General features: G+C 33.5%; 58 protein-coding genes and 1 tRNA gene (1 of these 59 running past the window's edge). 48 read left to right on the forward strand and 11 right to left on the reverse strand.

Features of this window, described 5'->3' with window-relative positions; translation table 11 throughout:
* Positions 1 to 527, forward strand: partial view of an arylsulfatase gene (locus B0M43_RS22075; RefSeq protein WP_078005414.1) — the 3' end only. It extends 1120 nt beyond the left edge of the window; the window shows 527 of its 1647 coding nt (coding positions 1121-1647); its start codon lies beyond the left edge, outside the window; the stop codon is at positions 525 to 527.
* Positions 528 to 880: 353 nt separating this feature from the next.
* Here the strand turns inward: B0M43_RS22075 and B0M43_RS22080 are convergent, their stop codons facing one another.
* Both B0M43_RS22080 and rocD read right to left on the reverse strand, forming a co-directional pair.
* A complete protein-coding gene (locus B0M43_RS22080) occupies positions 881 to 1345 on the reverse strand; it encodes a DUF1810 domain-containing protein (protein WP_065450454.1) in 465 nt (154 codons plus the stop codon).
* Between the two features lie 251 nt (positions 1346 to 1596).
* Positions 1597 to 2850 (reverse strand): ornithine--oxo-acid transaminase, encoded by a 1254-nt coding sequence (gene rocD / locus B0M43_RS22085; protein ID WP_065450455.1) that lies wholly within the window; start codon positions 2848 to 2850, stop codon positions 1597 to 1599.
* A gap of 224 nt (positions 2851 to 3074) precedes the next feature.
* On the opposite strand from rocD, the gene B0M43_RS22090 reads away from it, so the two are divergent.
* The 3 genes from B0M43_RS22090 (at position 3075) to B0M43_RS22100 (ending at position 5741) form a co-directional block, all read left to right on the forward strand.
* The gene (locus B0M43_RS22090) at positions 3075 to 3527 is read left to right on the forward strand and encodes an Lrp/AsnC family transcriptional regulator (protein WP_078005415.1); all 453 of its coding nucleotides are present in this window, start codon (positions 3075 to 3077) and stop codon (positions 3525 to 3527) included.
* A 118-nt stretch (positions 3528 to 3645) separates the two neighbouring features.
* On the forward strand, positions 3646 to 4419 hold the full coding sequence (locus B0M43_RS22095) for a dienelactone hydrolase family protein (RefSeq protein WP_078005416.1): 774 nt from the start codon (positions 3646 to 3648) through the stop codon (positions 4417 to 4419).
* 305 nt (positions 4420 to 4724) lie between these two features.
* The gene (locus tag B0M43_RS22100; protein ID WP_078005417.1) at positions 4725 to 5741 is read left to right on the forward strand and encodes a M28 family peptidase; all 1017 of its coding nucleotides are present in this window, start codon (positions 4725 to 4727) and stop codon (positions 5739 to 5741) included.
* 281 nt (positions 5742 to 6022) lie between these two features.
* On the opposite strand, the gene rho is transcribed toward B0M43_RS22100, so the two are convergent.
* Positions 6023 to 7927, reverse strand: a complete 1905-nt coding sequence (gene rho, locus B0M43_RS22105; RefSeq protein ID WP_078005418.1) for a transcription termination factor Rho — start codon at positions 7925 to 7927, stop codon at positions 6023 to 6025.
* Between the two features lie 181 nt (positions 7928 to 8108).
* Between rho and B0M43_RS22110 the strand changes: the two genes are divergently transcribed.
* The 3 genes from B0M43_RS22110 to B0M43_RS22120 all read left to right on the forward strand — a co-directional run bounded on the left by B0M43_RS22110 (position 8109) and on the right by B0M43_RS22120 (position 10320).
* A complete protein-coding gene (locus B0M43_RS22110) occupies positions 8109 to 8522 on the forward strand; it encodes a DUF4293 domain-containing protein (protein WP_078005419.1) in 414 nt (137 codons plus the stop codon).
* A gap of 164 nt (positions 8523 to 8686) precedes the next feature.
* Entirely contained in the window at positions 8687 to 9349 is a 663-nt protein-coding gene (locus tag B0M43_RS22115) for a response regulator transcription factor (RefSeq protein ID WP_078005420.1), read from the forward strand.
* A 47-nt stretch (positions 9350 to 9396) separates the two neighbouring features.
* A complete protein-coding gene (locus tag B0M43_RS22120) occupies positions 9397 to 10320 on the forward strand; it encodes a sensor histidine kinase (RefSeq protein ID WP_078005421.1) in 924 nt (307 codons plus the stop codon).
* Position 10321: 1 nt separating this feature from the next.
* Here B0M43_RS22120 and B0M43_RS22125 read toward each other — a convergent pair whose 3' ends face one another.
* Positions 10322 to 10816 (reverse strand): metallophosphoesterase, encoded by a 495-nt coding sequence (locus B0M43_RS22125; RefSeq protein WP_078006116.1) that lies wholly within the window; start codon positions 10814 to 10816, stop codon positions 10322 to 10324.
* A gap of 374 nt (positions 10817 to 11190) precedes the next feature.
* On the opposite strand from B0M43_RS22125, the gene truA reads away from it, so the two are divergent.
* The 32 genes from truA (at position 11191) to B0M43_RS22285 (ending at position 37734) form a co-directional block, all read left to right on the forward strand.
* Positions 11191 to 11925: a tRNA pseudouridine(38-40) synthase TruA gene (truA, locus tag B0M43_RS22130; protein ID WP_078005422.1), complete on the forward strand. Its 735-nt coding sequence runs from the start codon at positions 11191 to 11193 to the stop codon at positions 11923 to 11925.
* A gap of 127 nt (positions 11926 to 12052) precedes the next feature.
* Positions 12053 to 13807, forward strand: coding sequence for an ABC transporter ATP-binding protein (locus B0M43_RS22135; protein WP_078005423.1), 1755 nt, complete (start codon positions 12053 to 12055; stop codon positions 13805 to 13807).
* Positions 13808 to 13949: 142 nt separating this feature from the next.
* On the forward strand, positions 13950 to 14534 hold the full coding sequence (locus B0M43_RS22140) for an NUMOD4 domain-containing protein (RefSeq protein WP_065450655.1): 585 nt from the start codon (positions 13950 to 13952) through the stop codon (positions 14532 to 14534).
* 342 nt (positions 14535 to 14876) lie between these two features.
* On the forward strand, positions 14877 to 16265 hold the full coding sequence (gene lpdA, locus B0M43_RS22145) for a dihydrolipoyl dehydrogenase (RefSeq protein WP_078005424.1): 1389 nt from the start codon (positions 14877 to 14879) through the stop codon (positions 16263 to 16265).
* Between the two features lie 219 nt (positions 16266 to 16484).
* Positions 16485 to 16994 (forward strand): YgcG family protein, encoded by a 510-nt coding sequence (locus B0M43_RS22150; protein WP_123921746.1) that lies wholly within the window; start codon positions 16485 to 16487, stop codon positions 16992 to 16994.
* A gap of 171 nt (positions 16995 to 17165) precedes the next feature.
* On the forward strand, positions 17166 to 17915 hold the full coding sequence (locus B0M43_RS22155) for a DUF2314 domain-containing protein (protein ID WP_078005426.1): 750 nt from the start codon (positions 17166 to 17168) through the stop codon (positions 17913 to 17915).
* 149 nt (positions 17916 to 18064) lie between these two features.
* The gene (locus tag B0M43_RS22160) at positions 18065 to 18967 is read left to right on the forward strand and encodes an arginase family protein (protein WP_078005427.1); all 903 of its coding nucleotides are present in this window, start codon (positions 18065 to 18067) and stop codon (positions 18965 to 18967) included.
* Positions 18968 to 19096: 129 nt separating this feature from the next.
* The gene (locus B0M43_RS22165; protein WP_078005428.1) at positions 19097 to 19741 is read left to right on the forward strand and encodes a suppressor of fused domain protein; all 645 of its coding nucleotides are present in this window, start codon (positions 19097 to 19099) and stop codon (positions 19739 to 19741) included.
* 76 nt (positions 19742 to 19817) lie between these two features.
* Positions 19818 to 20720 carry a PhzF family isomerase gene (locus tag B0M43_RS22170; protein WP_078005429.1) on the forward strand — a complete coding sequence of 301 codons (903 nt, stop codon included), beginning with the start codon at positions 19818 to 19820 and terminating at the stop codon, positions 20718 to 20720.
* Between the two features lie 33 nt (positions 20721 to 20753).
* The gene (locus B0M43_RS22175; protein WP_078005430.1) at positions 20754 to 21185 is read left to right on the forward strand and encodes a GNAT family N-acetyltransferase; all 432 of its coding nucleotides are present in this window, start codon (positions 20754 to 20756) and stop codon (positions 21183 to 21185) included.
* Between the two features lie 160 nt (positions 21186 to 21345).
* Positions 21346 to 21756 carry a hypothetical protein gene (locus tag B0M43_RS22180; RefSeq protein WP_078005431.1) on the forward strand — a complete coding sequence of 137 codons (411 nt, stop codon included), beginning with the start codon at positions 21346 to 21348 and terminating at the stop codon, positions 21754 to 21756.
* Positions 21757 to 21872: 116 nt separating this feature from the next.
* Complete coding sequence (locus B0M43_RS22185; RefSeq protein WP_078005432.1) at positions 21873 to 22283, forward strand: hypothetical protein; 411 nt, start codon at positions 21873 to 21875, stop codon at positions 22281 to 22283.
* A gap of 85 nt (positions 22284 to 22368) precedes the next feature.
* Positions 22369 to 23148 carry a hypothetical protein gene (locus B0M43_RS22190; RefSeq protein WP_210418037.1) on the forward strand — a complete coding sequence of 260 codons (780 nt, stop codon included), beginning with the start codon at positions 22369 to 22371 and terminating at the stop codon, positions 23146 to 23148.
* A gap of 14 nt (positions 23149 to 23162) precedes the next feature.
* The gene (locus tag B0M43_RS22195; protein WP_078005433.1) at positions 23163 to 23786 is read left to right on the forward strand and encodes a hypothetical protein; all 624 of its coding nucleotides are present in this window, start codon (positions 23163 to 23165) and stop codon (positions 23784 to 23786) included.
* Positions 23787 to 24202: 416 nt separating this feature from the next.
* Entirely contained in the window at positions 24203 to 24688 is a 486-nt protein-coding gene (locus B0M43_RS22200) for an SRPBCC domain-containing protein (RefSeq protein ID WP_078005434.1), read from the forward strand.
* 101 nt (positions 24689 to 24789) lie between these two features.
* Positions 24790 to 25686 (forward strand): NmrA family NAD(P)-binding protein, encoded by an 897-nt coding sequence (locus tag B0M43_RS22205; protein ID WP_078005435.1) that lies wholly within the window; start codon positions 24790 to 24792, stop codon positions 25684 to 25686.
* Positions 25687 to 25698: 12 nt separating this feature from the next.
* The gene (locus B0M43_RS22210; protein WP_078005436.1) at positions 25699 to 26613 is read left to right on the forward strand and encodes an AraC family transcriptional regulator; all 915 of its coding nucleotides are present in this window, start codon (positions 25699 to 25701) and stop codon (positions 26611 to 26613) included.
* Positions 26614 to 26660: 47 nt separating this feature from the next.
* Positions 26661 to 27071, forward strand: coding sequence for a hypothetical protein (locus tag B0M43_RS22215; RefSeq protein WP_078005437.1), 411 nt, complete (start codon positions 26661 to 26663; stop codon positions 27069 to 27071).
* A 23-nt stretch (positions 27072 to 27094) separates the two neighbouring features.
* A complete protein-coding gene (locus B0M43_RS22220) occupies positions 27095 to 27310 on the forward strand; it encodes an ArsR family transcriptional regulator (protein WP_078005438.1) in 216 nt (71 codons plus the stop codon).
* Between the two features lie 10 nt (positions 27311 to 27320).
* Positions 27321 to 28007 carry an aspartate/glutamate racemase family protein gene (locus B0M43_RS22225; protein ID WP_078005439.1) on the forward strand — a complete coding sequence of 229 codons (687 nt, stop codon included), beginning with the start codon at positions 27321 to 27323 and terminating at the stop codon, positions 28005 to 28007.
* A gap of 10 nt (positions 28008 to 28017) precedes the next feature.
* On the forward strand, positions 28018 to 28716 hold the full coding sequence (locus B0M43_RS22230; protein ID WP_078005440.1) for a hypothetical protein: 699 nt from the start codon (positions 28018 to 28020) through the stop codon (positions 28714 to 28716).
* A 16-nt stretch (positions 28717 to 28732) separates the two neighbouring features.
* On the forward strand, positions 28733 to 29338 hold the full coding sequence (locus tag B0M43_RS22235) for a hypothetical protein (protein ID WP_078005441.1): 606 nt from the start codon (positions 28733 to 28735) through the stop codon (positions 29336 to 29338).
* A gap of 71 nt (positions 29339 to 29409) precedes the next feature.
* Positions 29410 to 29778: an ester cyclase gene (locus tag B0M43_RS22240; protein ID WP_065450487.1), complete on the forward strand. Its 369-nt coding sequence runs from the start codon at positions 29410 to 29412 to the stop codon at positions 29776 to 29778.
* Positions 29779 to 30006: 228 nt separating this feature from the next.
* Positions 30007 to 31053, forward strand: coding sequence for a serine hydrolase (locus B0M43_RS22245; RefSeq protein WP_078005442.1), 1047 nt, complete (start codon positions 30007 to 30009; stop codon positions 31051 to 31053).
* A gap of 6 nt (positions 31054 to 31059) precedes the next feature.
* A complete protein-coding gene (locus B0M43_RS22250; RefSeq protein WP_078005443.1) occupies positions 31060 to 31485 on the forward strand; it encodes a DUF1801 domain-containing protein in 426 nt (141 codons plus the stop codon).
* An 8-nt stretch (positions 31486 to 31493) separates the two neighbouring features.
* Positions 31494 to 32591, forward strand: a complete 1098-nt coding sequence (locus tag B0M43_RS22255; RefSeq protein WP_078005444.1) for an MBL fold metallo-hydrolase — start codon at positions 31494 to 31496, stop codon at positions 32589 to 32591.
* 84 nt (positions 32592 to 32675) lie between these two features.
* Positions 32676 to 33800 (forward strand): lactonase family protein, encoded by a 1125-nt coding sequence (locus B0M43_RS22260; protein WP_078005445.1) that lies wholly within the window; start codon positions 32676 to 32678, stop codon positions 33798 to 33800.
* A gap of 301 nt (positions 33801 to 34101) precedes the next feature.
* The gene (locus B0M43_RS22265; RefSeq protein WP_078006118.1) at positions 34102 to 34644 is read left to right on the forward strand and encodes a GNAT family N-acetyltransferase; all 543 of its coding nucleotides are present in this window, start codon (positions 34102 to 34104) and stop codon (positions 34642 to 34644) included.
* 406 nt (positions 34645 to 35050) lie between these two features.
* Entirely contained in the window at positions 35051 to 35632 is a 582-nt protein-coding gene (locus B0M43_RS22270; RefSeq protein ID WP_078005446.1) for a TIGR00730 family Rossman fold protein, read from the forward strand.
* Between the two features lie 328 nt (positions 35633 to 35960).
* Entirely contained in the window at positions 35961 to 36428 is a 468-nt protein-coding gene (locus B0M43_RS22275; protein WP_065450492.1) for an SRPBCC family protein, read from the forward strand.
* A 251-nt stretch (positions 36429 to 36679) separates the two neighbouring features.
* Positions 36680 to 37048 carry an iron chaperone gene (locus tag B0M43_RS22280; RefSeq protein WP_078005447.1) on the forward strand — a complete coding sequence of 123 codons (369 nt, stop codon included), beginning with the start codon at positions 36680 to 36682 and terminating at the stop codon, positions 37046 to 37048.
* Positions 37049 to 37053: 5 nt separating this feature from the next.
* Entirely contained in the window at positions 37054 to 37734 is a 681-nt protein-coding gene (locus B0M43_RS22285; RefSeq protein WP_078005448.1) for a 2'-5' RNA ligase family protein, read from the forward strand.
* A 116-nt stretch (positions 37735 to 37850) separates the two neighbouring features.
* Here the strand turns inward: B0M43_RS22285 and B0M43_RS22290 are convergent, their stop codons facing one another.
* The 4 genes from B0M43_RS22290 to B0M43_RS22305 are packed head-to-tail and all read right to left on the reverse strand — an operon-like array spanning position 37851 to position 41792.
* Complete coding sequence (locus B0M43_RS22290; protein WP_078005449.1) at positions 37851 to 38213, reverse strand: VOC family protein; 363 nt, start codon at positions 38211 to 38213, stop codon at positions 37851 to 37853.
* A 20-nt stretch (positions 38214 to 38233) separates the two neighbouring features.
* Positions 38234 to 38929: a VanW family protein gene (locus B0M43_RS22295; protein WP_078005450.1), complete on the reverse strand. Its 696-nt coding sequence runs from the start codon at positions 38927 to 38929 to the stop codon at positions 38234 to 38236.
* A complete protein-coding gene (locus B0M43_RS22300) occupies positions 38926 to 39588 on the reverse strand; it encodes a class I SAM-dependent methyltransferase (protein ID WP_078005451.1) in 663 nt (220 codons plus the stop codon). Before B0M43_RS22300 ends, B0M43_RS22295 begins: the two co-directional genes overlap by 4 nt.
* Positions 39589 to 39644: 56 nt before the next feature.
* On the reverse strand, positions 39645 to 41792 hold the full coding sequence (locus B0M43_RS22305; RefSeq protein WP_065450498.1) for a cation:proton antiporter: 2148 nt from the start codon (positions 41790 to 41792) through the stop codon (positions 39645 to 39647).
* Positions 41793 to 42103: 311 nt separating this feature from the next.
* Between B0M43_RS22305 and B0M43_RS22310 the strand changes: the two genes are divergently transcribed.
* From B0M43_RS22310 to B0M43_RS22350, 9 genes are all read left to right on the forward strand, one after another.
* Positions 42104 to 43531, forward strand: coding sequence for an L-serine ammonia-lyase (locus tag B0M43_RS22310; RefSeq protein ID WP_078005452.1), 1428 nt, complete (start codon positions 42104 to 42106; stop codon positions 43529 to 43531).
* Between the two features lie 122 nt (positions 43532 to 43653).
* On the forward strand, positions 43654 to 44850 hold the full coding sequence (locus B0M43_RS22315) for an SH3 domain-containing protein (protein WP_078005453.1): 1197 nt from the start codon (positions 43654 to 43656) through the stop codon (positions 44848 to 44850).
* A 49-nt stretch (positions 44851 to 44899) separates the two neighbouring features.
* Entirely contained in the window at positions 44900 to 45718 is an 819-nt protein-coding gene (gene panB, locus B0M43_RS22320; protein ID WP_065450501.1) for a 3-methyl-2-oxobutanoate hydroxymethyltransferase, read from the forward strand.
* Positions 45719 to 45827: 109 nt separating this feature from the next.
* The gene (locus B0M43_RS22325; RefSeq protein WP_065450658.1) at positions 45828 to 46178 is read left to right on the forward strand and encodes a four helix bundle protein; all 351 of its coding nucleotides are present in this window, start codon (positions 45828 to 45830) and stop codon (positions 46176 to 46178) included.
* 96 nt (positions 46179 to 46274) lie between these two features.
* Entirely contained in the window at positions 46275 to 46964 is a 690-nt protein-coding gene (locus tag B0M43_RS22330; RefSeq protein ID WP_078005454.1) for an RluA family pseudouridine synthase, read from the forward strand.
* A 75-nt stretch (positions 46965 to 47039) separates the two neighbouring features.
* The gene (locus B0M43_RS22335) at positions 47040 to 48368 is read left to right on the forward strand and encodes an aldehyde dehydrogenase (RefSeq protein WP_078005455.1); all 1329 of its coding nucleotides are present in this window, start codon (positions 47040 to 47042) and stop codon (positions 48366 to 48368) included.
* A 122-nt stretch (positions 48369 to 48490) separates the two neighbouring features.
* Entirely contained in the window at positions 48491 to 49282 is a 792-nt protein-coding gene (locus B0M43_RS22340) for a hypothetical protein (protein WP_078005456.1), read from the forward strand.
* A 91-nt stretch (positions 49283 to 49373) separates the two neighbouring features.
* On the forward strand, positions 49374 to 53426 hold the full coding sequence (locus tag B0M43_RS22345; RefSeq protein WP_078005457.1) for a PAS domain S-box protein: 4053 nt from the start codon (positions 49374 to 49376) through the stop codon (positions 53424 to 53426).
* A 93-nt stretch (positions 53427 to 53519) separates the two neighbouring features.
* Positions 53520 to 54368: a neutral zinc metallopeptidase gene (locus B0M43_RS22350; protein WP_078005458.1), complete on the forward strand. Its 849-nt coding sequence runs from the start codon at positions 53520 to 53522 to the stop codon at positions 54366 to 54368.
* Positions 54369 to 54495: 127 nt separating this feature from the next.
* On the opposite strand, the gene nadB is transcribed toward B0M43_RS22350, so the two are convergent.
* The 3 genes from nadB to B0M43_RS22365 all read right to left on the reverse strand — a co-directional run bounded on the left by nadB (position 54496) and on the right by B0M43_RS22365 (position 57616).
* Positions 54496 to 56019: an L-aspartate oxidase gene (gene nadB, locus B0M43_RS22355; RefSeq protein ID WP_078005459.1), complete on the reverse strand. Its 1524-nt coding sequence runs from the start codon at positions 56017 to 56019 to the stop codon at positions 54496 to 54498.
* 17 nt (positions 56020 to 56036) lie between these two features.
* Positions 56037 to 56969, reverse strand: coding sequence for a quinolinate synthase NadA (gene nadA / locus B0M43_RS22360; RefSeq protein ID WP_078005460.1), 933 nt, complete (start codon positions 56967 to 56969; stop codon positions 56037 to 56039).
* Positions 56970 to 57542: 573 nt separating this feature from the next.
* Positions 57543 to 57616: transfer RNA gene (locus B0M43_RS22365), tRNA-His, on the reverse strand.
* Positions 57617 to 57671: the final 55 nt, after the last annotated feature.

Below are 57671 nucleotides of genomic sequence, written 5' to 3' on the forward strand. Positions count from 1 at the left end.
ATACTCCGTTGCAGCAATATAAAAATAATATGCACGAAGGCGGATTCAGTTCTCCGTTTATTGCGTGGTTTCCATCAAAAATAAAAGCAGGCCGAATCGATAAAGGAACAGGACATATTATTGACCTTGCTCCTACTTTTTATGAATTGGCCGGAATTGAATATCCCAAACAGTATAATGGTGTGACGACAAACCCTTTGGTTGGGAGCAGTTTGTTGCCTGTTTTATTTAATAATGTTTCACAGGTCGATAGAGGCGCACCACTATTTTGGGAAAGAGCGGGTAACAGAGCCGTAAGAGACGGCAAATGGAAACTGGTTTCGACTTATCCGTCGTACGAATGGGAACTTTATAATATCGAAACCGATCGTGGCGAAACTACCAATGTCGCACAGCAAAATCCGGGAATTGTAAACCAACTTTCGGCAGCTTATTTTGACTGGGCAGATAAAACCGGAGTGATTGAATACAGTAAATTCAAATTGAAAACAGAGGTTATGCCTGGTGGAGCGGCTTTAAAAAAGTAATTGGTAGTAGTTATTTTAAACACATAGAAACATAGATTTTTCAAATTCAAAAATAGCGTTTCACTTATTAAAATGCACATAGCTGTGTGTTTTAATTTTTCACGCAAATTTAGCAGATTTTATTTTTCTTAATCTGTTTAATCTTTTTTAAGTTCTCTTATTATAGCTTGAACTATTAGCAAAAGACTTTGCGACTCTGCGTGCCAATTTTTCGCTGTTTAGAGAAAAAAAACTTTATTATTTAATCGCGCAAAGGCGCAAAAGTTTCACGCAGATTTAAAAAAAACTTCCACAAACAAAAAACCATTCCACTTAAAGTGGAATGGTTTCATTTCTTTACGTTTGAGCGTAATTTATATTAATGCTTCAACAGCTGGCGACACTACTACTTGTGAATCAATGATGGATAAAGTAAGTTGATCTGAATATCCTAAGAAAAATGTATCCAGAACTTCCTGAAATATAGGATGAGCACCTTCTACCTGAGAAAAAAGTGTCATCGATGAACATAATTTACGGGCACCTAAATCGCCTAAAATACCTTCGGCAGATTTTCTTTTAAATGTTAATAACAACGCTGAAATTTCTATAATATGTTTAGCTAAAATAGGATGATCCAGAAACTCTTTAGCCTCTTGAAGATTGGCAATCGCATAATACTTTGAGATATTACTAGTACCTAATCCTTGTATTTGAGGAAAAATAAACCACATCCAGTGTGTTTCTTTTTTTCCTTTTTTCATTTCGGCAAGAGCGGTTAAATAAAGTTTATTCTGCGCATCTAAAAAACGTGTTATATCATTATTTGAGTAAGCCATTATAGTAGAATTGTTTTTATAAAAGTTAGTAAGACCGTTTTTGGTTCTTTCTTATTTTTTATTTAAAAATGAAACATTAAAACATTGGCTTTTCATTTCATTTTTAAAGACATTCAAAACTACTTCTCAAGTCGCTTAAAAAAATTATACAATTAATGTCTCTTGTTATATAATTTATGGCAACCGTATAAAAAGCAAAAAGTTGCAAGAACATCTTGCAACTTTTTTATTTAATAATTAACCTGTTTTTTTTAATCCCTAAAATCGTTTAATGATTTCTCGATAATTTCAAGACATTCCTGAATTTGAGCTTCTGTCATTACCAATGGCGGCGCTAGTCTAATTTTATTTCCGTGAGTTGGTTTTGCTAATAATCCGTTATCTCTGAATTTTAAGCAAATCTCCCACGCTAAATCTGAGTCTTCACCACAATTGATTACAATAGCATTTAGTAATCCTTTTCCACGAACCAGCGTGATCAGGTTATTTCTTTCTGCAATCTCGTTTAAACCTTTTCTTAAAATAATACCCAAACGTTCTGCATTTTCAGCAAGATTTTCTTCTTTAATTACTTCCAGCGCTGCAATGGCAACAGCGGCAGCAACAGGATTTCCGCCAAAAGTTGATCCATGCTGACCAGGTTTAATCACATTCATTATTTCATTGTTGCACAACACTGCCGAAACAGGATAAACGCCACCTGAAATTGCTTTACCTAAAATTAAAATATCAGGCTGAACATTTTCATGATGAACCGCTAATAATTTTCCGGTACGTGCAATTCCGGTTTGAACCTCATCTGCAATAAATAGAACATTATGTTTTTCACACAATGTTTTTGCTTTCGATAAATATCCTTCAGACGGTACATAAACTCCAGCTTCACCCTGAATAGGTTCTACTAAAAATCCCGCTATATTTTTTGACGATTCAAGAACTTTTTCAAGAGCTTCAAGATTATCGTATTCTATTTTTATAAATCCTTCTGTAAAAGGACCAAAGTTTTTACGGGCACCTTCATCATTAGAAAACGAAATGATTGTAGTCGTTCTTCCATGAAAATTATTTTCACAAACAATAACTTGTGCCTGATTCTCCGGAATACCTTTTACTTCATAAGCCCATTTTCTACATACTTTAAGAGCAGTTTCAACAGCTTCAGCACCAGTATTCATTGGCAAAACTTTATCAAAACCAAAATATTTCGTTACAAATTCCTCATAATCTCCCAGTTTGTCATTATAAAAAGCACGCGAAGTCAAAGTCAGTTTTTGTGCCTGATCTGTCATTGCTTTCACAATTTTAGGATGACAATGTCCTTGATTTACTGCAGAATAAGCCGATAAAAAATCATAGTATTTTTTTCCGTCAACATCCCAAACATATACACCTTCTCCTCTTTCTAACACAACCGGAAGTGGATGGTAATTATGAGCTCCGTATTTATTTTCTTTTTCAATCAAAACTTCTGATTTTGACGAAAGTGATTTATCAGTTTGTACCATAAATTTGTTTCTTTTAAAAAGCAAAAGTATTAAATTTTATTCATAATCAGGCGTAAAAACAAGTATTTTGACTTTTAAAAAGTAATATTAAAGTCAAAAATAGTATTTTTAGACCATTAAAAAATCAAAAATACTTGTCTTTATAATTGGTTTTCTCCTGCTTTATTGAAAAAAATAATTACTTTTATGAATTCGGAAAGTGAATTTAAATCAATGTTAAGACAATGGATATATTAGACGATTTTGATATTAGCATCATCAAAGAATTAGAAAAAGATGGCCGAATGGCTTTTTCTACGATTGCCGCTAATTTAAAGATATCAAACACTATGGTGCATCAGCGAATTAATCGAATGATAGAGCAAGGTGTCATTAGTGGTATAAAACCAATTATTCAGGAAAAGAAAATTGGTTACGACTGGGCTTCTTTTACGGGAATTACACTCAATAAAGATTCAGATTCAGATAGAATTATCGAAGCTTTAAAAGATATTCCGGAGATTACCGAATGTTATTTTGTGACTGGTTCTTTCACACTTTATATTAAAATCATTGCAACGAACCACGAACATATGCGAAGAATTCTTTATGAAAAAATCGACAGTATTCCCGGTATCGCTAAAACTGATTCTATTATTGAATTGGGCTGCGCTTTTAAACGCAATATTACCTTATAATATAGTATCCAGATGATTTTTATCTTAGAAGTCATCCTGTAGAAAACCTCATAAGAAATAGCTTAGGGGATATTTTTGTAACATAATATTTCTGATATTTGTTTAAAATTCTACCACTATGAAAAACTCTGCACTTCTTTTATTTGCTAGTATACTGTTTTCTAACACTATAAATGCACAATTAAAACCCGTAAAATATACAGATGGCTCTCAGGCTTTAAATGGTTTATTTATAAAATCTGCTAAAAAAAGCAGTCAGAATCCGGGCATTTTACTTTTACCTGCCTGGTTAGGAATCGATAAAGCCTCGAAAGATATTGCAGAAAATTTATCAAAACTAGGCTATAATGTTTTTATCGCTGATATTTATGGCGAAGGAAACTATCCAACAAATACTGCCGAAGCCGGAAAACAAGCCGGTTATTACAAAAAGAATCACGAAGTTTATCAAAAACGAATCAATGCAGCTTTGCAGGAATTAGTAAAATCCGGAGCCAATGCAGATAATATTGTTGCTATAGGATATTGTTTTGGAGGAACCGGAGTTCTTGAAGCTGCCCGCGGACATTTGAACTTAAAAGGTGTGGCTTCGTTTCACGGCGGTTTAGGTAAAGATGCAACCCGTCCTGTTGAACCAATTACAACAAAAGTATTGGTTTGTCATGGTGCCGATGATCCGTTTGAATCAAAAGAAGAAATTACAGCTTTTCAGCAGGAAATGCGTGACTCAAAAGCCGACTGGCAAATGATTTATTATGCCAATGCCGTTCACTCTTTTACCAACCCTGAAGCAGGAAACGACAACTCAAAAGGAGCCGCTTATAATGCAGTTGCAGCAAAAAGATCATTTGAGCATTTACAGCTTTTCCTGAATGAAGTCTTGAAAAAATAATATTGTATTGATAGCACACGAATTACTGTGATTAAAAGGATTTACACTGATTTTCAACATAATTAATTCGTGCTAATTCGTGCAATTTGTGGCAAAAAATAGCACGCGGATTTACGCTGGTTTAAAATAAAATTAATTCGCGCTAATTTGGGTAATTGCTTCACCTATACCATCGTTTTTACGGACAAACCAAATGGCTGTAGTTTGCAAAAAGTATGGCTTTGTTTTTTATTAACTCCTTTTTTATTCTATTTTTACTAATCTTATACGCTTTTTACACATTTGTAAACTTACATTAAACAACAATGAAAAAAATTATTCTTCTATTATTAATTGGCACTGCCTTTTCATGCAAAAATATGCAGTCGGCTGCATCAAAAGACAATTCTGATCCTACTAAATACATAAAATCTATTAGCGAAAAAGATTTAAAAAAGATGTTGTACGTTGTCGCTTCTGACGAAATGGAAGGCCGTGAAACCGGATCTAAAGGACAGAAAAAAGCGGGTCTTTATATGATCGAACAATACAAAAAAAGCGGAATTTCGTTTCCTAAAGGAGCAACAGATTATTACCAACACATTCCTGCTGCTTTCCTAAACGCCAGACGAAACGAAAATTTACCAGATTCCGAGAACATCTGGGCTTATATTGAAGGTTCTGAAAAACCGGATGAAGTCTTAGTAATTTCTGCTCATTACGATCACGTAGGTATCCAAAAAGGCGAAATTTATAACGGAGCCGATGATGACGGATCCGGAACTGTAGCGGTAATCGAAATGGCAAAAGCGTTTGCAAAAGCTAAGAAACAAGGACACGGACCAAAACGTTCGATTTTATTCCTTCATGTAACGGGTGAAGAGCATGGCTTGCACGGATCACGTTATTATTCTGAGAATCCTTTGTTTCCAATTGCCAATACAATTACAGATATCAATATCGACATGATTGGTCGTCGTGATGTAGAACATGCTCAAACAAATAATTATGTTTATGTAATTGGTGCCGACAGATTATCAAGCGATCTGCATAATATTGTAGTAGCACAAAATGAAAAATACACCAAAATAGATCTGGATTTTAAATATAATGACCCTAAAGATCCAAATCATTTTTACGAACGTTCTGATCATTATAACTTTGCAAAACATGGTATTCCGTCAGTATTCTTCTTCAACGGAGTTCACGAAGATTATCATGGAAAAGGTGACGAACCTGAAAAAATTGAGTACGATGCATTAACCAAAAGAACAAAATTAGCCTTTTCAATCGCCTGGGAATTAGCCAATAGAGAGAACAGACCGGTAGTGGATAAGAAATAAGTTGCTGAGACACTAAGATTCTGAGATACTAAGCTTCTAAGTTTTCTTTTATAGACTTAAGTCTAATATTGTTATTTCGGAGGAGAAATCACATCCAGAGAGCGACGCAATATATGCCTTCACTTTATGTGATTTCTCCTCCGTCGAAATGACACAAACTTTGAACATATTATAGCACAAAAATCAATAACAACAAAAAGGGATGAGTTTTAAAACTCATCCCTTTTTGTTGTTATTTAGTTTAATCTCAAAGAAGAAAACTTAGAATCTTAGCGTCTTTTTCAGTCATTCATAGAAATCAAAAACTCTTCGTTGTTTCTGGTTTTCTTAAAACGCTCGTTTACAAAATCCATAGATTCTACAGGGTTCATATCTGATAGATATTTACGCATGATCCACATTCTTTGTAATGTTTTTTCGTCCAATAACAAATCATCACGACGTGTACTTGACGAAGTAAGATCGATTGCAGGGAAGATACGTTTGTTGGCAATTTTACGATCTAATTGAAGCTCCATGTTACCGGTTCCTTTAAATTCTTCAAAGATCACCTCATCCATTTTAGAACCAGTTTCAGTCAATGCTGTTGCAATGATACTTAACGAACCACCATTTTCTACATTTCTTGCTGCTCCAAAGAAACGTTTTGGTTTTTGCAATGCATTGGCATCAACACCACCGCTTAATACTTTTCCAGAAGCTGGCTGAACAGTATTGTAAGCTCTTGCCAAACGTGTAATCGAATCTAAAAGAATTACAACATCGTGTCCGCATTCTACTAAACGTTTTGCTTTTTCCAAAACAATATTAGCAATTTTCACGTGTTCTTGTGGTTCTCTGTCAAAAGTAGAAGCGATTACTTCTCCACGAACACTTCTTTGCATATCCGTAACCTCCTCTGGACGCTCATCGATCAAAAGAACGATTAAGTAAACTTCAGGATGATTGGCTGCAATTGCATTTGCAATGTCTTTTAGTAACATTGTTTTACCCGTTTTAGGCTGAGCTACAATCATACCACGCTGTCCTTTTCCTATTGGAGAAAACAAATCGATAATACGGGTTGAAACTGAACTGCCTTTTTCGGCTAACTTGAATTTTTCTGAAGGAAAAACTGGCGTAAGGTGCTCAAAAGAAACTCTGTCGCGAACCACTTGCGGATCGTGACCATTAATTTTAAGTACACGAACTAATGGGAAAAACTTTTCGCCTTCTTTTGGAGGACGAACCACTCCTTTTACAGTATCTCCGGTTTTAAGACCGAATAATCTGATTTGTGACGTTGATAAATAAATATCATCGGGAGAGGCTAAATAATTATAATCTGATGAACGTAAAAAACCATAACCGTCCGGCATCATTTCAAGAACACCTTCACTTTCTATAATTCCGTCAAATTCAAAATCTGAATCTCTGAAATTGTTCTTTTTATTTTTATGATTTGGATTTTGATTCCCGTTATTCCCATTTCCGTTACCATTTGGATTTACATTTGCATTAGGATTAGCGTTTGAATTAGGATTTTGATTTGGATTCTGGTTTGGATTTTTATTTTGGTTCGGATTGACCTTTTTTACTGGAACTGCCACTTCTGTTTTTTCAGCAGTCGAAGTTTCTGCTACAGCTTCGCCTTCAGGAATTGCTTCTTTTGTGGCTTCTTTTTCTTTTTGCAAAGCGACTTTTTTCTCGTAAGCTGATTTATTGAATTTTACGATTTTTGGTCCTTTTTTCTCTATCTCCGTATTTTCTTCCTGAACTTCTAAATTTTCAGGGATTTCTGTTACTTCCTTAACTTCTGCAGCTGCTTTAACTATCGGTGCTTGTTTGGCTTTAGGAGCTATTTTGGCTGATGGAGTTATTTTTGCTGCCGGAGCTTGTTTCGCGACTACAGGAGCTTCTGTTTTTTCCGGAGTTTCCTCTATTGTATCAAATTCTAAGACTGGAGCATTTTTACTAATAGCCGCTTTTTTCACAGGAACAATCCTTGCTCTTTTAGGCTTATCATCAACATTTTCCTTTTCAGTAACAGCACTAGGAGACGGTGCTACAGTGGTTTCCTGATGTGCTAAAATCTGACTGATTAAGGTCTCTTTTTTGACACCAGTAAACTTTATAGTTTTAGCTAACTTAGCTATTTCTTGAAGCTCAGAAAGCTTCATTTCTTTTAATGCAGAAATATCAAACATGAATGTTCTATGAATTTAATTATTTTAACGGAATACTGTAAAAAGATAGGTAGATAATAATTTTCGATTGACCGCAGTATGAAGTGCTTACGGTATTATGATGCAATAATACGAATAAAATTTTATCATACAATAGTATTTTAAAAAAAGAAAATATATTTTTGTAAAACAATTTTACATCATGATACAACGAATTCAAACCGTTTATTTAATTCTTACGTTTATTGCAACAAGTGTTTTGATGCTTTTTATTCCGTTATGGACATTAAAAGGGGGAGCATTATTTTACTTTAATCAAGATCCAATATATAATATAATAGTTGGATTAAGTACGATGCTTACTATTGTTAGTATTATTTCATATAAAAAAAGACAAAATCAGTTTGTAATGAACAGACTGAACATAATATTAAATTTAATTTTATTAGGATTGTTTGTATATCGTTCTCTAAATTTATCTGGAGAAACACTTGCTGTTTCAGAGAAAGGTATTGGGATGTTTCTACCAATTGTTGCTATCGTATTATTAGTTTTAGCTAATAAGGCCATCAAAAAGGATGAAGATCTCGTAAAATCTGTAGATCGTTTGAGATAAACCTATAAACTTAAGTTTTTTGTGCGAAGAGAACCCGAATTGTATAATTCGGGTTTTTTTGTGCCTTATATTTTAGCAAATCTGAGAGAATCACTAAAACAAGCCTTAAAAACAAACTTTGTAAGATAATTTTTTCATAAATTTGCTTATTACTCCAAACAATCATGACACACAACATAAGGATACATCTTGCTGATGATCATCAAGTACTTATTGATGGCCTTACCAATTTGCTGCAAACCGTAAATAACTTTGAAGTTGTAGGCAATTCATTGGACGGAACAACTGTTTATCAGGATGTCAGTCAGAACAATGCCGATATTTTAGTATTAGATATCAGTATGCCTAAAAAAGATGGTATCGAAGTACTGAAAGAATTTAGCGAAAAGAAATTTCCCTGCAAAGTAATTATTTTGTCTAGTTATGATGATTTAAAAATCATAAAAGAAGTAATGAAATTGGGCGCAAAAGGCTATCTCACCAAAAAATGCGCAGGCGAAAATATCATTGAGGCCATCGAAGCTGTTTATCAGGGTCAGGAATATTTTTGTGATGCCGTACGGGAAAAAATCTTTAATAGTTTTACAAATAATAATCCAAAATTGAATAAACCAGTTTATGTTGAAAATCCTATTTTAAGTGCACGGGAAATTGAGATCATTACACTGATCTCATTAGAATATAGTGGCAAAGAGATTAGCGAACAGCTTTTTATCAGCCTGAACACGGTTGAAACACACAGGAAGAATATCATGAAAAAATTACAAACCAAGAATACGATTGGTCTTGTAAAATATGCACTAAAAAACAATTTAATAAATCCTTAGTGCCTTCTAAATATTAAAAAACCTATCGAAAAATTTACAGTTGAGTTATGGCTTTAATTAGAGTTTTTTTATTGTCGATTTTATTCACTATTGTGAGCGGAAACACTTTATTTAGCCAGCAAAATCAAGCCATTCCTTCAAAAGAAACAGAAATTGTAACGCAGCAAAATTCGAAAGGAAAAATTAATGAAATTCGAAAATTTGAAAAATTACGAAATAAAAAAATAGTTAGTTTATCTATTGTTCTGGTTATCATTATATTCTTTTTGTTTTATTTTTTTTACCAGAATAACAAACTGAAACAGAAGATAAAGCGAAAAGATACCAAACAAAAAATACTGCTTAACATTATCAATGCCGGAATAGATACCCAGGAAATCGAACGTAAAAAAATTGCCTCTTTTTTACACGACAACATCAATTCGTTATTGTCTTCTGTTGGCTTACACCTGAATACTTTTACAGCGCAAAACAATATAAAATCTGAAGAAATCCAGAAAGCAAAAGCCATTCTTCAGGAAGCACATGATCTTTTGCGAGATATGTCACACGACCTCGTCCCTACTCTTTTGGTTCGTTTTGGCTTGATTTATGCACTGGAAGATTTGTGCGAACGAAATACCAATTCGAGTATTCAGTTTGAATTTTTAAGCAAAATCCCTACTAGCAAAAGGTATATTGAAAAATTCGAAATGAAGGTTTATTTTATTGTATCTGAATTATTTAGTAACATCATTAAACACAGTGGGGCAAAAAAAGGCCAGATCATGTTATACGAAAACAACAATTATTTTATTGTAACGATACATGATGACGGAAAAGGTTTTAAAACCGAAAAACTCAACGAAGCCGAAGGTTTTGGTCTGAACCGAATTAGAGCCAGAATTAAAAAATACAAAGGCAGTTTATCGATTGTTTCAAACCCAAATGAAGGAACGTCGATAAAGATTAAAATACCGTTACCTCATTAAATTATTTCTTACCAATTTCTACAATCTCCAGATCTTTTATTTTATCATCATCAATTACAAATCGCAACATGGTTCGTACCTGATGAAATCCGCTTTTTCCTGCCGCACCGGGATTCATGTGCAATAAATTATTCTTTTTATCGAACATTACTTTTAGAATATGCGAGTGTCCGCAAATAAATAATTTTGGAGGATTGAGCGCCATTTCTTCTCTAATTGCCGGATTGTATTTTCCCGGATAACCACCAATATGCGTGATCCAGACAGCAACATTTTCGCAGAAAAAACGATTGTGCAACGGGAATTCTAATCGGGCTTGCGCATCATCAATATTGCCGTAAACACAACGTAAGGGTTTTAGCTTTTTTATTGTATCGGTAACAGTCAGATCTCCAATATCTCCGGCATGCCAAACTTCATCAGCCTGATTTACATATTTTAAAATAGTATCATCAATATGACTGTGGGTATCGGAAAGGAGGAGGATTTTTTTCATTTTTTTTGAGGAACAAAGGTTCAGAGGCGCAAAGGTACAAAGGTTTTTTTCTAAAAAAGGGTTCAAAGATACAAAGGTGCAGAGATTCAAATAAGCAGAGGTTTTTTTGAGATTTATAAAACTTAATACAGAACCTAAGTCTTCTTTCAAACCATTAGACACGCCATATGCATCCCTAAGATTTACAATATTATAAACCTTTGTCCCTTTGCGCCTCTAAACCTTTGAACCTGTAAAACCTTAGACGCACTGCTGTGCGTCTCTACGATTTGCCGGTGCATAAAAAAACTTAGAACCTTAGCATCTCAGAATCTTAGCAACTTTTTAAAAAAATCCTTTGTACCTTTGCGCCTCAGAACCTCTGTCCCTTAAAAATGAGATATTTTATTCAATTTGCCTACAACGGAACGCATTATCATGGATGGCAATTTCAGCCCAACGCCCCTTCTGTTCAGGAAACTTTAAACAAAGCACTTTCGGTTTTACTGAATGCTCCTATAAATGTAATGGGTGCAGGAAGAACGGATACTGGTGTTCATGCAAGTGAAATGTACGGTCATTTTGATTTTGAAACTCCAATTGATGTTGCTAGTTTAGTACATAAACTGAATTCGTATTTGCCAAAAGACATTGCGATTTTTGATATTATCTTGGTTAAGGACGACGCGCATTGTCGATTTGATGCTACAAAGAGAACGTATGAATACCACATCAATACTGTTAAAAATCCGTTTTTGCAGGAATTGAGTTGGTATTTTAATCAAAAATTAGACGTAGCTTTGATGAATGAAGCGGCGAAAATCTTACTGAATCATACGGATTTTCAATGTTTCTCGAAGGTAAATACAGATGTAAACACATTTGACTGCAAGATTTTTGAAGCGTATTGGAAAATTGAAAACAAGAACCTGATTTTTACTATTTCAGCCAACAGGTTTTTACGAAATATGGTTCGTTCTATTGTGGGAACTTTGGTCAATATTGGTTTACATAAAATTTCCCTAACCGATTTTGAAAATATCATTGCGAGTAAAAGCAGAGAAAAAGCCGGGTTTTCGGTTCCGGCACACGGATTATATTTAACCGAAATTGATTACGATTATATATAGCTATAAGCTTTAGGCTATAAGCATAAAGCTTAAAGCATAGAAAAAATAAATGAAAGCAAAAGCATTTAGGCTATTAGCATTAAGCCTATTGCCTAAAGCTTATAGCTTAAAGCATAGAAAAAAATAAATGAAAGCAAAAGCATTTGATACCGGATTATTCAAACGAATTTTAACTTATACAAAACCTTATAAATGGCGCTATTACGGCGTTATTATTTTTGCAGTTTCTTTGTCGATTTTTGCAGCACTTCGCCCCTATTTATTAAAACAAACGGTCGACGGCTATATCAAGACGCATGATAAGGAAGGTCTACTGATGTACATTGTATTGATGGGAGTGGTCCTTTTGATGGAGGTTTTCTCTCAGTTTTATTTTGTGTATTGGGCCAACTGGCTTGGGCAGGATATTGTAAAAGACATTCGTACAAAACTTTTTAAGCATATTTTGAGCTTTAGAATGAAGTACTTTGATTTGGTTCCGGTGGGACAATTGGTAACCCGATCAGTATCTGACATTGAATCGATTGCACGTATTTTTAGTCAGGGATTGTTCATGATTATTAGTGATTTGATGAAAATGCTGGTGGTTTTGATTTTTATGTTTTACATGAACTGGAAACTGACCTGGATTGTGGTTGTTGCGATGCCTATTCTGGTTTTTATTACCCGAATTTTTCAACGTAAAATGCAGGTTGCTTTTGAGGAAGTACGTACGCAAATTGCCAACATGAACTCGTTTGTTCAGGAACGTGTTACGGGAATGAAGATTGTACAGCTTTTTAACCGTGAGAAAATTGAAGCGGATAACTTTAAGGTTATAAATGATAAACACCGCGTGGCGTGGATTAAAACGATTTTATATAACTCGATCTTTTTTCCTATTGCTGATATTATTTCGTCGATTACTCTAGGTTTGGTTGTAGTTTATGGCGGATTTAAAATCCTGAACGGAGATCACTTTACGACTTTTGGAGATTTATTTTCGTACACGATGTTTATTGGGATGTTGTTTAACCCATTACGTCAGATTGCGGATAAATTTAACGAGATGCAATTAGGAATGATTGCTGCCAATCGTGTTTTTGATATTATTGATACTCAGGACCATATTCAGGATACTGGAACACTTGAAGCTCCGGTTTTTGAAGGAAGTATAGAATTTAAGGACGTTCGTTTTAGTTATATTCCGGAAGAGGAAGTGATAAAAGGTATTGATTTATCTGTAGCTTCAGGTCAAACCGTGGCAATTGTAGGTTCTACAGGAGCAGGAAAATCAACGATCATCAATTTACTGAATCGTTTTTATGAAATCAACAGCGGAACTATTTTTATCGATGGTCATAATATAGAGAACTATACACTGGCTTCGTTGCGAAAACAAATTGCAGTGGTTTTGCAGGATGTATTTTTATTTGCCGATACGATTTACAACAACATTACTTTACACAATCCAGAAATTACACGTGACAAGGTTCTTGACGCTGCAAAAAAAATTGGCGTACACGATTTTATCATGAGTTTGCCGGATAATTATGATTTTGATGTTAAGGAACGTGGTGTAATGCTTTCGTCCGGACAACGCCAGTTGATTGCTTTTTTAAGATCTTATGTGAGCAATCCAAGTATTTTGATTTTGGATGAAGCAACGTCATCGATAGATACGTATTCTGAAGAATTGATTCAGCGTGCTACCGAAACGATTACAAAAGGAAGAACTTCAATTATTATCGCACATCGATTGGCGACAATTGTAAATGCTGATAAAATTGTAGTAATGGATAAAGGCTTAATTGTTGAGCAGGGAACACATCAGGAATTACTCAATAAAGTCGACGGTTACTACAAAAACCTCTACGACTCCCAGTTTTCGGTCGCTAATTAAATTTGAAATGCTAAAAAAATTCTTAAAAAAGTTAAATTAGCGTTATAGGAATCATAAATGTAATATCTGGAAGAAATTATATAACTGCTTTGATTTTTGAATTATTTATATTTGAGTATGTATAATTCAAATGCAAAAGAAAATGCCACAAAATAGATTTTATCCAAACGAACAATTCAAAGAAATAGAAATAAACGCTTCATTACAACTTAGATATGCCATTTCAAACAAAGGCCGATTAATCAGCTTTTCAGACGAAATTCAAAACGGTCGTCTCCTTAAAGGCGGTTTAAGTGATGGTTACCCAACCTTTAGATTTAAGGTTAAAAATGACGATAAAATTGTCAATAAATATCTTTTCTTATACAAATTAGTTGCCCAGTATTTTATCCCAAAAACATCCGAAGAACAGACTTATGTATTGCATCTGGATTATAACAGAAGTAACGATGATGTAAACAACTTGCGTTGGGCTACAAAAGCCGAAATGATGGCGCATAGCCGCAAAAGTCCACGTGTGATTCAGGCAAAAAAGAATCTAATCGAACACAACTTAAAAGCCGACGGAAGAAAATTAACAACTACCAAAGTAATGTTAATCAAGAAAATCCTGGCAAGACCGGAACAAAAAACAAGACTTAAAATGATTGCCAAACAATTTGGCGTAAGCGAAATGCAAATAAGACGTATTGCCAGCGGTGAAAACTGGGGACACGTTAAGGTTTAATTATAAATTATGAATGATTAATTTTTAATTGATTTCTCATTTGAGCGAAGTCGAAGATCTTTTCAATACGAAAAGGACTTCGACTTCGTTTATTTTGATAAACAATTTAATTTGAGACTTCACTTCTAAATCTGATTTTTCAATTCATATTTCACAATTTGCAATTAACAATTACTTAAATTTCTGTGAAAAGATCAAAATCAGTACGTGTAAAAATAAAATTTCAGGTGTTTTTTAAAATAAATCCTTAAATTCGCAATCACAAATAACAAAAGAATAAATCGAAAAATGAGTTTCGGAATTAAACTTCATTTTCGGTAATAAATACTAAAAACCAAAAAGATGAAATACGACGTTATTGTTTTAGGAAGTGGTCCTGGCGGATATGTAACAGCAATTAGAGCTTCACAATTAGGCTTTAAAGTTGCTGTAGTAGAGAAAGAAAACCTTGGTGGTGTATGTTTGAACTGGGGATGTATCCCAACAAAGGCATTACTAAAATCAGCTCAGGTTTTTGATTACTTAAAACACGCTTCTGACTACGGATTAAAAGTTTCTGAATTCGATAAAGATTTCCCTGCTGTAGTACAACGTAGCCGTAGTGTTGCTGACGGAATGAGCAAAGGAGTTCAGTTTTTGATGAAGAAAAACAAAATTGACGTTATCGAAGGTTTTGGAAAACTAAAACCAGGTAAAAAACTTGACGTTACCGATAAAGACAATAAAGTTACTGAATATAGCGCTGATCACATTATCATTGCAACTGGTGCCCGTTCTCGTGAGTTACCAAACTTACCACAAGATGGTGTAAAAGTAATTGGTTACCGTCAGGCAATGACTTTACCAACACAACCAAAATCTATGATTATTGTAGGTTCTGGAGCGATTGGAGTTGAATTTGCACATTTCTACAACTCAATGGGAACTGAAGTTACTATTGTAGAATTTATGCCAAACATTGTTCCTGTTGAAGACGAGGATATCTCTAAGCAAATGGAGCGTTCTATGAAAAAAGCAGGAGTAAAAATTATGACCAACTCTTCTGTTGAGAAAATTGATACTACCGGAACTGGTGTAAAAGCAACTGTAAAAACAGCAAAAGGAGAAGAAATTCTTGAAGCTGACATTGTACTTTCTGCCGTTGGAATTAAAACAAACATCGAAAACATAGGTTTAGAAGAAGTTGGAATTGCTGTTGACAGAGATAAAATCTTAGTAAACGCTTACAACGCAACTAATATTCCTGGATATTATGCCATTGGAGACGTTACTCCTGGACAGGCTTTGGCTCACGTAGCTTCTGCAGAAGGAATTAACTGTGTAGAAAAAATCGCTGGTTTACACGTAGACCCAATCGATTACGGAAACGTTCCTGGTTGTACTTACGCAACTCCTGAAATTGCTTCTGTAGGTTTAACAGAAAAACAAGCTAAAGAAAAAGGATACGATTTAAAAATTGGTAAATTCCCATTCTCAGCTTCAGGAAAAGCAAAAGCTGCAGGTGCTGCTGACGGATTCGTAAAAGTAATCTTTGATGCTAAATACGGAGAATGGTTAGGATGCCACATGATTGGTGCTGGTGTTACAGATATGATTGCAGAAGCAGTCGTAGCTCGTAAACTAGAAACTACAGGTCATGAAATCCTTAAATCTATTCACCCTCACCCAACAATGAGTGAGGCAGTTATGGAAGCTGTTGCTGATGCTTACGGCGAAGTAATTCACTTGTAATATCAAACCGTTTTACGGTTACATATAATTTTCAATTTAAAAATCCGGTTTGTGAAAACAAATCGGATTTTTTTGTTTTAATAGAAGGACGCATCTGCCCTCCTTTCACTTACCTTAACTTTACAAAAAAACAAATAAAATAGTAACCTTTTGATAGCAAACTGAAGCCCATTTATGATAATAAAATGATATTTTTGCAGCACCCAAATTTATTTTCAAATGAAAAAGATATTACTTGTTATTACAATTTCTTTCCTTTTGCCAAACAACTTTTTTGGCCAGTCGGGAAAAGCAATTGCTCAAAATTCAGTGACCGAAAATACTTTTTCAAAATCATATAGTTATCTAAACGATTTCGAAAAAATATTAACTTCAAATCAAATTGTAACTTTAAACACCACTTTAAAATCATCTGAAAAAAAATCAGGTCATAAAATTATTGTTGTTACCATTTCATCAATAAAACCGTACGCGAGTGTTCCGGAATATGCATACTATTTAGAAAAGTATTTATCAGATAATTTAAAATTAAATCCTGCAATTTTAATTGTATTAAGCAAAGAGTTACGACAAATTCAGATTCAAAGTAGTCGAAAGGGACTTAATAAACTAACTGAAGAAGAAACCAAAAACATTATAAACAATTTTGCAATACCCGAATTTAAAAAAGGTGATTTTTATAAAGGTTTAGAAAATGCGGTAAATCAAATTGTAAAAAAAATAGAATAGATTAAAAAAACCTTTTTTATAGAATCCGGTTTGCGAAAGCAAGTCGGATTTTTTTACTGCAAAAAAACTAAAACGCCATAAAACATTCATAAAATCAACCATTACTTTTTTTACTTTCTTACAAAAAAATTATATTTACGTAATACGAAATAATATTCTAAAATATCAATAATGGAAAATACACCAATTTTTTTTGCCGACGGAGAAAGTCCAAAAATGATCGAAGCCTTCAAAAAAGCTCAGGAAACTTTTAAGTATTTCTGGAGAGAATTGTCCTGGGAATACCGACGAATAGTACCGGCACTTGATATTGCCTGCGTAAAACTGGCTTTTACACAGGAAATAAATAACGATACCGTAGTTGAACATATGTGGATCAATGAGATAAATTTTGATGGCGAAAAAATAAAAGGCATTTTAGTAAACGACCCTAACGAATTAACAAATGTTAGTAATGGCGAATATGTAGAAATTCCGGCAAATCAAATTAGTGACTGGCTATTTGTCACTCAGGATAAAACATATGGAGGTTTCACCATACAAGCTATGAGATCAGAAATGAACGAAACCGAAAGAGAAGAACATGATGCTGCCTGGGGATTAAATTTTGGCGACTTTAATGATATTCTGGTTGCTTACGAACAAAAAGAAAAACCGGAAAACCTTGTAGAACATCCTATGAGCCAAAACATGCAGGAAAGCCTTCTGGAATTTATAAAAACAAATCCAAATGAACTTACCGCTCAGGACGAATTAGGATATACTTTTTTGCATCGCGAAGCAATTGCAGGAAACAGTACAACAGTAAAGGTATTAATAGAATCCGGTGCAGATGTAAACGCAAAAACGCATAATAATAAAACCGCCTTAGATTTTGCAGAACAACTAAAATGGGAACATATCATTCCAATCTTAAAATAAGAGTTTTTAAAATCCGATTTGCTTCTTTTTGCGAATCGGATTTTTTATTAGTAAGTCTTTATTTGATGTAAGTTCCCAAATTATTTCATTTAATTAAAAAAACACACCAAAACTTATATTTTAATAACTTTATACCTAAATAATAAGTCATGAAAGAAATATGCATTGTTGAGTTTCCATCTAATTTAGGCTTAAAAGAACCTCAACCCGGAAAAGAACCAGGCGTAAAAAATCTGCCTAACTGGTTCTGGAAACATAATTTGCATAAAGCCATCAATCATAAGGATGTTCTAAGGCTCGATCCTCCACGATACACAAATATTAGAGAAACCGAAACTAATATCCTAAATGCAAATGCATTGATCGATTACGCACGGGAACAAGCCTATTTAATAAACAATTTACTTTCGCAAAATAAATTTCCATTTATACTGGGCGGCGATTGCAGTATATTGTTGGGATCGGCAATTGCATTAAAACAAAAAGGTAATTACGGCTTATTTTATCTTGATGGCCATACTGATTTTATGGATGTCTCCTTGTCTGAAACTGGCGGAGTCGGCGGAATGGCAGCTTCGATAGTAACGGGAAACGGACATAAAAAACTCACTGATATTCTTAATTTATCGCCTTATATAAAAGAAGAAAATCTTTGGTGCGTAGGCAATCGCGAATACGATGATGAGTGTGAAAATGAAATCCGCAATTCGGCTGCAACTTACCTGAGTCTGCGTGAATTGCGAAAACAAGGTATCTCAATTGCTGTTCAGTCTTTTCTTTTAGAGGTAAAAAACAAGAATCTCGACGGTTTCTGGCTGCATATAGACGTCGATGTTTTAAACGACACTATCATGCCCTGTGTAGACAGTCGAACGCCTGATGGTCTTACTTATCAGGAATTTAATGAGCTGACCTCCTATTTGTTTCAAAACGAAAAATTAAGCGGACTCGAAATCACTATTCTCGATCCTGATTTAGATCCTACTGGGCAATATACCAGAGACTTTGTGAAAAATATCACGATTACTTTTAATACACATTTTGGACATTAGACGATTAAAAAACAGAAAATTCTATTTTATAAAATATAAAAATCCTAAATTTTCTTTTTAAATTAGACTAACTAATATTTCATTCGATATAATAAATAATTACAAAGTCTCCTATTTAAACCAGAAAGCATGACATTAGACGAATATAAAAAACAATTTTCAGAAGACGATGCTGTCGGCTGGATCGCAATAGATCAGGAATTTGATCGTCTTTACCCCAATCAGGAACCCAAACATTATGTCCCCCCAATACCTTACATGCTGGGCGGCGAAGATCCGCTTGACGGAATAAGCATTTACGAGAGTAAAAATAAAACAGATCACCTGCATTTTGTAACCTACGGATTTTCAGAATTATATTATAACGAAGAAAAACTAAACGATGAATTTAGCAAGTGGGGATTCGAACTTACTTTTAGATTAAAACCTTTTGAACCGGACAACGGAAACCCAAGTTGGGCCATTGTAATGCTCCAAAACATTGCCCGATATGTTTTCGACAGCGGCAATTGGTTCGAAGAGTTTCATTACATGCCGGCAAATGGACCAATTCGACTCGATACAGACACCGAAATCACTGCTTTATTAATTGTTGCTGATCCCGAAATCGAAAAAAAACAAACCCCGCATGGCGAACTTTCATTTCTGCAAATCGTAGGAATCACTTCTGCCGAATACGAGCATTTAAAAGAAAATCCACAAACAGCCGAGGAACTAGCCAACAAACTCAAAGAAAACAATCCTTTGCTCATTACAGATCTCACGAGAAAATAATTCCAAAAATCCGATTTATGAAAGTAAGTCGGATTTTATATTATTTACCAAATAAAAAAAAATTGCATAAAAAATAATGAAAAAACTAATAACGTATCAAATTGATTCTTTCACAAAAGAGAAATTTAAAGGAAACCCTGCCGGAGTTGTTGTAAATGCAGACGGATTGAATGACTACCAAATGCAGCAAATTGCCAGAGAACTCAACAATTCTGAAACTGCCTTTCTTTTTCATTCAGATAGTGCAGATTGTGATGGCGTTATTCGCTACTTTACTCCAAATACCGAAGTCCCTATTTGCGGACACGCTACCATTGCGGCAATGTATGCAAAAGCAATCGAAGAAAAACTGGATTCATGCATTTTAAGGTTTAAAACAAAAATTGGTATTCTCCCATTTGAGATTATCAAAGAAAATGAGGATTATCAAATTTTAATGACCCAGGGAAATTTCGAACTCAGCGATATTTTTGATACCACTATAACTCAAAAAATGATAACAGCATTAGGATTACAAAAATCAGATCTTGATGAAAGATGCCCCATTCAAATTGCCTCTACAGGACATTCTAAAGTAATGATTGGTATAAAAAGCCGAGAGAAACTCAATACTTTATCTCCCAGTTATAATGATTTGGCCCAACTAAGCAAAGAAATAAATTGCAATGGATATTTTGTTTTTACTTTCGATTCGAACGATCAGGATATTTTGACTTATGGCCGAATGTTTGCGCCCGCAATTGGCATAAACGAAGATCCGGTTACCGGAAATGCAAACGGACCACTTGGGGGTTATTTGGTACAAAATAATTTAGTTAATTTTAAAAATAATGAATTTGAGTTTAACGGAAAGCAAGGTAAAAAAATAGATCGTCTTGGCGTAATAAAAGTTAAAGTTAGTATTGAAGATAACAAACCAACATTGATTCAAATTAAAGGTGACGCTGTAATTGTATTTAGAGCCGAAGTAGAAATCTAGAATTACATAGTTTAGCAAGATTAAAAAACGATAATGGAAATTAGAGAAATTAGAAATACGGATTTTAATGTTTTAAGAAAACTGTTCTTAAAGCAAAGGCAAGATACGTTCTTCTGGCTCGATCCTACAGAATTTAAATTAGATGATTTTGAAAAACATATAAAAGGAGAATTGGTTTTGGTCGCAATCGAGGAAAATATTCCTGTTGGTTTTATTTCGATCTGGATGCCTAATAATTTTATTCACCATTTTTATATCGATCAAAAATATCAGGGCAAAGGCATTGGAACTTTACTCTTGAAAGCGGTAATCCAGCAAACCCAATTTCCTATCACCTTAAAATGTTTAGAGCAAAACACAAAAGCCGTGGCATTTTACAGAAAAAAAGGTTTTATCGAAAAAGAAAGAGGACCATCAGAACATGGCGACTATATTCTATTCGAGTTGTTAGAGGATTTGCATTAATTTAATAAAATAATTAAAAAGTTACGCAACCATTTAACAAAACAAACATCTTAATTAAAAGATTTAATTTCTAACCAGCGAAAAAAGTTATTTTTATATTTGTTACATGCTACTGCTTATATCTGATTGAAATAAACTTAAAAGCTAAATACTTAAAATTATGAAAAAAATAATTACTTTATTTCTAGTTGCTTTTTTATTTATAAACTGCTCCAGTAATGACAATGACAAAGTTAAAAATCCAGTAGAGGGAATATGGAAGCTAGTTAAAACAGAAAGTCTTGTTTTTGGTGGTCCCAATAATATTACAGATTTCTCAGACCAAAATATAATTTACAGATTTGACAATAAATCAAATCTAACGATTATAAAAAACGGCACAAATGTAAGCACTCAAAAATATGAATATAAATTAGATTATATTTCAGGAAGCAACACTCCTGGAGAAACAAAAGTAAATGTGGTAGTGATTGATGGCTCAACAAAATATATTTACCATTTTATTAACGGACAAATGAAATTAGAACAGTCCTATGTAGATGGCGAAGATTTATATTTTGAAAAGCTATAATATACTATTTGTTAAAGTTTTTTAAATAAAGAATAATGATATCGATGCGTTATTATCTTATATTACAAAAGTTTCAAATTCATTAATAATAGAAAAACAGCTTTAAAAAAAATCTAATGCCCAATACCTTCTACTCTTACTTAGCTTTTATAGCACCTAATTCAAATGCCAGCCTATCTCTTCTAAAAAACAATTTAGAAACTTTTTATCAAAAAGGAACTATAGAAAACAAACCCGATATTGTTCTTGACAACAATCAGATCGATATTATTTTTGATGATGATTATCAGCTTCATATTGCATTTTCTGAAGAAGAATATGTAAATGACGAAGCCGTCGAACTGGCAGAACAATACGAATTTGACTGGAATGAAAATGTTTTTGATAAAGCCAAATTAGAAACCTGCCATAAAAGATTCGAAATTTGGGGCGATGACGATTTTGATATGGATTATTTTAATGATAGTTTGTTCGTAATCGAAGAAATAGAAAATTTTAGTGATGTCATTATTTTTGCGATGCAATAAATATTTTCGGTTTAGAAGGCGTTCTTTATTTTGGTTTTAATTTGTATTTTCGTTGAAAAGAAAAACCTTTACCTAAAAATATTTTATGGAAGAAACAATACTCGAAAAATCAGTTTTTGAAGAAGTTCCAACAGAAAAAATTTATACTGAAAAAGCAATTCGTATTGGAACATTTTTAGGAGGTCCCATAGTTGCAGGGTATTTTATAGCCGAAAACTTTAAGGTTTTTGGAGACTTTATCAAAGTAAGAAATACGTGGATTATAACGATTCTTTCAACCCTGCTTATTTTTGGTTTAATATTTATGATCCCCGAAGATGTTAATATTCCAAATGTTATATTTCCAATTATTTACATGGGAATCGCAGCTTACTTCACAAAAAAATATCAGGAAGAAAATATAGCCAAACACATCGAAAACGGTGGCGAAGAATATAATTGGTGGCGAACGATTGGTATTTCTCTTATTGGATGTATCGTTACTCTTGGTGCAATATTTGGAATCGCCTTTGCGAATGAAGCTGCCAGCGGAAGACTTACAGAGTCGACTAAAACATACGGGACTATGAATCATGAAATTGCGTATCAGAGTAATATCAATGAAAATGAAGCAGATAAAATTGCTGAAGCTTTTGAGAAAACAACTTTTTTTGATGACGCTATAACGAAATATGTGTATCTGGAAAAAATAAATAACAATTACGAAATTTCTATTTCCTGCAACGAATCAATTAAAGATGATATAGCAGCTTCGCAAACTTTCGTATACTTAAGAAACGATATGCAAAAGTTTTTTCCAAACAATAAAATTATCATTAAACTTGTTGTTAATGATCTTGATAATGTGGTAAAACGGATTGAGTAAAATAATCACAAAACATGAACAAACCCGTTGAAGATCAAGAAATAGATGACACAACAATTGTAGGTAATCCTAATTTACTATTACTTGGCTTAGGTATTTTTGCGTTTTTACTTTCTATAACTATTGCTTTTTTTACTTTTAATCCTAAATATTTTACTGAGATTAACTTAGAAAATAGTTTAGTTTGGGTATTTGCGGGCTTCATTGCATTATTTGCTTTTTTAAGCATTTATCTGATCCTAACTTTAAAGAAAGTTACGCTCACCAATACTGGTTTAAACATTTCATATCCCTTCTTAAATTCATCAACCGATATTATTTTTGATGATGTGTGCAAAGTTTATGATCAGGATTACAATATAAAAGGTTCACACAATTATAGATTGTACGATATCTATAAAGGGGAAAAGACGATTATAGAAATTTATGATGCTAAAAACATTGTGATTACTTCGCTCGAAGTTACCAACTATGCTATTCTTGCTCAAAATTTAAAGAACATTACAAAGTCTTATTTTAAAGTAAAGACACATTATTACGAGAATATTGTAAACACGCAGCGTTATGGCTGGTTTGTGTTTTGGGTGTTCTTTATTTATTTTTTAATAGCTTACATTATTTATAAAAAATACTCCTGATCAATTACACTTCATAGGATTAGAAGATTAAACAATCGTCATTAATTCTTCAGCCGTTTTCATCAGCATTTTCGATTTAGCGAATCAGTTAAATCAGCGTCTAATTTTGACGCGAATAAAACAGATTTACTTCGTAAAAACGCAGATAAAAATGAATTTATTTGTAATAATTTTATTTCTAAAAGCTTAACTTAATGACATTGGGCATCGAAAGCCATACAGCAGAACAAATGGTGTTGCTAAAAATGATGATTTCTGCTACTTAAAATGAAATCTAAAATTCCAAAAACCGAATTCCAAAAAATCTAAAATTCAAAAACCTGTCTGATTTACCCCTCAAAATTGTCCGCTAAAAACCCTAAAGCATTGGTTTTTAAAGAGTAAATTTGATTTACTAATTTCTAAAATTAAAAAAGATGAGTGCAACAGGTTTTACCACAAGTATAAAAGTAGACCAATCTTCTAAAGAAGTTTTTGATGCCATTACAAACGTTCGGGGTTGGTGGTCTGAAGAAATTGAAGGCAATACGGCTCAACTTAATGATGTATTCAATTATCATTATGAAGATATTCATCGTTGCAAAATAAAACTGATTGAAGTAATTGAAAATGAGAAAATCGTTTGGCTGATCGAGAAAAACTATTTTAAATTTACAGAAGATAAAACGGAATGGACAGGTACAAAACCTACTTTTGAAATCTCTGAAAAAGACGGAAAAACCGAACTTAAGTTTACGCATTTTGGCTTGGTTCCGGAATACGAATGTTTTGAAATCTGCAGGGACTCCTGGACAAATTATATTCAGAATAGTCTGCAAAAGCTTATCACAACCGGAAAAGGCGAACCAAATGCAAGCGGAAAACCGCAAACAGAAAATGAAAAAAAATTGTCTAAAAAATAGCTTTTAGTCCTTTCCTCCCACTTTTTGACTACGATAATCATAGTTTTGACTACAGCTGTTGTTTGAATGTTACGCAACTTTGTAATATAAAATTTAAACAGATGAAAATTATAATTACAGGTTCTTTAGGGAACATTAGCAAACCATTAGCACAAGATTTAGTGCAAAAAGGACATGAGGTTACAGTGATTAGCAGCAGTACTGAAAAGCAAACCGAAATTGAAGCTCTTGGAGCTTTGGCAGCAATAGGTTCTGTTGAAGATGCCGCTTTTCTAACGAAAGCTTTTACAGGCGTAGATGCCGTTTATTGCATGATTCCGCGAGCCAATTATTTTGATCCCAATCTGGATCTGGAGGCTTTTACACGCGAAATTGGGAATAATTATGCCGAAGCTATCAAAAATTCCGGTGTAAAACGTGTGGTGTTTTTAAGCAGTATTGGTGCTCACTTAGAACAGAATTCGGGAATAATTCAGCGTTACAATGAGATCGAAGCTGTTTTGAAAAAGCTTGACGATGTTTCGATTACGTTTATGCGCCCAACTTCTTTCTTTTATAATTTACTCGCCTATATCCCGTCGATCAAATCGCAGGGCTTTATTGCAGCCAATTATGGTGGCGACAGAATGATTCCGTGGGTTTCTCCCAATGATATTGCCGCTGCAATTGCTGAGGAAATCGTAACGCTGCCTGAAGGTAAAACTGTACGTTATGTTTCTAGCGAAGAATTAACTGGTGATGAAACAGTTCGCATTTTGGGCGAAGCAATAGGCAAACCGGATTTAAAATGGGTTGTAATCACTGATGAAGAAACATTAAATGGTTTAATAAACGCAGGGATGCAGCCTAAAATCGCCGAAGGTTTGGTCGAAATGTACGCCGGACTTTATAACGGTATATTGGGCGAAGATTACATTAAAAACAGACCGGCAGTAATGGGAAAAACAAAACTGGCAGATTATGCCAAAGAATTTGCTGCTATTTATAACCAAAAATAAGTACCTTAGATTATGGCAAATCATCAACCGCACCGCATAAAAAGTATCAGCGAATTTCATGAGTTTAGGGATTTGCCCAAACCTGAACATCCGCTGGTAAGCGTTTATAATTTTGAAGATCTAAAACATCTAAACAAAGATGAACCTAAAAGTTTGATGCTTGATTTTTATTCGATTGCATTAAAACGCCATGCCAATGCAACCATGCGTTATGGTCAGCAGGAATACGATTTTAATGAAGGTGTTTTGTTGTTTATTGCGCCAGGTCAGGTTTTTTCTATTGAAGGAAATGCCGAGTTACAACACACAGGATGGTCATTATTGATTCATCCTGATTTTTTATGGAATACGTCTTTGGCAAAAAAAATTAAGCAGTACGAATACTTTGGCTATTCGGTTCATGAAGCTTTGCATCTGTCTGATAAAGAAGAAAAGATGATTGTAGGCCTTATAAAAAATATCCGCCAGGAATATCAGTCCAATATTGATAAATTCAGCCAGGATGTTATTGTTGCCCAAATCGAATTATTGCTTACTTACGCAGAACGTTTTTACAATCGCCAGTTTATAACCCGAAAAATAAGCAACCATCAGATTCTGGCTCGTTTAGAAAACTTACTCGACGATTATTTTGCTAGTGAATCTCTGGATAAAAAAGGTTTGCCAACTGTAAATTATATTGCCGAAACCCTAAATGTTACGCCCAATTATTTAAGCGGATTGCTCAAATCGCTTACAGGCCAAAGTACACAGCAGCATATACACGATAAACTGATCGAAAAAGCCAAAGAAAAACTTTCGACAACTAATTTATCAATTAGTGAAATTGCTTTTGAACTGGGTTTCGAACATCAGCAATCTTTTAGCAAATTGTTTAAAACCAAAACAAATACCTCTCCTTTAGAATTCAGACAAGCTTTTAATTAAAATAGCATCTATAATTTTCATAAATTCGTTATTCTTAAATCAAGTTTATGAATCCGATTTTTAAAAATACTTTGGCCGTCCTTATTGGCCTTTTTGTTGGAAGTATTGTCAATATGGCTATTATTTTAATGAGCAGTTCGGTTATTCCTCCTCCAAAAGGTGCAGATGTTACTACTATGGAAGGATTAAAAGCGACAATGCATTTATTTGAACCTAAACATTTTATTTTTCCTTTCCTTGCACATGCCATCGGAACCTTTGCCGGTGCTGCAACAACAGCTTTAATTGCCGCCACTCGCAAAACAGAACTGGCTTTGGTAATTGGTTCTTTCTTTTTGTTAGGAGGTATTGTTAATGTTTTTACATTGCCGTCACCCATTTGGTACAACATACTAGATGTCGTATTTGCCTACTTGCCAGTGGCTTATTTGGCTAGAAAGTTAGTCGTTTCAAAATAATATTAATTTTTAAATTTTTCAAAATGAACGAGAAATCAGTTTTACGAAAACCTGCAAAAATGTGTTACGAGCATATTGGAGGAAAATTGGGTCAGTTACTTGTAGAAAATTTTACTGAAAAAGGCTGGATTGCCAAAAATAAACCCCTTGATAAAAATTATTACATTACTGATCTTGGACAAAAGGAATTTGAAAAATTAGGTATTGATATTTCGCAAATCAAGTCAGAAGATTTATAAAATAAAAAGAATGAAAAAAGTTGGACTTGTAGGCGGAACCAGTTGGGTTTCGACAATGGATTATTATAAATTCATAAACGAAGGCATCAATAAAAAACTGGGCGGATTGCAATTCGCAGAATGCCTGATTTATTCTTTGAATTTTGCTGATATTCAGGAAAAAACCTGGCCAAACGCATACGAACTGCTATTGAATGCATGCTTAAGTCTACAAAAAAGCGGTGTTGACGCTATTGTTTTGTGCGCCAATACAGCGCATATGCATGCGGACAAAATCGAAAAAGAAATTGGGGTACCATTGATTCATATTGGTACTGAAACTGCAAAAGCCATAACACAAGAGAAAATTACCACTGTTGGCCTTTTAGGAACTTCGTTTTCTATGGAAATGGATTTTTATAAAGATCGTCTGAAAAGTTTTGGATTAAATGTATTGATTCCCGAAAGTCAGGAAACTCGAAACTATATCCAGCAAGTTTTAAAACAAGAATTAGGAAAAGGAATTATAAATCCGGAATCGAAACAAAATTATATTAAAATTGCCGACGAACTAATCGAGCGTGGCGCCGAAGGGATTATTTTAGGCTGTACCGAAATTCCGTTATTAATCGATCAATCTGATTTTTCTGTTCCTGTTTTCGATACCACAAAAATACATTCTGATGCTATCGTAAACTTTATGCTTGCTTCAACTTAAATTATAATTTATGAGTTATTTTGGCGGACTGGGCTCTGGAAAAGGTTGGAACAAATTCAATTTTATTCTTACACCCAAGGAATTTGAATCTATTTTCAGAGAACTTAAATTTTACTTTGTCATTACCAATACAAGCGTTGCCATAAATTACAAAGCAACGGATAAGGCGTACATATTTGATAGTTATAAAGATTTTTTTAATGAAATTTTAATTGGAAAAACAGCATTAGACCAAAAAAAACAATGGTCTTATGAGAAAAAAATCAGAATTTCTATTACTGATGATCTTCATAAAATTAACTTTAAAGAAATTATAGATAAACAAGGATTACGGTCTGATGAATTTAAATTAGTCGATCCTACAGAGCCGGTAATCAACATTAGCCCTTTTTATCTTACCTTTTCAAAGGATAAGGAAAGTTTAAGCATCGCTTACATGAATGTTGAAGGCACAATAGGTTTAGAACTGACTTATCCAAAAGTGGTAAGTTTTTCTACAGATAAATTTAATTCTGTTGTTGATACCAGTCAATTCTGCAATACACTTTTATTTAATGATTTAATAAAAAACATAAAAGCATTATCTGCTAAAGCAAAATTGCAAAGCAGTACAAAACTATATCGCCCAAATTTTTGGATTAGTCCTGAAGCCAAAAAGCTCATTAATGAAAATCACTATTTAAAATCGAACTTATTAAGTATCATTTAATACCACAAAATCGGATATGAAAAAGACTTTAAAACTATTGTTACTTCTGTTAGTTTCAGTTTCATTACTAAACTGCGCTTCTTTTTCTACTAAAGATTTTAAAAATGATTACACCAGAATAAATGAAAGTAATCTTCTTTCGTTTAACGGAAAATATTCTTTTTATCCCATAAAAAAATTCGACAAAAAAAATCCGGATTCACAATATGATATTTCCCAAAACATCATCAACTCTTATAATTACATCACAAACGATATCCTAAAATTTGACGATAAGGATTCTATTGTAAAAGGCCTTACTGCATATCATATCGAATTAAATCTCATTAACAATACGGACTTAGACGTTGCATTGTTTAAAAACAATAAAAGCATAAAAAAACAGCAAATAAAAGGCGAACTTAAAAACGACGGCATGTTTTATCTCGATAACAAATACCTGAAATGCAACGGAATACCTTATCTTTTTGGTGGATGCAATAACAATAAAAGACGCATTACGCTTTCTAAAAACAATAATCTAATTATAAACGAAGCCTTAGATAATACTGGGGCACTGTTATTTATTTTTTGGGCTGGCCAAAGTTATAATGGTGTTTATGAATTTAAGCGTTTAGAATAAAATAGTAATCTCTTTTTGATTTTCTTAAATTCTTATTTTATAACTTAGTTAGCTTTTAAAATTTTAAAATTATGACTAAAAAAGAAATAGCCCAGGACTTTTTAAAACTCGCTGCAAACGGGCATTCTCACGAAGCATTTCGTTTGTATGTTGGTGAAAAGTTTAAACATCATAATGCTTATTTTAAAGGTGATGCTGATACATTGATGCTGGCAATGGAAGAATCTACAAGAACAAACCCTAATAAAGTTTTTAAAATTCATCATATTCTTGAAGATGGAAATTTGGTCGCCGTACATTCGCATTTAAAACAAACTCCGGTAGAACTAGGTTTTGCAGTGGTTCATATTCTTAAATTCAAAGCCGATAAAATTGTAGAACTATGGGATTTGGGACAACCCATTCCGAAAGAAACTATTAACGAAAATGGAATGTTCTGATTTTAACCGCAAAGAACGCAATGTTTTTTTACTTACGGAGTTTTATAAATTAGTAAAGTTCGCAAAGTGAAGTCAATACAAAACTTTGCGAACTTTGTGTTTTTAAACTTTCTGACTGATAAAAAAACTTAGCGTTCTTTGCGGTTAATTCGCAATCAAAACAGCAACAAAACTTACAACCAAGACTGAAAACCTGAAACCTGAAACTTGAAACAAAAAAAATAAAAAATGACTTCCAATCTTCGAATTACCTTTATATTATCCTCTATTCTCTTATTTTCCAGCAGTTTTTTATCTGCTCAGAAAAAAAACAATTATGCTGCTCAAATTGATAGTTTGATAAGTGTAAGCAATCCAATATTTAATGGCGTTGTACTGGTCGCTAAAAACGGAAAAACAGTTTATAGTAAAGTATATGGTTTTACCAATTTTCAAACCAGAAAATATTTAAAAACAGACAGCCAATTTGAAATCATGTCGAATACAAGACAAATCACGGCTGTTTTAATCTTAAAAGAAGCAGAACAAGGCCGAATTGATTTACAGGCGCCTATAAAAAAATATTTACCTCAATTGAACCAAAGCTGGGCAGAATCTGTAACGGTTCACCAACTTTTAAATCATACGCATGGAATTATCGATTTGACAAAACCGCTGTTGTTTAAACCGGGAAGTGACTTTAAATACGGAGATTTAGGATATAGTTTACTGGGAAAAATACTTGAATATGTTACTAAAAAAAGCTATTACGAAGTAGCCAATTCATTTTTTAAAGAGCTAAAAATGAAAAATACACTCTGTTTTTCTGCAGCGCCAATTAAAAAATTAGTTTCTGGTTACGTCAACAACAATAATGCTTTTAAGTTAGTTTCAAGATCTATGATTACTATTGAAAGTACTTCTTCTAACGGAATTGTTTCAACTGCAGGCGATTTAGCCATCTGGAATGAAAATCTGCATAAAGGAAAACTGCTGCAACCAGAAACGTATCAATTACTGTTTAAGTACAATATAACAGCTCAAAATAGTTTCTTCGGACCAGAAAAAGTAGGTTACGGATATGGTTTTAGAATTGTTGATAAAGAGCCTATCAAATATGTTGGCCATACAGGTTTAGGTGACGGTTTTTCTTCGATAAATTTATATTTTCCTGACAGTGATGTGAGTTTAATTATTTTAGAAAACCAAATGAATCAAAATCGTGATTTGTTTTACGCTAACGAAGTGAAAATTAAAAATATTCTGCTGAAAAGCAATTTGCTAAACAAAAAATAAAACATAATGGCAAAGAATAAAACTACCGAAACCAATGAAAGTATTACTGATTTTATAAATACTTTTGTTGAAGATGAAACCAAAAGAAATGATACTTTTGAACTTATTAAAATAATACAGAAGATAACCCATTTTGAACCTAAAATGTGGGGACCAAGTATTATTGGTTTTGGAAGTTATCATTATAAATATGCCAGCGGTCACAAAGGCGATGCACCTCTTGTGGGGTTTTCTCCACGAAAAGGAGCCATTTCGCTTTATGTTTATACTTCACCAGACGATAGAGACGAATTACTTTCTAAACTAGGAAAACATAAAGCTTCAAAAGGGTGTATTTATATTAAAAAATTAGCCGACATCGATGTTGAAGTTTTAAAAGATTTGGTTTTGCATTCTTTAGAAAATTTAAAAAAATTATATCCCTCAAATTAAATACCACCATGATTCTGACCGTAATAATTCTTTTGTTCGCCGTTCTTATTTTTGTTTCACAACATCCCAGATATGGTAAAAAGCCATCAGGAGAAAGATTGGCTTTACTACAAAAATCACCCAACTATAAAAACGGAAAATTCGAAAATCAAAGCTTTACTCCTGAACTTGCCGAAGGTTATAGTTTCTCTAAAGTTTTCTTTGACTTTTTATTTAAAAAAGTAGATCGCAAAATTCCAACAGATAGTATTCCGTCTGTAAAAACAAATCTGCATGAACTTTCTATCGATCAGGATGTTTTGGTTTGGTTTGGACATTCTTCCTATTACATTCAGCTTGAAGGAAAACGTTTTTTGATTGATCCCGTTTTTAGCGGTAACGCTTCTCCTATTTACGGAACTACAAAAGCTTTTAAAGGAACTGATATTTACACCGCTGATGATATTCCTGAAATTGACTATTTATTGATTACGCACGATCATTACGATCATCTTGATTATGCCACAATCAAAAAGTTACAATCCAAAATAAAAAAAGTAGTTTGCGCTCTTGGCGTTGGTTCACATCTTGAATTTTGGAAATTTCCCAAAGAAATTATCATCGAAAAGGACTGGAACGAAAAAATAGAATTAGATCAGAATCTCGCGCTTTATACCACTCCGTCAAGACATTTTTCGGGCAGGAGCATCGATCGCTGTAATACACTTTGGACATCGTTTGTGTTAGAAGCTAACAATTTTAAAATGTATCTGGGCGGCGACAGCGGTTACGATACGCATTATGCTGAAATTGGCAACAAATTTGGTCCTTTTGATATCGCCCTTCTCGATAACGGACAATATAATCCTGCGTGGAAATACATTCACAATCTACCGGAAGATGTCATAAAAGCCATGAAAGATATAAAAGCAAAAAGAGTTTTTCCGGTTCATAATTCAAAATTTCCTTTGTCTCTCCATTCCTGGGACGAACCTTTGATAAAAATAACCGAATTGAATGAAGCTTCAGAAAATCCTATTCCGTTAATTAATCCAAAAATCGGAGAATTAGTAGAACTCAGAAACGAAAAACAGGAATTCCAACAATGGTGGAAAGAGGTTAGATAATTTTTAATTGTAGATTGTAGATTGAAAACTGCGACTTAAAACTGTGACTATATAATGAAAACCTGAAACCTGAAACAAAAAAACATGCCCAAAAAAATATACCTTTTAGCAATTGCTTTTCTCATTACCCTAAATAGTTACTCCCAAAATACATATGTCTTTCTGGGAAGTTACAATCGGGATCTCACCGCTGAATCTATTCAGGTGTATCAATTAGATACTGCAAAAGGAAAACTGAACAAAATAACCTCAGCAAAAAATATCATCAATCCCTCCTATTTGACTTTATCGCCAAACGGAAAATTTCTTTATGCTTGTACCGATACAAAAACTCCAAATGCAGGAAGTGTAAGCAGTTTTGAATTTAATCCTGAGAGCAAATCCCTGACTTTTTTGAACAAACAATCCAGTGGCGGCGAAAATCCGGTTTATCTCTCGGTTCACAAAAGCGGAAAATGGCTGGTAAATGGTAATTACAACGAAGGAAGTGTTTCCGTTCATCCGATATTAGAAAATGGAAAAATAGATACGATTGCACAAAATTTTCAATATTCAGACGGAAGCGTCAATAAAGAAAGACAAACAAAATCCCATGTACATTCGACTGTATTTTCGCCTCAAAATGATTATTTGTTTATGCCTGATTTAGGTGCCGATAAAATTCGTTTCTACCGTTTTAATGAAACCCAAAAACAGCCATTGATAGAAACCAAAATTCCGTTTACCAAAACAGATTTAGAAGCCGGACCAAGACATTTTACCTTTCATCCCAATGAAAAATTTGGTTATTGTATTGAAGAAATGGCAGGCGCAATAAGTGTTTACCAATATCAGGATGGAACTTTAAAACAAATCCAGCGCATTAATACGCATCCGGAAACTATAACAACAGGTTTTGAAAGTTCAGACATTCATATTTCGCCCGACGGAAAATTTCTTTACGCAACAAATCGAGGAAAAGAAAACAACATTGCCATTTTTTCTATTAATGAAAAGGGGCTTTTGAAAAACATTGGTTATCAATCGACTTTAGGAAATCATCCAAGAGTTTTTGCCCTTGATGAAAGCGGAAAGTTTTTAATTGCCACCAATGTCAATTCCGGGAACGTAGTAGTTTTTAAACGAAATCAAAAAACCGGATTGCTTAAAAAAGTGGGAAATGAAGTTACAATGGAGAATGTTTCCTGTGTTCAGATTAAGAAAATATAATCACATTTTACGTCATTGCGAAGAACAAAGCAAGCTCAAGTGCTGCATCTGCAAAGTTTATAGTATTGTGATTTCGAACACAGATGACACGGATTCGCAAGCGAGGACACAGATTATCGCGGATTTACAATCGTTTGGTATTTATGCAAAAGCAGAAATTACACACAATTTATAAATCATTTATAATTCCTATAATCTGTGGCAAAAAACTTCTTTGTGGAAAACTAAAGTCAAATTTTTATTTTAAATTCGTGGTCCTCCGTCAAAATTAGTGACAAACGAAAATTTTAAACTTTATAAAATGGCAAAATCAACGTTCAATTTACAACCTGAAATTTTAGAAGACGACATTACTAAATTAATTCCGTTACAGGAAAGTGATTTTGACGCACTTTATCAAGTAGCTTCAGATCCTTTAATTTGGGAACAGCATCCCATAAAAGACCGATATAAAATAGAAGTCTTCAGACCTTTTTTTGATGCTGCGATCAATTCAAAAAGTTCTTTTTTGATTTTGGATAAACAAACCAATGAAATTGTAGGCAATACACGTTATTACGATTACAATGAGGAGAAATCCAGTATTGCAATTGGTTTTACCTTTATTGGTCGAAAATTTTGGGGAGGTTTGTACAATAAATCGAATAAAAAGCTTCTGATTGATTATGCTTTTCAACATGTAGATTCGGTACTATTTCATATTGGAACAGATAATATTCGCTCACAAAAAGCAGTCGGGAAACTGGGCGCAATAAAAGTGGGTGAAGTAAATGTCATTAGTAATGTTGCTCTCAATATACCTCATTTTGAATATGAGTTGAAGGTTGAAAATTATAAATTATAAGTTGGGAGTTATGAATTATAAGTTATGAATTATGAGTTAAAGGCTGAAATTATAAGTTGTGAATTATTAGTTGGTAATTATCTACTCTTCTTTTTTTGACAAATTAACTTTCAAATGTGCCTTTAGGCACTAAATATTGGTAGCATATTAGATTATGAGGTTGGTTAGCGTGCCGTAGGTACGCAATGTACTATTTTTGTTGCGTATCTACGGCACGCTAAATCTATCTAATTTATATTTTTTCTACCAATATTTAGTGCCTAACGGCACAAAATACAGACTTTCAATCTTTAATTTGCATTATAATTTCCAAAATTTAACCAATATCCTTTAATTTACAACATTTAACTTCTACTATTTAACTCACAACCAATAACACAAAACACACAACCCATAAAACAAACAAATGAAAAGAATTACAGTTTTCTGCGGATCCAGTTTTGGAACCGAAGAAATTTACAAAGAACAGGCAACATTGCTGGGACAAACCTTAGCAAAACAAAATATTGAATTGGTTTACGGCGGAGCAAACGTAGGTTTAATGGGTGCTGTAGCCGACGGAATTTTAAAAGAAGGTGGAAAAGCAATTGGAGTTTTACCCAATTTTTTAAGATCTAAAGAAATTGCACATTTAGGCCTGACCGAATTGATTTTGGTAGAAAGTATGCACGAAAGAAAAACCAAAATGAACGATTTATGCGACGGCGTAATTGCACTTCCGGGTGGTTTTGGAACTCTTGAAGAACTTTTTGAAATGCTGACCTGGGCGCAATTAGGACTTCATAAAAAACCAATTGCGATTTTAAACATCAATGGCTTTTACGATGCTTTGATCGAATTAACAAAAGTAATGGTAGAAAAAGGTTTATTAAAAGATGTTAATCAGCAAATGCTTTTGGTGAGCGATAACATTGACAACTTATTAGATCAAATGAAAAATTACGTGGCGCCAACGACCGGAAAATGGATTGATAAAGATCAGGTTTAAACCATCTTTAAATCATAGATAGATTTTAGAATCCATACAGGTTAAGACTTGTGTGGATTTTTTTTTTGAAGTTATTTGGGATTTCTTTCTTAAATTAGAGGTCATAAAAATTTGTTTCAAGTTTCTAGTTTTTTTTTTGTTTCAAGTTTATACGCCAGTTTTGTCATTCCGAAGAACGGGGAATCATACTAGTTGATCGACAAAGATTAGCGACATTCTTTGCGGAGTTTCGTTTGTGATTCCTCGTTCTGCGGAATGACAAACTCTGCGATTTTATGTTTCAAATTTTACAAATAACATTTTACAAACAACATCTCACCAATAAAAAATGAAAACAGAAAACAACCACTTCGCCAAAGCCGAAATGCTAATTAGAAAACCTGTTTCAGAAGTTTTTCAGGCTTTTACAGATCCGGAAATTACCCGTAATTTTTGGTTTACAAAAGGTTCCGGAAAACTAGAACAAGATACTACAACCGAATGGACCTGGGAAATGTACGGATTTTCACTAACCGTTACGACTCATGTTTTGCAGGAAAATCATAAGATTGTGATTGAATGGGGAAATCCGGACGAGAGTACTTTGGTAGAATGGATTTTTAGTCCATTAAACGAAAATGAAACATTTGTAAGCATTATCAATTCAGGCTTAAAAGGAGATTCGGATAAAATAATCGATCAGGTCCGCAATTCTACTGAAGGCTTTACACTGGTTTTGGCTGGCGCCAAAGCATATTTGGAACATAATATTCAGTTGAATCTGGTTTTGGATCGATTTCCTAAAGGATTGGCATAAAAACTTATTTAACCGCAAAGTTCGCAAGGATTTTTTTATTGGGCTGAAAATAATCTCGCAAAGTCCCGAAGTCGCAAAGTTTTTAGCACATTTCTGGTTCTTTTTTTTACGCAGATTTTGAAGATTAAGCAGATTCAAAATTTGTAATTGAATATAAATCAACGTTTAAAGAGAAAATATTAAAAAACTTTGCGCCTCTGCGCCTTTGCGAGATTAAAAAAGAACAAACTTTAAAATAAATTGCATTAAAAATGGACACAAAGAAACCAGCAAATATCGACGAATATATTGGCGCGTTCCCCAATGATGTTCAGGAAATTTTAGAAAAAATCAGGGCAACAATCCAAAAAGCAGCGCCAGACGCCAAAGAAAAAATCAGTTATTCGATGCCGGCTTTTGAGCAAAACGGCGTCGTGGTCTATTTTGCTGCATTCAAAAATCACATTGGTTTATATGCATTACCAAGCGGACATGAAACTTTTAAGGAAGAACTTTCGAAGTATAAATCAGGTAAAGGTTCTGTACAATTTCCTTTGGATCAACCAATGCCATTCGACCTGATTGCCAAAATTGTAAAGTTTAGGGTCAAAGAAAACCTCGAAAAAACAAACAAGAAATAATTTAAATGAATTTAACCGAACATTACAATCAACTTTATAAAAAATCCTCCAAAGCTATTCTTACGGAGCAATATAAATTAGATCCTCAAATAAATAATCCATCAGATTCCAGATTTGGTCTCACGTTGCTCATTCGCCCAAGCGAAACCATTAAAGCAAATATTCAGTTATTTTTAGAAGAAATAAAGGCAATTGAACCCAATCAGTATTATTATCCTGATTCTGATATTCACATTACGGTAATGGGAATTATTTCTTGCTACGAAGGGTTTACGTTAGATCAAATAAATATTCCCGAATATATTGATCTAATTGAGCAAAGTCTGGTTGAACTAGATCAAATCGAAATTGAATTTCGGGGCCTTACAGCTTCACCTTCTGCTATAATGATTCAGGGTTTTCCAACGGATGAATCGTTGAATATTTTCAGGAATAAACTTCGGGAGAGCTTTAAAAACTCTACTTTAGAGCAAAGTATCGACAGTCGTTATATCATTGCAGCAGCACATTCTACGGTAATGAGATTTCAGGAAAAACTTGAAAACACGAAACAATTAATACAAGTTGCAGAAAAGTTTCGTGATTATAATTTTGGAAAGTTTCAGGTAAAAAAACTGGAACTGGTTTATAATGATTGGTACCAGAGAGAAGGAAACACCATTCATCTAGCCGATTTCAACTTATAAGTGTCGATTTTTTTGCCACGTCCCGAGCGATAGCGAACAGGCAAAGCAATTTCACCAATTGAAATGACGGTAAATTCAAAAAAACTTACTGCCTTAGTTTCTTAGTGGCAAAAAACTTATTTATTAAACTTCCCAAAGTGCCATAAAACACCTGAAGGATCATGCAAAAAACATTCACTTCCCCAATCAAGATGAACAGTTGGCGTTAGTTTTACACCATATTTTTCTGTTAAGTTTAAGGCCAATAACTGATTGTAATAATCATCGACATCTTCGACTTCAAGGAAAATCATGGTATTTTCGATCCATTCTTTCGCATAATAATCCTGAAGGTAAAACGCAATTTCCCCAGTTTTAAAAACAGAAAATTTTGGATCTAAAACTGTTTCTTCGAAACCTAAATCTTTATAGAAATTTCTGGAGACTTCAAAATCTTTGGATCCTATAAATGGACGGATTGATTGGGCTTTATGTTTCATCTTTATTGAGTTTTATAACACTACACGACTTTTATGTACCGGGATTGGTTGAGCAATTTTCTGTCACTATTCAGTACATTTACAATAACATTTTTTTGATCCATTTTAGATTCAAAAAACAATTGCTTCTCTTCGATCCTTTTTTCACTTCGCAAATTTACCTGAATAAAATTGTCTTTTATCTCCATTTCAAATTTAATCGAAAACGGCAGATTATTTTTTACTCTTAAATCTTTGTAACCATACACAATTGTAGCATCTGTACCTAAGGGTGTAAATCTGGTTTCATCTGTGTAAATATCAACAGAATGATTGTGCCTTTCTACAATTTCCAACCCTGCAATTAAACTGATATGATAAATAATTCCGGAGACCTGACACAAACCGCCTCCGTTTTGTTCTGTTAATTTTCCGTTTACCAAAGTTCTGCTTTTTTTGAAATTGTATTCGGGGTTTCCTACAATTTTAAAAAAAGAGAAAATCTCATTGGGCTTCATACTATATTCATTAATTTTTCCTGAAGCTATTTCAAGATTATGAAGCTTATTTTCAAAAGAAATTCCTTTTTTTATCTCCTGTGATAACGAAATCGAATAATCAAAATTTACATTATTATTGGTCTTTTTAGAAAATTGAAAGCATCTTTTACTCCACAAATCATTCGTAAACCTGATTAATAATTTTACATTTATCTTGAGTTGTTTCCAGCTATTCATCTCTTTTCTAATTCTATAATGAAGTAAGAACTATACTCTTTCAGGAATGAATTGGCTATAAATGAATCGAGCTTTAGTAAGGATTTCCGACAAGACTCTGGAAATCGATGTATAGGAAAAAATAAAAAACCAAATGTGCTTTTGATCTTAAAATTTGGATGTGCTTCTAAATCTTTAATACTTAAACTAGTTGCTCCGTGCCAATTTGCTTTTTTATAACCCAACAAATTTCTTCGTTTTCGCGATGGAATATCAAAAATAATTCGGCCATTCTTTTTCAAAATCCTGTCTGATTCTTCTAAAACCTGATTGATTTTATCCTGATCCAAATGCATAAAAAAATGAAAACTAATAATAGTATCTACAGAATTGTTCTGTAAAGTTATTTGATGAGCTTCGTTTTGTAAAAATGTTTTTTCAGGAAACTTTCTTCTCGCTACTTCGATCATTTCAGCGCTTGCATCAACTCCTATAGAAGCATAATTTAAAAGTCTGCCAGTACCGCAAGCTAAATCAAGAATTTGCTCGTTTTGGTTCGTTAATAACGTATCAAGGATTTTTCGCTCCTGAGTGTCTATAAATCTTCCGTAAGAATTATCAAATCTATTTTGATCATAAGTGTTTGCCAGATCATTATAGTAATGTACAATTTCGCTCATTCTTAATTTTTAAATCAAAATCAAAAATAATAAAATTCTTACTCGAAAAACATTTTTTATCCTTTATTAAAAATACTTCCCAAACCACGGCCAATTTGCTCAATCGCTTCAAGTCCTTTTGTTAATGGCGTCGCAGTAAAATCTTCGTAGGCATCCATCGAAGTTCCTTTGCGATCGTCTTGCGAATACACTAAAATAAGATTGTTGTCATCGAATGATTTTTCGAACTTCTGAGGTAATTTATCAAAAATCGACTGGTACGAAACAGAACCTTTTCGAGAGAGGTTAAAAACAATTAAATCAGTTGGTTTTATTTCATCAGAAATCGATTCAAAATCTTCCCAATCCATAATGCTTTTAAAACCTAACTTGGCATTCAATTTTAAATTAGCCGCAATTTGCTGGATCGTTTGATGCGTTTTATACTCGGCATAAATCACAATAGGGATACTTAATTCCTGTGATAATCGGCAGATTTTCTGTAATAATAAATGAAATCCAACTCCTCTTTCAGAAAAAGGAGGACAAATAAAAACTAACCTTTTTTCTTCTATAAAAGTTTTTTGAAACCTACAGATGAATAAACTTTTATCGACATTATTAATAATCGAATCTACGTTTTCTCCAAAAATTTTATCCAGAAAACCTGTTTTTCTTGGCCAGCCCACAATCACAATATCTGACATAATTTCTTTCGAAGTTCTGGCAATTCCGCTCGCAGGATTATGATCAATTCTGGCAATTGTATTTATTTTTACTTCTGATGCTGATCCCTGAATCACGAATTTGTCAACCGCTTTTCGATACTTTAGAATATTTTTTTCAGCCTGATCATTATTAGGAACAATCGTTAACAATGTGACCGGATTAGATGATTTCTTATCTTTTATTAAAAGTGCAAAATCTAATAAAGTGGCTGTCGCCGAAGTTTTTGCTAACGGAATTAGTATGTGTTCGTCTAAAATCTGATCGCTATGTGCATCTTCATGAGAAACTTCTTCCTCGCAAATTGCTATTTTTTTAGCCGCTTTTTCGGTAGCGAAAGATGCTACAATACACGTTATTAATATTAAAATAATAGTTCCGTTTAAGATATTTTCATCCAGAATTTTCGCTTTAAATCCCACTAAGATAACCGCCAACGTTGCAGCGGCATGTGCACTGCTTAACCCGAAGATAAGCTGTCTCTCTGTTCTGGTATATTTAAAAACAATCTGGGTAAAAAATGCCGCAATCCATTTCCCAAAAATCGCCACAACACTCAAAGTTCCGGCAACAATTAATGCTGTTGGTCCGCTGAGGATTACGCTAATATCGACTAACATTCCCACAGAAATAAGGAAAAACGGGATAAACAATGAATTACCAATAAACTCGATTCTGTTCATCAAGGCAGACGAATGCGGAATTAACGGATTCAATGCCAAACCTGCAACGAACGCACCAATAATAGGCTCTACTCCTGCTACTTCAGCCAAAAATGCGGCAAAGAAAACAACCGAAAGTACAAAGATATAATGTGCGTGTTTTTCGCTTTCTAATTTTTTAAAGAACCATTTGGCAATTCTTGGAATCACCAAAAACATAATCGCGGAGAAAATGGCCAGCGAAACCGTAAGTTTTATCCAGAAAGCCTGATTCAGGTTTCCCTGACTGCTTCCCATAATTACGGCCAGAATAATCAAAACGGCAGTATCTGTTAATATCGTTCCTCCAACTGTTATGGCAACCGCCTGATTTTTTGCAATACCTAACTTACTCACAATTGGGTAAGCTACAAGCGTATGAGTGGCAAACATACTGGCGGTCAGAAAACTGGCATTAAAATCATATTGCAGTAAATAGTAACAAACCGGAAATCCAATCGTCAAAGGAAAAATAAAAGTAAAGAACCCAAACAATAAACTCTTATTTCGGTTGGCTTTAAACTCATTCATATCCAGTTCCAGACCGGCAATAAACATGATGTATAAAAGTCCAATTGTCGAAAATAAATCTACAGCTGAGTTTTTGGCCAGAATATTAAGTCCGTGTGGGCCAATGATAACACCCGAAATAATTAGTCCTATAATTCCGGGAATATTTATTTTTTTTAATAAAATAGGTGACAAGAGAATAATGAAAAGTATCAATGAGAAAATCAATACTGGGTTGCTAAGAGGTAATTCGAATTCTTGTAAAAAATGCTTGAAAAATTCTATCATAATATATTTTTATCTTCTGTATGGTATTTTAATTTTCGCGAAAGTTGTATCCCAATTAAAATGAAATCCCAGAAGTTATGGTTTACCGATTTCTGTTTAGAACTTAAAAAATCGGATTCTTTGTTTTCATTACAAAAATACCTAAAAAAAATACGAACTTTTCACGAAAACCGCATATTAAGCAATAATTTTTGTTTCGTTATCAAATTATTAATATTTAATATTTTTTTTAACAAAACTGCAACATTAACAAACGAAAGTAAAAGTTCATTGCATTATTCAATTATCTTTGTCTTAATAAATATTGCACAATGGAAGAATGTATCTCTGTTTTTGATATGCTTAAAATTGGCGTTGGCCCCTCAAGTTCGCATACTTTAGGGCCTTGGAGAGCCGCAGAACGTTTTTTAGAAGAGTTAAAAGACGAATCAATTTTAGATCAGATTAAACGGGTAAAAGTCGATTTATACGGATCACTTTCTTTAACCGGAAAAGGCCATGCTACAGATTTATCTGTAATGTTAGGTTTAAGCGGGCAAGATCCGGAATATATTCCTGTTGATAATATTGCCGGAATCATTAAAACCATCGAAGACAACAACGAGATTATTCTGGCCAATGAATACAAAATTCCGTTTTATTTTCTTCAGGATATTGTTTTCAATAAAGAATTTCTTCCTTTTCATGCCAATGGATTAAAATTTACGGCTTATAAAGAGGATGATTCTGAATACGAATCTACTTTTTATTCTATCGGAGGAGGTTTTGTGGTGAAAGAAGAACGCACGAATGCCAAAATCAAAGAGGTTATAAAATGCGCTTTCCCATTCCCTATCCAAAATGCAGTGGAGCTTTTAAATTATACGGTTTCAGAAAACAAGTCCATCTCGGAAATTGTTTATGAAAACGAAAAATCGATGCGTCCGGAGGCAGAAATTCATTCGGAATTAATGCGCATCTGGAACACGATGTTAGAATGTATGTATATTGGCTGTCATACCGGAGGAATTCTTCCGGGCGGATTAAACGTTCGCAGAAGAGCTTTTGATATGCACCAAAACTTAATAGGTTTATCGAATTATTCTGATCCGCAAAGCTGGCTGGAAGAAATTAGAAAAACCGAAGTGAAATTTCGTCAGATCCTAAAATGGGTAAGTTGTTTTGCACTTGCCGTGAATGAAGTAAATGCATCTTTAGGCCGCGTGGTAACTGCTCCTACAAACGGAAGCGCTGGTGTAATTCCGGCCGTTTTAATGTATTATCTGGTAATCGAAAATCACGATGCAGGCGAAAAAGAAATCAAACAATTTTTGATGGTAGCCGGAGAAATTGGAAGTATCTTCAAGAAAGGTTCTACAATTTCGGCTGCAATGGGCGGTTGCCAGGCCGAAATTGGTGTTTCATCATCGATGGCTGCAGCAGCGCTTTGCGAACTTATGGGCGGAACTCCTGCTCAGGTTTTAATGGCGGCCGAAATTGCTATGGAACATCACCTTGGCCTAACCTGCGACCCAATTGGCGGTTTGGTTCAGATTCCGTGTATCGAAAGAAATACGATGGGCGCTATAAAAGCCATAAATGCTGCCGAATTAGCCCTTGAAACCGATTCTAAAAATGCAAAAGTGCCTTTGGATAAAGTAATTAATACCATGTGGCAAACGGCAAAAGATATGAATTCTAAATACAAAGAAACCTCTGAAGGAGGATTGGCAATTGCTGTAAATATGGCTGATTGTTAAAATAATAAAGGTTGCCACAGATTAAAGAATTTACACAGATTAAATAAGTATGAATTAAGCATATTAAAAAAATCATTTTAAATCCCTTAATCTGTGGCAAAAAACTCTTCCAAATTTATTCCATGAAAAAATATTACTTTCTTATAGCAATCTTATCCTCTGTTTTATTGCATGCTCAGGAACGTTATTTTCTAAATTCAGATACGCGCTTGTATACTTCAGCGAATACTTCTGCTGAGTTTTTGGGCTATTTTAAATATGGTGCCGAAGTACAATTATTATCCGAAAGTAAAAATGGCTGGTACAAAGTAAAAGCCGATAACTTATCTGAAGGTTATATTCCCGAGAAATATGTGGCAACACGATTAAATGCTAAAGATGTCAAAATAAGAGACAATGAAAATCCTATTCTAGAAGGAGGCGATAATTATTATGGCGGCAATCACCTTTTTGTTTTGGTTGCTGGTTTAAAGGCGCGTGCACAACCTGATAAAAATTCAAAAATTAGAGAAATTTTATTTGTTGGTGATCCTGTAGCTATTAATTATCTTCCAAAAAATGAAGACGAATGGGTAAATATTAGCGGTCAATTTAGCGACGAATATGCCAGGTTTACGCTAAGAAAGTTTGTTGGCAAAAGACCTGATTTTAATACCTTATTAAAAGATTTCGACAAACTCGATGTCAATAATATTACAGAACGTAAAACTGTAGGCGAACGACTTGTTCAACTTGCCTGGAATAGCGAGAACAGTAAACTTTCGCCTGCTTATCAAAGATATTATGAGGTGGTTAAACAATTAAATGATCCTAAACTTATTGCTGATACAGAGTTGAATATGGCTATAGCCAAAGGATTAGCAAAACATAAAAAACAGGAAGAAATAACAGCATTTACCAAAAAATCAGAATTTGTGGTAAAAGGCTTAAAAACCAAATCATTATTTTTTACTCAAAAAGAATTAGTAAATGCATTGGGCAATCCGGTAAAAAAAGCCAACATAAGCGATGAATGTGGTCTCTATATTAGCGAACTTTTTTATTATTATCCGGATTTAGAAGCTTCTGTAAATGAAAAAGAAAACAAAGTAGAGGTCATAAAGATTTTCATAAATCAAACGAATAAACTTGTTTTCAATGCAAATGCAGCTTTAGACAGTTCTTTATCTGAAAAAGCATTTATCGAAAAGTACGGTTCTTATATTGGTGCTTCTTTAAAAACCCCACATTCATACTCTATACCATTAGAAGACAGCCATTTTGAAATAGAATTTAAAGATGGAAAGTTATTTGCCATCGAAATAATCTACTATTGCTGATTTCAATCTATAATTATTCAATACTTTTACATCTTCAAAAAAAAATAAAATGTCAGTAGCAAAAAAAGATTATAAAAGAATCACAACAAAGTCATTGATCGAAATGAAAAGCAACGGAGAAAAAATCTCTATGCTTACGGCTTACGATTTTACAATGGCTAAAATTGTTGACACCGCAGGAGTCGATGTGATTTTAGTGGGCGATTCAGCATCAAATGTTATGGCGGGTCACGAAACGACATTGCCAATTACCTTAGATCAAATGATATATCACGCTTCATCTGTAGTTCGCGCTGTAGAGAGAGCCTTAGTTGTAGTAGATTTACCTTTTGGAAGTTACCAGTCTGACCCAAAAGAAGCTTTGCGTTCTGCTATTCGAATCATGAAAGAAAGTGGCGGTCACGCTGTGAAACTTGAAGGAGGAAAAGAAATTAAAGAATCTATCAAAAAAATATTAAACGCAGGAATTCCGGTTATGGGACATTTGGGTTTAACACCTCAATCGATCTACAAATTCGGAACTTACAGCGTTCGCGCCAAAGAAGATCAGGAAGCCGAAAAACTAATCGAAGATGCCAAATTGCTTGAAAAAGTAGGTTGCTTTGCTGTTGTTTTAGAAAAAATCCCAGCCGATTTAGCTAAAAAAGTAGCCGAAAGCATTTCGATTCCGGTTATTGGTATTGGTGCCGGAGGTGGTGTGGATGGACAAGTTTTGGTGATTCATGATATGTTAGGAATGAACAATGAATTTAGTCCGCGTTTCTTACGTCGTTATTTAAATCTATACGAAGAAATGACAAAAGCAATTGGTCAATATGCGGCTGATGTTAAGTCAAGTGATTTTCCTAATTCTGGGGAGCAATACTAGATTAGACTTCTTAGACTTCTTAGATTTTAGACTTCTTAGATTTTTTTGATTTAATTTTTTACGATCTAAGAAGTCTAAGTTGTCTAAAAATCTAACTAATCTAAAAAAAATGCATCAATTTAAAGAACTTCAAATTTGGAAAAAAAGCAGATTGTTTTGTTCTAAAATTTATAACGTAACAGCAACTTTTCCAAATGAAGAAAAGTTTGGGATTACAAATCAATTAAGAAGAGCATCTGTGTCAATTCCTTCAAATATTGCAGAAGGTTCATCCAGAAATTCAAATAAAGATTTCGCCCGATTCTTGGAAATTGCAATTGGTTCTGCCTACGAAGTGGAAACACAACTTTTAATTTCATCTGATTTAGGATTTATTGATGAAGAAAACACAACAGAGTTAATAAGTCTCCTATACGAAATTACAAAAATGACTTCAAGATTTCGAGCCACTTTATTATAGTTTTTTTTTAAAACTTTAATCAATAAGTTGAAAATTAAAACATGCCTAAAAAATCTAAGAAGTCTAAGTCAGTCTAAAAATCTAAGCAAGTCTAAAATGAAAATTCTTTCCAATAAAAACAACCTCCAAATTCTACACGAAGACAACCATATTATTGTGGTCAACAAGCGCGTAGGCGATATTGTACAAGGTGATAAAACAGGTGACAAACCTTTATCTGATGTTGTAAAAGAATACATTAAAGACAAATACAATAAACCTGGTGATGTATTTTTGGGCGTAATTCATCGTTTAGATCGTCCTACAACCGGAATTGTGGTTTTTGCCAGAACAAGTAAAGCTTTAACGAGAATGAATGAAATGTTCAGCAATCGTGAAACTCAAAAAACTTATTGGGCAGTTGTAAAGAATAAACCTCAGGAAACAACGGCCAAGTTGGTTCATTATCTTAAAAGAAACGAAAAAAATAATACTTCGAAAGCACATTTAAAAGAAGTTCCGGACAGTAAACTGGCCAGCTTAGATTATACCGTTTTTAAAGAACTTCAAAATTATGTGGCGTTGGAAATCAATTTACATACGGGTCGTCACCATCAAATTAGAGCTCAGTTAGCCGCTATTGGATCACCTATTAAAGGCGATTTAAAATATGGTTTTGACCGAAGCAATCCTGATGGCGGCATTCATCTTCATGCCCGGAAATTGGTTTTCGTTCATCCTGTTTCTAAAGAAAACATCACCATCACAGCGCCAACTCCGGATGAAACTATCTGGAACGCCCTTTGATTTTATGATACAATTGTTAATTTTTTAATTTTTATCGATTAACTTGCATAGGCAAAAATCAAGTGAATCATAAAAATGGACTATAAAAACGACATCGGATACAGAAAAGAAACGCTAAAAAAGTTGTTGTATAACCTTCAGAAAAGCGAAGACTTAATTGTAAAAGCTTTATACGATGATTTTAAAAAGCCCGAATTTGAAGCTGTTTTAACCGAAACGAATTATGTCATTTCGGACTTAAAAGACACCATCAAAAATATTCATAAATGGGCAAAGCGAAAACGTGTTTTTCCTTCTCTTCTTAACTTTCCTTCGACAGATTATATTTATAAAGAACCTTATGGAGACGTTCTGGTTATTGCTCCCTGGAATTATCCGTTTCAATTGGCTTTATGCCCTTTAATCGCAGCCGTAGCAGCCGGAAACCGGGTAGTTTTAAAACCTTCTGAACTTACACCGCACACCTCAGCAATAATTGCCAAAATCATCGAAAAAACATTCCACGTTAATCATGTTGAAGTTTTTGAAGGCGGTGTCGAAGTGTCTAATCAGCTACTGACACAACGATGGGATTATATTTTCTTTACCGGAAGTGTGGCTGTTGGAAAAGTGGTTGCAAAAGCCGCAGCCGAAAATTTAACTCCAATTACATTAGAACTCGGCGGAAAAAACCCCTGTATTATTGATGAAACTGCCAATTTAAAACTCGCTGCTAAACGTATTGTATGGGGTAAGTTTATTAATGCAGGACAGACTTGTATTGCTCCCGATTATATTTTGATCCAAAAAAACATGAAAGTTAATTTCATCTCTTTTTTAATCGAGGAAATTATAAAAGCCTACGGAAAAAAAATCGACAAATCTTCGGATTTTGCCCGTATTATCAATACCAAAAACTGGTTGCGACTAGCCAATATGATCGAACCCGAAAAAGTGATTTTTGGAGGAGAAACAAATGCCAACGAACTTTATATTTCACCAACTTTAATCGAAGAACCTGCATTGGATAGTCCTGTTATGAAAGAAGAAATTTTTGGTCCTATTTTACCTATTCTTCTTTATGAAACAGAAGCTGACATTCAAAACGTGATTAGCCGTTATGAGAAACCTCTTTCATTTTATGTTTTTAGCGAAAATAAATCGTTTGCCAAAAAATTAATTAAAACTTATTCGTTTGGCGGTGGCTGTATCAATGATACTGTTGTTCATTTTTCTAATAAAAGACTACCTTTTGGCGGAGTTGGCCATAGTGGCATGGGCGCTTATCATGGCCAATTGAGCTTTGATATTTTTTCTCACCATAAAGCTGTCGTAAAGAAGGCAAACTGGCTCGATTTACCAATGAGATATGCACCTTACAAAGATAAATTAGCTTCTATAAAAAGAATATTGGACTGGATATAACAGCAAAAACAATTTCGTAATGTTTTTGATATTTTCCTATGAATTTGATTAAAAATATTATATTTACGTCACATTATCTTTCTTAAATTCCAGAATATAAAACAATTCTACTTTTACAAAAAATGAAATCCACACTTAATCAAATCAAAGACATTAAGAATCATGGTTATACCTTAGATTTTTCAACTGTCTTTAACGCTGCTTTTGAAAACTATAAAAAAATAGCACTTTATGCCGGATTGATATTATTAGTATTTTCTATACTATTTGGTATCATTGGTTCTATTCTTTTAGCCGTTATTTTTGGTGTAGATAAATTAAATGACCCTGCATTCTTTTCGATCAAACCTAATCAGTTATCAAGTATTCAACTCGTTTATTATATTTTGGCTACAGTATTATTTTCTGCAATTTTAAGCCCTTTTGGTGCAGGATTTCTAAAAATGGCGTATTGTGCTGACAGAGATCAGGAATTTAATGTTTCGACCATTTTTACTTATTATAAATCAAGTAAATTTTTACAAATATTTTTGGCAACTGCAATTATCTCATTATTCAGTGTCTCTATATCTACATTTTTCGAAATTCAAAATCTTAATATGATAGGAATTGTGGTTTCGTTGATGACTTCCTATTTTACATTTTTAACGGTTCCGCTTATTATATTTGGAGACTTAAAAGCAATGGAGGCCATTACATCAAGTTTCATCCTTATTGCAAAACAACCGGTCGTACTTTTAGGATTAATGATCACTATTGTTGTTGCTTTGATAATTGGCTTTATGGCTCTTTTTATCGGAATCCTTTTTACTGTGCCGCTTAGTTATTCAATGACATATGCTATATATTATGCAATTTTTAAAAATGATAAAGAAGATCCAATTGATTCAATTGGGCAATCGGATTTAGAATAAAACAGAAGATTCTATACAACAAAAGAGCTTAACCTACTCTTTTTAGAGTTTTCAAAAAACTTTTTACTAAACCAAACATACCTCAAATTCTATGGTAGAGAACTATAGTTTTTTCAATTCGCTGATTTCTGGAATTGCCACGATTGGTAATGCCCTAAAATCAATTATTGCAAACTGGTATGTTTTTACTTCCGACATTATTTTTTATAACAATCCTAAAATTATACTTTTAGGATTAGCGTTATGTGGTCTTTTGAGTATTCTGGTGTATCAATTTTTTAAAATAAAATCCAGAATTGGTTATTTCATAGAAAAAAAACTGGAAACCGAAACTGCCAACAGAGAATATCAACTTTATATTTTATTTTTTGGCATTGCCATTATTCTAATCGAAATTATCAATGAACTTTTTAAAATAAGACCTAAAAGTTTATTAGTAATCAATGTTTCCATCGGATTTTCGATTCTGGTTATTTACTTCATAACAAGTAGAATTAAATTTCTAAGAGACAGGGTTCAGCCATTATTTATATTCTTTTTCTTTATTTATGTCGCTTACATTGCGCATAATATTATTTTTCATTCTAATGATGTTATTCCAATTATTGTCTTTTTAATCTCGTTTTTCTTTTCGTACAGCATTTTAAAACCCATCAAAATATATTGGGTATTTGTTGGTTTGGTTTTTAGTTTTTTAATTGCAACCGTTATTTTTCACTTAATTTCTTTAAAATCATCCATTATATTAATCAATTTTTCTATTCTTATTTTTATTATCAATCAGGTAAAATATGCCGTTTTATTAAACAGTAAGGATAATTTCAGGTTTACAAATGAAATTGTGCATAAGGGAAATTCATTAACAATTGCCACAAATAAAAAAAACGAGGTACTGTTTTGCAGCGAAACAATAACAGCAATTCTAGGATATCTGCCGGATGAAGTAATGGGTTTGAAATTTTGGAAACTAACAAAAGAAACAGAATTTATTGAAAATATAACCAATTTTAACAACGAGGAAAACAAGCTTTATATTCGGAAATTAAAGAGTAAAAATGGAGAATACAAGTACATTCAATGGAAAGATAAAAAGTTCTCTGATGATTTAATTATCAGTATCGGACAGGATGTTACAGAACAAATCAATGTTCAGGATCAATACAAAAACCTGATTCAAACCGCAACTGATATTATATTTGAAATCGATAGTGAAGGTTATTTTACTTTTGTAAATGACTTTGGTTTTTCGATTTTAGGCTATTCGGAAAATGAGATTATATCACAACATTATTCGAATTTTATTCATGCAAACTACCAGCGAAATGCAGTTGATTTTTATGAAAACCTGGACAGCAGTGAAAACAATTTTCCCTCTATAGAAATTCCGATTTTAAAGAAAAACGGAAAAACTTTATGGATCTCCCAAAAAATTATAATTCGTAAAAACGATTTAGGCCAAACCATTGGTTATGCCGGTATAGCCAGAGATATTACGGATATCAAAAACATAGAAAACGAAAAAAAGAAACGCCTTAAAAAAATTGAATCTTACAATCATTCCATAAAAAAATTATCAACCACAGATTTTAGTAAATATAATAATCTGGATACTGTTGTGGATTACATTATTAAAGAGGCTGCCACGGTTACCAAAACAAACAGAGTAAGTTTCTGGAAATATGATAAAGACTTAATTAGTTGCAAAAACATATTTAGTATTGATAATCAGAATTTAAGCGACAAAAACATATTAGATAAAGAATCATACCCCATTTATTTTGAAACTTTAAAAAACAAGGCCATAATAAATGCGCCAGATGTTTTTAATAAATTAGAAACATCAGAATTTCAAAAGCTTTATTTTACCAAAAATCACATTAAATCAATGCTGGATGTTCCCATATTTTCTAGCGGACAACTGGGCGGTGTCGTTTGTTTTGAAAGCACTCAGGAAAAAAGGGACTGGGATAATGAAGATATCAATTATGCCAGAACAATTGCAGATGTGATTTCGTTGGCTATTTCGTCGCAAAAGCGTCTGGAAGCTGAACGAAGATTAGAATTTAAAAGTCAGTTGCTTTCGGCACTTTCTTTATGCACAGAGAAATTTTTGCTGAGTAAAACCACTCACGAAATGTTTCAGGAAACGTATGAAATAATTGGTAAAGCAGCCAAAGTCGATCATATGTATTACTACGAAAGGGACTTTAATACAAATTGTATCTCCCAAAAATACAAATGGTCAAGAAAAGGAATAGAACCTCAAATTACAAAAATACAACAACTTACAGAAGACAATTTACAGGAAATTTACGAAGCAGCCAAAAATAGAAAAATCTTAAACAAGCTCACACGTAAACTTGGTGATACTTTTTTTAAACAACTATTAATTGATAACCAAATCAAATCCATATTGATTCTGCCTTTGTTTATTAATGATGTTTTTACCGGCTTTATTGGTTTTGATGATTGTACCAACGAAAAAAAATGGTCTGAAGAAGAAATCTATATCTTTCAGGTTCTTGCCAACAATATTTCATCGGCATTGGAGAGAAATCGCAATGAAACCAAAATTCTCGAAAGTGAACAAAAGTTCAAACTGATTGCCAACAATATTCCGGGTACGGTTTATTTATCAAAATTTGATGCCTTGTCGACCAAAATTTTCCTGAATGATGAGATTGCGAATTTAACGGGTTATTCGAAATCAGAATTTATTGAGAATAATTTATCTTTTTTATCCCTTATCCATCCTGATGACAAAGACGAAGTAGTCCGCAATCAGATTGATAACTTACATAACGGCATGCCTTTGCACAACATATACAGAATTTGCAGAAAAAGCGGCGAATACATCTGGGTAGAAGAATTTGGTGATGTTATTAAAAAAGGAGACGAAATTGAATTTGTTGGCGGAATTTATTTTGATATCACAAACAAAAAAGAAACCGAAGATGCAATAAAAGCCAAACAATTGGCCGAAGCAGCGAATAAATCAAAATCAGACTTTTTGGCCAATATGTCGCATGAAATAAGAACGCCTTTAAACGGTATTATTGGCTTTACCCATTTACTGATGAAAACGGAACTTGAAGAAATTCAGGAAAAATACATGACTACCATCAATCAGTCAGCTCATTCTTTGTTAGAAATTATAAACGATATACTTGATTTTTCGAAGATCGAAGCCGGAAAGCTGGAACTTTTTATTGATTTATATGATATTAAAAAAGTGCTTGGACAGGTATTTGATCTAATTGTTTACGAATCGAACCAGAAAAACCTTAAACTGGAATTAAATGTAGATCCTGATGTTCCTAAATACATTTGGACAGATATCGTGAGAATCAAACAAATTTTGATCAATTTGCTGTCAAATGCAGTAAAATTCACCAACGAAGGTTCGATTAAATTAAATGTTTCTGTTCTGGAAAAAAATAAAAGCGGCAATTGTGTTATTCGTTTTTCCGTCATAGATACCGGAATTGGAATTCTGGAAAAAAACCAAAAGAAAATTTTTAAAGCTTTTTCTCAGGAAGATAGCTCTACAACGCGCAAGTTTGGAGGAACCGGTTTGGGTTTAACAATATCCAATCAGTTATTGGCTCTAATGGATAGTCGATTACAGCTGGAAAGTAAGATTGACATGGGAAGTAATTTTTATTTTGATTTAAATTTAAAAACTAGCAACCAAAGCATTAATGAAAAATACAATGCAGAACTTAAGAAAATAAATCTGGAATTAAGCTCAAAAAATGCTGGTGCCTATCATAAAAATATCACTTTTTTGATTGTTGAAGACAACAAAGTAAACATGTTATTACTAAAAACCATTATTAAAAACCTGTATGGAACTGCTTATATTTATGAATGCGAAAATGGATACGAAGCCGTTAATCAATTCGAAAGCATAAATCCTGATCTTATTTTTATGGATATTCAGATGCCCATTATGAATGGTTATGAAACAACAAAAGCCATAAGAAATACAATTACCGGAAAAGATATTCCGATCATTGCAGTAACCGCAGGCGCAGAGAAAGATGAAAGAAATAAATGCTTATCAGCAGGAATGGATGATTATATCTCTAAACCAATTATTAAAGGCACTGTAGAAGAAGCGTTATCAAAATGGTTAAAATAGTTAAAACTAAATTGTTTCATTTTAACAATAATTCCTAAAAAATCTATAAATTCGTGTAACATAAAAACTCAATAAACTAAAATACAACATAATATGAAGTGGCTAGGCGGTAGACAAAGTGATAATGTAGAAGACAGAAGAGGACTTTCTGGCGGAAAAGTAGCCGTTGGTGGCGGTGTTATTGGTATTATTATTTTATTACTGAATGTTTTTGGCGGCGAAAATGGCCAGACTATAGGAAATGTATTAGAGCAAATGCAAGGCGGTCAGACACAAACCGAAGCAGCTGCGCCATTAAGCAAAGAAGATAAAGAACTCGGAGATTTTGTTAGAGTGGTGCTGGCTCGTAATGAGGACACCTGGAGCAAAATTTTCGCAGAACATGACATGACTTACGAAAAACCTAAATTGGTGCTTTTTAGAGGCTCTGTAAACACAGCTTGTGGTGGTGCATCATCTGCATCCGGTCCGTTTTATTGTCCGGGCGATCGCAAAGTATATATGGATTTGGCTTTTTTTGAAGAATTAAAAACCAAATTTGGAGCTGAAGGAGGTGATTTTGCCATTGCTTATGTTATCGCTCATGAAATAGGCCATCATATTCAAACCTTACTGGGAACATCTGAAAAAATGCGTCAGGAACAAGAAGGAAAAAGCGAAGCGCAGGCCAATAAACTTTCTGTAGCGCTAGAATTACAGGCCGATTTTTATGCAGGAGTCTGGGCTCATGACAACCAGCAATATCTTGAAGCAGGAGATATCGAAGAAGCGTTAAGTGCAGCAAATGCAGTTGGCGATGACGCCATTCAAAGTAAAATGCAAGGACATGTTGTTCCGGATTCATTTACGCACGGTACATCAGAACAAAGAATGTACTGGTTTAAGAAAGGTTTTAAAACCGGAGATATCAAACAAGGAAATACTTTCGACGAAATACGATAATTCAATAAACCAAACTATAATAACCAAATGAGCATGACTTAATCGTCATGCTTTTTTGGTTATTATAGACAATACTTCTTTTTGTAAACGGTTTGAATTATTTAAAAATGATTACAGAAAATGTGATTTAATAACTTGTAACCTTTTTTAAAACCTCGGTCTTATTCTGTTCTACAATAATTTTAGCAACGGTAAGCATATTAGTAAATTCAACTAGCTGTGTTGTTATTTTTTGCTTTCTAAATAATAAGCCTACTGTTGTCATTTTCATCGATTCTATTCTATTTAATATTTTAAGAAAATCAGAATCTTTACTGGCATAAAAAAACGTCATCATGGTTTGAAGCTCTTTTTTTAATTTTATAAAGTAATTAGAATCTTTGTCCAGTAAAGGCTCATCGAACTTCAACAGGCTTTTTTTTGAGGAGAAAGATAAATCATCAATAGTCCTGCCAATATGATCCGAAGCCTGGTGAGCAAAAACCAAAGCTTCTAATAATGAGTTTGAAGCCAGTCTGTTTTTCCCATGCAAACCTGTTCTGGAACATTCACCTATGGCATAGAGATTCTTTATATTGGTTTGTGATTTTTTATTTACACTAATACCGCCACATTGATAATGAGCAACGGGAACAATAGGAATTAAATCTTTTTCAGGATGTAATCCAATAGTCTTGCAATATGCTGTAATAGACGGAAAATGAGTATAAAATTCATCAAAATCAAGATGTCGGCAATCCAAATAAACATACTGCTTTCCGGACATTTGTATTTCTTTGCTTATGGCTTGCGATACTACATCCCTTGTTGCCAATTCCCCACGAATATCATCTTTAAAAATAAAACGCTTTTGATCTTCATTAACAATGTGCGCCCCAAAACCTCTTACAGCTTCTGAAATTAAAAAAAACGGATTTTTATTTTCTTCATACAATGCTGTTGGGTGAAACTGTATGTATTGCATATCCTTTATTACCGCTCCGGCGCGGGAAGCTATTGCAATTCCGTCACCAGTTGCAATCTCAGGATTGGTCGTATTCTTAAAAATCTGGCCACATCCTCCTGTACTCAAAACTACCGTTTTAGTACGTACGTATTTTACTTTCTTATTGATTTTATCACAATAAAAAGCGCCTTTACAACGAATCTTTCCGTTACTTTTTTTAGTATCGACATCAATAACCAAATGGTCTTCGAGAACTGTAATGTTCGATAAGTATTTTACAGTTTCAATTAGATTTTTTTCTATTTCTGCTCCGGATATATCTTTATGATGCAAAATACGATGTTGAGAATGTCCGCCTTCCAAACCTAAATTCCATATTCCGGATTTATTTTTATCAAAAGAAACTCCAATATCAATAAGTTCTTTTAATCGCTCAGGAGCCTGATGTATAACCATTTTTACAATTTCTTCATCGCATAAACCTCCGCCCGATTTTAGGGTATCTTCTATATGTTGCTCAAAACTATCCTCTATGTAATCCGTAACAACAGCAATACCACCTTGAGCCAATTGGGTATTAGAGTTTTTGACCTTGTCTTTGGTCATAATTGTTATGGATAAATCTGGTCGCTTTTTTGCAATTTTTATCGCAAAAAATAACCCCGCTATTCCGGAACCAATTATAAGTATATCAGTTTTTTTCATGTTGATTGACTTAGATGTTATGACAAATTGAGCATTCTGTTTATAGGTTTTATGGCTTCTAATCGTAATTCTTCATTGATAGTAATTTCCGGGCCTTCATTTTTTAGACATAAATAAAGTTTTTCTAAAGTATTTACTTTCATATAAGCGCATTCACTGCAGGCACAAGTATTATCTTCGTGTGAGGGCGCCGGAATTATCGTTTTTTGTGGTGCATCTTTTGATAGCTGATGCAGGATTCCAGCTTCTGTTGCTACAATAAAAGTCGTAGCCGCATCATTCTTGATAAAATTGAGCATTCCGGACGTTGATCCAATATAGTGGGCTGTTTCGAGAATATGCCTTTCTGATTCAGGATGTGCTACAATTTTAGCAGTGGGATTTGCATTGTAAATTTCGATAAGCTTGTCTAATGAAAAAGCTTCGTGAACAATGCAGGAGCCATCCCAAAGTAGTAGTTCACGGTTTATTACCTTTTTTAGATACATTCCTAAATTTTTATCAGGAGCAAAAATTATTTCCTGCTCTTTAGGAATTGCTTCTATAATTTTTTTTGCATTTGATGAAGTACAAACCCAATCACTTAGTGCCTTTATCTCGGCCGAAGAATTGATATAAGTTACCACGACATGATTAGGATGAAGCTCTTTTAATTTCCTGAAATTGTGAGGATCACATCCATCAGCAAGAGAACATCCAGCATTGATGTCAGGCAAAAGCACTTTTTTATGCGGATTTATAATTTTTGCCGTTTCAGCCATAAAATATACTCCTGCAAAAACAATGATATCTGCTTTGGCAGAGGCTGCTTTTTTAGATAACTCAAGACTGTCCCCTACAAAGTCAGCAATGTCCTGTATTTCACTATCCTGATAATAATGAGCGAGGATAATCGCATTTTTTTCTTGTTTGAGTCGGTTTATTTCAGTAATTAAGAATGACTTATCCATACGGTTATTTTTTCTTGATATTCTTAAAAATTATTTTTAAAATACCTGGATTATAGATTGTTTTATTTTTTTGGAGCTTGATTTACGTTGTAAAGATATTATGCCACTTAATTTTATTTCATGATTAAAATCATGAAAAATTACTTTTTAATTTAACATTTTAGAATACTAAATTATTCCAGTCTTGATAATTTGACCGGTTTTTAAATAGGCAATACTTTAGCGAATTTTAGTAATTATGCTTTTTTAGTCTTAATGCTAAATATCGCAGAGAAACATTAAAAATTTTATTGTTCATAATTATTTTTAACGCAAAGAGCACAAAGGTTTTTCGCAGAGTTCATTAAGATTTAAGTTGCTTAGATAATCTAGGTTCGCAAAGCTTTTTTGAACTTAGTATTTTATAAAAGTTAAGAGTAAAGAACTTAGCGTTTTCTGCGGTAGTTTTTTTACTCTCTTTAAAGGTTGTGAGATTAATTAAGGATAATAGCCAGGAAGAGTAATTTAAGAAATAGATTTATAAATTCTACGCACAAAAAAAGCCTTGAATTTGTTCAAGGCTTTAAATTTCTGGGTGGCTGACCGGGTTCGAACCGGCGACCCGCGGCACCACAAACCGCTACTCTAACCAACTGAGCTACAACCACCATTTTTCTTTGCGGATGCAAATATACAACAAAGGTTTGCTTCTCCAAAGAAAAA

This window comes from Flavobacterium sp. KBS0721, assembly GCF_002007065.3.
GTDB classification, from domain to species: Bacteria; Bacteroidota; Bacteroidia; order Flavobacteriales; family Flavobacteriaceae; genus Flavobacterium; species Flavobacterium piscis.

What these genes read in the sequence shown, in the direction of transcription:
- B0M43_RS22300 (WP_078005451.1), bottom strand. Translation starts at nt 39,588, where the DNA reads ATGAGCGAAATTGTACATTACTATAATGATCTGGCAAACACTTATGAT.
- B0M43_RS22275 (WP_065450492.1), top strand. Translation starts at nt 35,961, where the DNA reads ATGAAAACAGAAAACAACCACTTCGCCAAAGCCGAAATGCTAATTAGA.
- B0M43_RS22265 (WP_078006118.1), top strand. Translation starts at nt 34,102, where the DNA reads ATGGCAAAATCAACGTTCAATTTACAACCTGAAATTTTAGAAGACGAC.
- B0M43_RS22100 (WP_078005417.1), top strand. Translation starts at nt 4,725, where the DNA reads ATGAAAAAAATTATTCTTCTATTATTAATTGGCACTGCCTTTTCATGC.
- B0M43_RS22210 (WP_078005436.1), top strand. Translation starts at nt 25,699, where the DNA reads ATGGCAAATCATCAACCGCACCGCATAAAAAGTATCAGCGAATTTCAT.
- B0M43_RS22215 (WP_078005437.1), top strand. Translation starts at nt 26,661, where the DNA reads ATGAATCCGATTTTTAAAAATACTTTGGCCGTCCTTATTGGCCTTTTT.
- B0M43_RS22190 (WP_210418037.1), top strand. Translation starts at nt 22,369, where the DNA reads ATGGAAGAAACAATACTCGAAAAATCAGTTTTTGAAGAAGTTCCAACA.
- B0M43_RS22140 (WP_065450655.1), top strand. Translation starts at nt 13,950, where the DNA reads ATGCCACAAAATAGATTTTATCCAAACGAACAATTCAAAGAAATAGAA.
- B0M43_RS22110 (WP_078005419.1), top strand. Translation starts at nt 8,109, where the DNA reads ATGATACAACGAATTCAAACCGTTTATTTAATTCTTACGTTTATTGCA.
- B0M43_RS22340 (WP_078005456.1), top strand. Translation starts at nt 48,491, where the DNA reads ATGAAATCCACACTTAATCAAATCAAAGACATTAAGAATCATGGTTAT.
- B0M43_RS22230 (WP_078005440.1), top strand. Translation starts at nt 28,018, where the DNA reads ATGAGTTATTTTGGCGGACTGGGCTCTGGAAAAGGTTGGAACAAATTC.
- B0M43_RS22290 (WP_078005449.1), bottom strand. Translation starts at nt 38,213, where the DNA reads ATGAAACATAAAGCCCAATCAATCCGTCCATTTATAGGATCCAAAGAT.
- panB (WP_065450501.1), top strand. Translation starts at nt 44,900, where the DNA reads ATGTCAGTAGCAAAAAAAGATTATAAAAGAATCACAACAAAGTCATTG.
- B0M43_RS22150 (WP_123921746.1), top strand. Translation starts at nt 16,485, where the DNA reads ATGAAAAAGATATTACTTGTTATTACAATTTCTTTCCTTTTGCCAAAC.
- B0M43_RS22195 (WP_078005433.1), top strand. Translation starts at nt 23,163, where the DNA reads ATGAACAAACCCGTTGAAGATCAAGAAATAGATGACACAACAATTGTA.
- B0M43_RS22155 (WP_078005426.1), top strand. Translation starts at nt 17,166, where the DNA reads ATGGAAAATACACCAATTTTTTTTGCCGACGGAGAAAGTCCAAAAATG.
- B0M43_RS22350 (WP_078005458.1), top strand. Translation starts at nt 53,520, where the DNA reads ATGAAGTGGCTAGGCGGTAGACAAAGTGATAATGTAGAAGACAGAAGA.
- B0M43_RS22125 (WP_078006116.1), bottom strand. Translation starts at nt 10,816, where the DNA reads ATGAAAAAAATCCTCCTCCTTTCCGATACCCACAGTCATATTGATGAT.
- B0M43_RS22200 (WP_078005434.1), top strand. Translation starts at nt 24,203, where the DNA reads ATGAGTGCAACAGGTTTTACCACAAGTATAAAAGTAGACCAATCTTCT.
- B0M43_RS22235 (WP_078005441.1), top strand. Translation starts at nt 28,733, where the DNA reads ATGAAAAAGACTTTAAAACTATTGTTACTTCTGTTAGTTTCAGTTTCA.
- B0M43_RS22240 (WP_065450487.1), top strand. Translation starts at nt 29,410, where the DNA reads ATGACTAAAAAAGAAATAGCCCAGGACTTTTTAAAACTCGCTGCAAAC.
- nadA (WP_078005460.1), bottom strand. Translation starts at nt 56,969, where the DNA reads ATGGATAAGTCATTCTTAATTACTGAAATAAACCGACTCAAACAAGAA.
- B0M43_RS22205 (WP_078005435.1), top strand. Translation starts at nt 24,790, where the DNA reads ATGAAAATTATAATTACAGGTTCTTTAGGGAACATTAGCAAACCATTA.
- B0M43_RS22325 (WP_065450658.1), top strand. Translation starts at nt 45,828, where the DNA reads ATGCATCAATTTAAAGAACTTCAAATTTGGAAAAAAAGCAGATTGTTT.
- B0M43_RS22080 (WP_065450454.1), bottom strand. Translation starts at nt 1,345, where the DNA reads ATGGCTTACTCAAATAATGATATAACACGTTTTTTAGATGCGCAGAAT.
- nadB (WP_078005459.1), bottom strand. Translation starts at nt 56,019, where the DNA reads ATGAAAAAAACTGATATACTTATAATTGGTTCCGGAATAGCGGGGTTA.
- B0M43_RS22120 (WP_078005421.1), top strand. Translation starts at nt 9,397, where the DNA reads ATGGCTTTAATTAGAGTTTTTTTATTGTCGATTTTATTCACTATTGTG.
- B0M43_RS22170 (WP_078005429.1), top strand. Translation starts at nt 19,818, where the DNA reads ATGAAAAAACTAATAACGTATCAAATTGATTCTTTCACAAAAGAGAAA.
- B0M43_RS22305 (WP_065450498.1), bottom strand. Translation starts at nt 41,792, where the DNA reads ATGATAGAATTTTTCAAGCATTTTTTACAAGAATTCGAATTACCTCTT.
- B0M43_RS22245 (WP_078005442.1), top strand. Translation starts at nt 30,007, where the DNA reads ATGACTTCCAATCTTCGAATTACCTTTATATTATCCTCTATTCTCTTA.
- lpdA (WP_078005424.1), top strand. Translation starts at nt 14,877, where the DNA reads ATGAAATACGACGTTATTGTTTTAGGAAGTGGTCCTGGCGGATATGTA.
- B0M43_RS22175 (WP_078005430.1), top strand. Translation starts at nt 20,754, where the DNA reads ATGGAAATTAGAGAAATTAGAAATACGGATTTTAATGTTTTAAGAAAA.
- B0M43_RS22330 (WP_078005454.1), top strand. Translation starts at nt 46,275, where the DNA reads ATGAAAATTCTTTCCAATAAAAACAACCTCCAAATTCTACACGAAGAC.
- B0M43_RS22090 (WP_078005415.1), top strand. Translation starts at nt 3,075, where the DNA reads ATGGATATATTAGACGATTTTGATATTAGCATCATCAAAGAATTAGAA.
- B0M43_RS22270 (WP_078005446.1), top strand. Translation starts at nt 35,051, where the DNA reads ATGAAAAGAATTACAGTTTTCTGCGGATCCAGTTTTGGAACCGAAGAA.
- B0M43_RS22115 (WP_078005420.1), top strand. Translation starts at nt 8,687, where the DNA reads ATGACACACAACATAAGGATACATCTTGCTGATGATCATCAAGTACTT.
- B0M43_RS22255 (WP_078005444.1), top strand. Translation starts at nt 31,494, where the DNA reads ATGATTCTGACCGTAATAATTCTTTTGTTCGCCGTTCTTATTTTTGTT.
- B0M43_RS22285 (WP_078005448.1), top strand. Translation starts at nt 37,054, where the DNA reads ATGAATTTAACCGAACATTACAATCAACTTTATAAAAAATCCTCCAAA.
- B0M43_RS22310 (WP_078005452.1), top strand. Translation starts at nt 42,104, where the DNA reads ATGGAAGAATGTATCTCTGTTTTTGATATGCTTAAAATTGGCGTTGGC.
- rho (WP_078005418.1), bottom strand. Translation starts at nt 7,927, where the DNA reads ATGTTTGATATTTCTGCATTAAAAGAAATGAAGCTTTCTGAGCTTCAA.
- rocD (WP_065450455.1), bottom strand. Translation starts at nt 2,850, where the DNA reads ATGGTACAAACTGATAAATCACTTTCGTCAAAATCAGAAGTTTTGATT.
- B0M43_RS22220 (WP_078005438.1), top strand. Translation starts at nt 27,095, where the DNA reads ATGAACGAGAAATCAGTTTTACGAAAACCTGCAAAAATGTGTTACGAG.
- B0M43_RS22185 (WP_078005432.1), top strand. Translation starts at nt 21,873, where the DNA reads ATGCCCAATACCTTCTACTCTTACTTAGCTTTTATAGCACCTAATTCA.
- B0M43_RS22165 (WP_078005428.1), top strand. Translation starts at nt 19,097, where the DNA reads ATGACATTAGACGAATATAAAAAACAATTTTCAGAAGACGATGCTGTC.
- B0M43_RS22225 (WP_078005439.1), top strand. Translation starts at nt 27,321, where the DNA reads ATGAAAAAAGTTGGACTTGTAGGCGGAACCAGTTGGGTTTCGACAATG.
- B0M43_RS22315 (WP_078005453.1), top strand. Translation starts at nt 43,654, where the DNA reads ATGAAAAAATATTACTTTCTTATAGCAATCTTATCCTCTGTTTTATTG.
- B0M43_RS22280 (WP_078005447.1), top strand. Translation starts at nt 36,680, where the DNA reads ATGGACACAAAGAAACCAGCAAATATCGACGAATATATTGGCGCGTTC.
- B0M43_RS22135 (WP_078005423.1), top strand. Translation starts at nt 12,053, where the DNA reads ATGAAAGCAAAAGCATTTGATACCGGATTATTCAAACGAATTTTAACT.
- B0M43_RS22345 (WP_078005457.1), top strand. Translation starts at nt 49,374, where the DNA reads ATGGTAGAGAACTATAGTTTTTTCAATTCGCTGATTTCTGGAATTGCC.
- B0M43_RS22260 (WP_078005445.1), top strand. Translation starts at nt 32,676, where the DNA reads ATGCCCAAAAAAATATACCTTTTAGCAATTGCTTTTCTCATTACCCTA.
- truA (WP_078005422.1), top strand. Translation starts at nt 11,191, where the DNA reads ATGAGATATTTTATTCAATTTGCCTACAACGGAACGCATTATCATGGA.
- B0M43_RS22095 (WP_078005416.1), top strand. Translation starts at nt 3,646, where the DNA reads ATGAAAAACTCTGCACTTCTTTTATTTGCTAGTATACTGTTTTCTAAC.
- B0M43_RS22180 (WP_078005431.1), top strand. Translation starts at nt 21,346, where the DNA reads ATGAAAAAAATAATTACTTTATTTCTAGTTGCTTTTTTATTTATAAAC.
- B0M43_RS22250 (WP_078005443.1), top strand. Translation starts at nt 31,060, where the DNA reads ATGGCAAAGAATAAAACTACCGAAACCAATGAAAGTATTACTGATTTT.
- B0M43_RS22335 (WP_078005455.1), top strand. Translation starts at nt 47,040, where the DNA reads ATGGACTATAAAAACGACATCGGATACAGAAAAGAAACGCTAAAAAAG.
- B0M43_RS22295 (WP_078005450.1), bottom strand. Translation starts at nt 38,929, where the DNA reads ATGAATAGCTGGAAACAACTCAAGATAAATGTAAAATTATTAATCAGG.
- B0M43_RS22160 (WP_078005427.1), top strand. Translation starts at nt 18,065, where the DNA reads ATGAAAGAAATATGCATTGTTGAGTTTCCATCTAATTTAGGCTTAAAA.